The sequence below is a fragment of the Paraburkholderia sp. CI3 genome (assembly GCF_050436505.1).
Classification (GTDB): domain Bacteria; phylum Pseudomonadota; class Gammaproteobacteria; order Burkholderiales; family Burkholderiaceae; genus Paraburkholderia; species Paraburkholderia tuberum.
Map to the genome: position 1 here is coordinate 748,065 of NZ_JBNDMI010000004.1, position 57,671 is coordinate 805,735.

50 protein-coding genes and 1 pseudogene (2 of these 51 cut by a window edge) are annotated in these 57,671 nt (G+C 63.6%); 37 read left to right on the forward strand and 14 right to left on the reverse strand.

The annotated features are described in order from the left end of the window. From OKW29_RS24950 to OKW29_RS24975, 6 genes are all read left to right on the forward strand, one after another. On the forward strand, positions 1 to 597 hold the 3' portion of the coding sequence (locus tag OKW29_RS24950; protein ID WP_429292982.1) for a TatD family hydrolase. It extends 195 nt beyond the left edge of the window; the window shows 597 of its 792 coding nt (coding positions 196–792); its start codon lies off the left edge, out of view; its stop codon occupies positions 595 to 597. Between the two features lie 52 nt (positions 598 to 649). Beyond that, a complete protein-coding gene (locus tag OKW29_RS24955) occupies positions 650 to 1,381 on the forward strand; it encodes an ankyrin repeat domain-containing protein (protein WP_429292983.1) in 732 nt (243 codons plus the stop codon). Between the two features lie 213 nt (positions 1,382 to 1,594). Further along, positions 1,595 to 1,951, forward strand: coding sequence for a Rap1a/Tai family immunity protein (locus tag OKW29_RS24960; protein ID WP_090804794.1), 357 nt, complete (start codon positions 1,595 to 1,597; stop codon positions 1,949 to 1,951). A gap of 119 nt (positions 1,952 to 2,070) precedes the next feature. Then, positions 2,071 to 3,294 (forward strand): mechanosensitive ion channel family protein, encoded by a 1,224-nt coding sequence (locus OKW29_RS24965; protein ID WP_429292984.1) that lies wholly within the window; start codon positions 2,071 to 2,073, stop codon positions 3,292 to 3,294. Between the two features lie 144 nt (positions 3,295 to 3,438). Continuing rightward, positions 3,439 to 4,851 (forward strand): alpha,alpha-trehalose-phosphate synthase (UDP-forming), encoded by a 1,413-nt coding sequence (gene otsA / locus OKW29_RS24970; protein WP_184033549.1) that lies wholly within the window; start codon positions 3,439 to 3,441, stop codon positions 4,849 to 4,851. 258 nt (positions 4,852 to 5,109) lie between these two features. Continuing rightward, complete coding sequence (locus OKW29_RS24975; protein WP_187628252.1) at positions 5,110 to 6,177, forward strand: glycosyltransferase family 4 protein; 1,068 nt, start codon at positions 5,110 to 5,112, stop codon at positions 6,175 to 6,177. Positions 6,178 to 6,381: 204 nt separating this feature from the next. Here OKW29_RS24975 and OKW29_RS24980 read toward each other — a convergent pair whose 3' ends face one another. From OKW29_RS24980 to OKW29_RS24990, 3 genes are all read right to left on the reverse strand, one after another. Beyond that, positions 6,382 to 6,969 carry a BPSL1445 family SYLF domain-containing lipoprotein gene (locus OKW29_RS24980; protein ID WP_429292985.1) on the reverse strand — a complete coding sequence of 196 codons (588 nt, stop codon included), beginning with the start codon at positions 6,967 to 6,969 and terminating at the stop codon, positions 6,382 to 6,384. A gap of 384 nt (positions 6,970 to 7,353) precedes the next feature. Beyond that, positions 7,354 to 7,803, reverse strand: a complete 450-nt coding sequence (locus OKW29_RS24985) for a hypothetical protein (RefSeq protein ID WP_090804804.1) — start codon at positions 7,801 to 7,803, stop codon at positions 7,354 to 7,356. A gap of 236 nt (positions 7,804 to 8,039) precedes the next feature. After that, entirely contained in the window at positions 8,040 to 8,339 is a 300-nt protein-coding gene (locus tag OKW29_RS24990) for a PsiF family protein (RefSeq protein ID WP_429292986.1), read from the reverse strand. Between the two features lie 39 nt (positions 8,340 to 8,378). Between OKW29_RS24990 and OKW29_RS24995 the strand changes: the two genes are divergently transcribed. The 3 genes from OKW29_RS24995 to OKW29_RS25005 all read left to right on the forward strand — a co-directional run bounded on the left by OKW29_RS24995 (position 8,379) and on the right by OKW29_RS25005 (position 10,843). Next, positions 8,379 to 8,636: a hypothetical protein gene (locus OKW29_RS24995; RefSeq protein WP_429292987.1), complete on the forward strand. Its 258-nt coding sequence runs from the start codon at positions 8,379 to 8,381 to the stop codon at positions 8,634 to 8,636. A gap of 151 nt (positions 8,637 to 8,787) precedes the next feature. Further along, positions 8,788 to 9,087 carry a YciI-like protein gene (locus OKW29_RS25000; RefSeq protein ID WP_018418036.1) on the forward strand — a complete coding sequence of 100 codons (300 nt, stop codon included), beginning with the start codon at positions 8,788 to 8,790 and terminating at the stop codon, positions 9,085 to 9,087. A gap of 580 nt (positions 9,088 to 9,667) precedes the next feature. After that, positions 9,668 to 10,843: a transposase gene (locus tag OKW29_RS25005; protein ID WP_429292988.1), complete on the forward strand. Its 1,176-nt coding sequence runs from the start codon at positions 9,668 to 9,670 to the stop codon at positions 10,841 to 10,843. A 69-nt stretch (positions 10,844 to 10,912) separates the two neighbouring features. On the opposite strand, the gene OKW29_RS25010 is transcribed toward OKW29_RS25005, so the two are convergent. After that, positions 10,913 to 12,472, reverse strand: a complete 1,560-nt coding sequence (locus OKW29_RS25010) for a mannose-1-phosphate guanylyltransferase/mannose-6-phosphate isomerase (RefSeq protein WP_429292989.1) — start codon at positions 12,470 to 12,472, stop codon at positions 10,913 to 10,915. Between the two features lie 604 nt (positions 12,473 to 13,076). Between OKW29_RS25010 and OKW29_RS25015 the strand changes: the two genes are divergently transcribed. The 15 genes from OKW29_RS25015 to OKW29_RS25085 all read left to right on the forward strand — a co-directional run bounded on the left by OKW29_RS25015 (position 13,077) and on the right by OKW29_RS25085 (position 31,569). Next, on the forward strand, positions 13,077 to 14,474 hold the full coding sequence (locus OKW29_RS25015) for an undecaprenyl-phosphate glucose phosphotransferase (protein WP_090804812.1): 1,398 nt from the start codon (positions 13,077 to 13,079) through the stop codon (positions 14,472 to 14,474). 80 nt (positions 14,475 to 14,554) lie between these two features. Further along, positions 14,555 to 16,000 carry a UDP-glucose dehydrogenase family protein gene (locus tag OKW29_RS25020; protein WP_429292990.1) on the forward strand — a complete coding sequence of 482 codons (1,446 nt, stop codon included), beginning with the start codon at positions 14,555 to 14,557 and terminating at the stop codon, positions 15,998 to 16,000. 33 nt (positions 16,001 to 16,033) lie between these two features. Next, positions 16,034 to 16,489 carry a low molecular weight phosphotyrosine protein phosphatase gene (locus tag OKW29_RS25025; protein ID WP_429292991.1) on the forward strand — a complete coding sequence of 152 codons (456 nt, stop codon included), beginning with the start codon at positions 16,034 to 16,036 and terminating at the stop codon, positions 16,487 to 16,489. Further along, positions 16,483 to 17,688, forward strand: a complete 1,206-nt coding sequence (locus tag OKW29_RS25030; protein ID WP_429292992.1) for a polysaccharide biosynthesis/export family protein — start codon at positions 16,483 to 16,485, stop codon at positions 17,686 to 17,688. Before OKW29_RS25025 ends, OKW29_RS25030 begins: the two co-directional genes overlap by 7 nt. Before the next feature lie 136 nt (positions 17,689 to 17,824). Continuing rightward, positions 17,825 to 20,023, forward strand: coding sequence for a polysaccharide biosynthesis tyrosine autokinase (locus OKW29_RS25035; protein ID WP_429294927.1), 2,199 nt, complete (start codon positions 17,825 to 17,827; stop codon positions 20,021 to 20,023). A gap of 56 nt (positions 20,024 to 20,079) precedes the next feature. Further along, complete coding sequence (locus OKW29_RS25040) at positions 20,080 to 21,021, forward strand: glycosyltransferase family 2 protein (protein ID WP_429292993.1); 942 nt, start codon at positions 20,080 to 20,082, stop codon at positions 21,019 to 21,021. Continuing rightward, positions 21,018 to 22,178 carry a glycosyltransferase family 4 protein gene (locus OKW29_RS25045; RefSeq protein WP_429292994.1) on the forward strand — a complete coding sequence of 387 codons (1,161 nt, stop codon included), beginning with the start codon at positions 21,018 to 21,020 and terminating at the stop codon, positions 22,176 to 22,178. Before OKW29_RS25040 ends, OKW29_RS25045 begins: the two co-directional genes overlap by 4 nt. A 3-nt stretch (positions 22,179 to 22,181) precedes the next feature. Continuing rightward, positions 22,182 to 23,684: a glucose-6-phosphate isomerase gene (locus OKW29_RS25050; protein ID WP_429292995.1), complete on the forward strand. Its 1,503-nt coding sequence runs from the start codon at positions 22,182 to 22,184 to the stop codon at positions 23,682 to 23,684. Beyond that, complete coding sequence (locus tag OKW29_RS25055; RefSeq protein WP_184033600.1) at positions 23,681 to 24,910, forward strand: glycosyltransferase family 4 protein; 1,230 nt, start codon at positions 23,681 to 23,683, stop codon at positions 24,908 to 24,910. Before OKW29_RS25050 ends, OKW29_RS25055 begins: the two co-directional genes overlap by 4 nt. A gap of 70 nt (positions 24,911 to 24,980) precedes the next feature. After that, complete coding sequence (locus OKW29_RS25060; RefSeq protein WP_429292996.1) at positions 24,981 to 26,147, forward strand: glycosyltransferase family 4 protein; 1,167 nt, start codon at positions 24,981 to 24,983, stop codon at positions 26,145 to 26,147. Positions 26,148 to 26,474: 327 nt separating this feature from the next. Beyond that, positions 26,475 to 28,853 carry an ATP-binding protein gene (locus OKW29_RS25065; protein ID WP_429292997.1) on the forward strand — a complete coding sequence of 793 codons (2,379 nt, stop codon included), beginning with the start codon at positions 26,475 to 26,477 and terminating at the stop codon, positions 28,851 to 28,853. Between the two features lie 37 nt (positions 28,854 to 28,890). Further along, positions 28,891 to 29,622: a methyl-accepting chemotaxis protein gene (locus OKW29_RS25070; protein WP_429292998.1), complete on the forward strand. Its 732-nt coding sequence runs from the start codon at positions 28,891 to 28,893 to the stop codon at positions 29,620 to 29,622. Beyond that, positions 29,619 to 30,158, forward strand: coding sequence for a hypothetical protein (locus OKW29_RS25075; protein ID WP_429292999.1), 540 nt, complete (start codon positions 29,619 to 29,621; stop codon positions 30,156 to 30,158). The genes OKW29_RS25070 and OKW29_RS25075 overlap by 4 nt, the downstream gene beginning before the upstream one ends. A 33-nt stretch (positions 30,159 to 30,191) precedes the next feature. Further along, a complete protein-coding gene (locus tag OKW29_RS25080; protein ID WP_429293000.1) occupies positions 30,192 to 31,172 on the forward strand; it encodes a chemotaxis protein CheX in 981 nt (326 codons plus the stop codon). Between the two features lie 31 nt (positions 31,173 to 31,203). Continuing rightward, the gene (locus tag OKW29_RS25085) at positions 31,204 to 31,569 is read left to right on the forward strand and encodes a response regulator (protein ID WP_018418019.1); all 366 of its coding nucleotides are present in this window, start codon (positions 31,204 to 31,206) and stop codon (positions 31,567 to 31,569) included. Positions 31,570 to 31,611: 42 nt separating this feature from the next. On the opposite strand, the gene gmd is transcribed toward OKW29_RS25085, so the two are convergent. Genes gmd through OKW29_RS25100 form a run of 3 tightly spaced genes read right to left on the reverse strand, consistent with a single transcriptional unit; the run spans position 31,612 to position 34,540 of the window. Next, positions 31,612 to 32,655: a GDP-mannose 4,6-dehydratase gene (gmd, locus tag OKW29_RS25090; RefSeq protein WP_090804840.1), complete on the reverse strand. Its 1,044-nt coding sequence runs from the start codon at positions 32,653 to 32,655 to the stop codon at positions 31,612 to 31,614. Positions 32,656 to 32,711: 56 nt separating this feature from the next. Then, positions 32,712 to 33,461, reverse strand: coding sequence for an SGNH/GDSL hydrolase family protein (locus tag OKW29_RS25095; protein ID WP_429293001.1), 750 nt, complete (start codon positions 33,459 to 33,461; stop codon positions 32,712 to 32,714). Then, positions 33,458 to 34,540: an acyltransferase family protein gene (locus OKW29_RS25100; protein WP_184063451.1), complete on the reverse strand. Its 1,083-nt coding sequence runs from the start codon at positions 34,538 to 34,540 to the stop codon at positions 33,458 to 33,460. The genes OKW29_RS25095 and OKW29_RS25100 overlap by 4 nt, the downstream gene beginning before the upstream one ends. Before the next feature lie 559 nt (positions 34,541 to 35,099). Between OKW29_RS25100 and OKW29_RS25105 the strand changes: the two genes are divergently transcribed. The 7 genes from OKW29_RS25105 (at position 35,100) to OKW29_RS25135 (ending at position 44,039) form a co-directional block, all read left to right on the forward strand. Further along, complete coding sequence (locus OKW29_RS25105) at positions 35,100 to 37,301, forward strand: hypothetical protein (protein ID WP_429293002.1); 2,202 nt, start codon at positions 35,100 to 35,102, stop codon at positions 37,299 to 37,301. Positions 37,302 to 37,363: 62 nt separating this feature from the next. Beyond that, positions 37,364 to 38,830 (forward strand): flippase, encoded by a 1,467-nt coding sequence (locus tag OKW29_RS25110; protein ID WP_429293003.1) that lies wholly within the window; start codon positions 37,364 to 37,366, stop codon positions 38,828 to 38,830. Beyond that, positions 38,827 to 41,280: a glycosyltransferase family 4 protein gene (locus tag OKW29_RS25115; RefSeq protein ID WP_429293004.1), complete on the forward strand. Its 2,454-nt coding sequence runs from the start codon at positions 38,827 to 38,829 to the stop codon at positions 41,278 to 41,280. The genes OKW29_RS25110 and OKW29_RS25115 overlap by 4 nt, the downstream gene beginning before the upstream one ends. 311 nt (positions 41,281 to 41,591) lie before the next feature. Beyond that, positions 41,592 to 42,008, forward strand: a complete 417-nt coding sequence (locus OKW29_RS25120; protein WP_429293005.1) for a hypothetical protein — start codon at positions 41,592 to 41,594, stop codon at positions 42,006 to 42,008. Continuing rightward, positions 42,008 to 42,571, forward strand: a complete 564-nt coding sequence (locus OKW29_RS25125) for a lysozyme (protein ID WP_429293006.1) — start codon at positions 42,008 to 42,010, stop codon at positions 42,569 to 42,571. Before OKW29_RS25120 ends, OKW29_RS25125 begins: the two co-directional genes overlap by 1 nt. Then, on the forward strand, positions 42,555 to 43,007 hold the full coding sequence (locus OKW29_RS25130; RefSeq protein WP_429293007.1) for a hypothetical protein: 453 nt from the start codon (positions 42,555 to 42,557) through the stop codon (positions 43,005 to 43,007). The genes OKW29_RS25125 and OKW29_RS25130 overlap by 17 nt, the downstream gene beginning before the upstream one ends. 300 nt (positions 43,008 to 43,307) lie before the next feature. Further along, positions 43,308 to 44,039, forward strand: coding sequence for a hypothetical protein (locus tag OKW29_RS25135; RefSeq protein ID WP_429293008.1), 732 nt, complete (start codon positions 43,308 to 43,310; stop codon positions 44,037 to 44,039). 80 nt (positions 44,040 to 44,119) lie between these two features. Here the strand turns inward: OKW29_RS25135 and OKW29_RS25140 are convergent, their stop codons facing one another. Further along, complete coding sequence (locus OKW29_RS25140) at positions 44,120 to 45,367, reverse strand: acyltransferase family protein (protein WP_429293009.1); 1,248 nt, start codon at positions 45,365 to 45,367, stop codon at positions 44,120 to 44,122. 259 nt (positions 45,368 to 45,626) lie between these two features. Here OKW29_RS25140 and OKW29_RS25145 point away from each other — a divergent pair, with 259 nt between their 5' ends. Both OKW29_RS25145 and galU read left to right on the forward strand, forming a co-directional pair. Beyond that, complete coding sequence (locus OKW29_RS25145) at positions 45,627 to 45,770, forward strand: hypothetical protein (protein ID WP_184074077.1); 144 nt, start codon at positions 45,627 to 45,629, stop codon at positions 45,768 to 45,770. Between the two features lie 286 nt (positions 45,771 to 46,056). Continuing rightward, positions 46,057 to 46,974: a UTP--glucose-1-phosphate uridylyltransferase GalU gene (gene galU, locus OKW29_RS25150; RefSeq protein ID WP_429293010.1), complete on the forward strand. Its 918-nt coding sequence runs from the start codon at positions 46,057 to 46,059 to the stop codon at positions 46,972 to 46,974. 71 nt (positions 46,975 to 47,045) lie between these two features. On the opposite strand, the gene OKW29_RS25155 is transcribed toward galU, so the two are convergent. Continuing rightward, positions 47,046 to 49,220 (reverse strand): malate synthase G, encoded by a 2,175-nt coding sequence (locus tag OKW29_RS25155; RefSeq protein WP_429293011.1) that lies wholly within the window; start codon positions 49,218 to 49,220, stop codon positions 47,046 to 47,048. A 79-nt stretch (positions 49,221 to 49,299) separates the two neighbouring features. Further along, a complete protein-coding gene (locus tag OKW29_RS25160) occupies positions 49,300 to 49,704 on the reverse strand; it encodes a heme-binding protein (protein ID WP_184033654.1) in 405 nt (134 codons plus the stop codon). Positions 49,705 to 50,755: 1,051 nt separating this feature from the next. On the opposite strand from OKW29_RS25160, the gene OKW29_RS25165 reads away from it, so the two are divergent. Both OKW29_RS25165 and OKW29_RS25170 read left to right on the forward strand, forming a co-directional pair. After that, on the forward strand, positions 50,756 to 50,932 hold the full coding sequence (locus tag OKW29_RS25165; RefSeq protein ID WP_429293012.1) for a hypothetical protein: 177 nt from the start codon (positions 50,756 to 50,758) through the stop codon (positions 50,930 to 50,932). A 279-nt stretch (positions 50,933 to 51,211) separates the two neighbouring features. Next, a pseudogene (locus OKW29_RS25170) lies at positions 51,212 to 51,760 on the forward strand (chloride channel protein); the annotation flags it as partial. A gap of 457 nt (positions 51,761 to 52,217) precedes the next feature. On the opposite strand, the gene petA reads toward OKW29_RS25170, so the two are convergent. The 3 genes from petA to OKW29_RS25185 form a co-directional block, all read right to left on the reverse strand. After that, on the reverse strand, positions 52,218 to 52,841 hold the full coding sequence (gene petA, locus OKW29_RS25175; RefSeq protein ID WP_429293013.1) for a ubiquinol-cytochrome c reductase iron-sulfur subunit: 624 nt from the start codon (positions 52,839 to 52,841) through the stop codon (positions 52,218 to 52,220). A gap of 135 nt (positions 52,842 to 52,976) precedes the next feature. Next, complete coding sequence (locus OKW29_RS25180) at positions 52,977 to 53,408, reverse strand: carboxypeptidase regulatory-like domain-containing protein (protein ID WP_429293014.1); 432 nt, start codon at positions 53,406 to 53,408, stop codon at positions 52,977 to 52,979. Positions 53,409 to 53,489: 81 nt separating this feature from the next. Further along, entirely contained in the window at positions 53,490 to 54,947 is a 1,458-nt protein-coding gene (locus OKW29_RS25185) for a trypsin-like peptidase domain-containing protein (RefSeq protein ID WP_429293015.1), read from the reverse strand. 237 nt (positions 54,948 to 55,184) lie between these two features. Here OKW29_RS25185 and OKW29_RS25190 point away from each other — a divergent pair, with 237 nt between their 5' ends. Further along, positions 55,185 to 56,066 (forward strand): MOSC domain-containing protein, encoded by an 882-nt coding sequence (locus OKW29_RS25190; RefSeq protein ID WP_429293016.1) that lies wholly within the window; start codon positions 55,185 to 55,187, stop codon positions 56,064 to 56,066. 38 nt (positions 56,067 to 56,104) lie between these two features. Here OKW29_RS25190 and cobA read toward each other — a convergent pair whose 3' ends face one another. Continuing rightward, positions 56,105 to 56,905 carry a uroporphyrinogen-III C-methyltransferase gene (gene cobA / locus OKW29_RS25195; protein ID WP_429293017.1) on the reverse strand — a complete coding sequence of 267 codons (801 nt, stop codon included), beginning with the start codon at positions 56,903 to 56,905 and terminating at the stop codon, positions 56,105 to 56,107. A 593-nt stretch (positions 56,906 to 57,498) separates the two neighbouring features. Between cobA and nirB the strand changes: the two genes are divergently transcribed. Then, a protein-coding gene (nirB, locus tag OKW29_RS25200) for a nitrite reductase large subunit NirB (protein WP_429293018.1) crosses the window boundary here: on the forward strand, positions 57,499 to 57,671 show its start. It continues 2,368 nt past the right edge of the window; only the first 173 of its 2,541 coding nucleotides appear in the window; its start codon is at positions 57,499 to 57,501; the stop codon falls past the right edge of the window.

Here is a 57,671-nt window from a genome sequence, read left to right on the forward strand (position 1 = left end):
CACGAGCACATGCGCGAGCCGAGCGTAGCCGAGCTGGTTGAACTGGCCGGGCACCCGAAGGTCGTCGCGATCGGCGAAACCGGGCTCGATTACTACCGCCTCGAAGGCCGCTCGATCGACGACATGGAGTGGCAGCGCGAGCGCTTTCGCACGCACATCCGCGCCGCGCACGCGACCAGCAAGCCGCTGATCATCCACACCCGCTCGTCGTCGGAAGATACGTTGCGCATCATGGCCGAGGAGCGCGCCGGCGTGCCGGGCGGCGTCATGCATTGCTTCACCGAACCGTGGGCCATCGCCGAGCAGGCGCTCGCGCAGAATTTTTACATTTCGCTGTCGGGCATCGTCACGTTCAAGAGCGCGACCGATGTGCAGGACGTTGCGCGCCGCGTGCCGCTCGACCGTCTGCTGATCGAAACCGACTCGCCGTACCTGGCGCCGGTGCCGTATCGCGGCAAACCGAATGAACCTGCGTACGTCAGTTATGTCGGACGCTTCATCGCGCAGCAACGCGAGATGCCGGACGAGGCGCTGGCCGCCGCCACCACGCAAAACTTCTTCAGACTGTTCGGACTCGCCGCGCCGGCCGGAATTTGAGCCAAAAAGCCGCGTAACATCAAAGGGATAGGAAGATTTCCTAAAGTACCATATGAAAAATATTTCGACGCCGTCCGCTGATTTCCAACCGCTGTCCGCCGGGTCGGCCGCCCGGGCTCTCGCGCCGGCGCGCCGTCTCGCGTGCGCCGCCGCGCTCGCGTGCGCGGCGCTCGTCGCGGTGCCCGCGCATGCGGCGCCCATCGACTCGCTGATCAAGTCGGTCAAGTTCGACGACGTCGACGGCGTCAACAAGCTGCTCGCGAAGGGCATGGACCCGAACAGCGTCGACAATCAGGGCATCCCGCTGCTCGTGATCGCCGCGCGCGAGAAATCCGACAAGGTCGCGGCCGCGTTGCTTGCGAATCCAAAGACCGATATCGAGATTCAGGACAAGGCCGGCGAAAACGCGCTGATGATGGCGTCGCTGGTCGGCGATCTGAACTTCGTGAATCTGCTGATCGCGAAGGACGCCGAGGTCAACAAGAAGGGCTGGGCGCCGCTGCACTACGCGGCCGCGAACGGCCACGACGACATCGTCAAGGTGCTGCTCGACCACTCGGCCTACGTCGACGCGGGCTCGCCGAACGGCACCACGCCGCTGATGATGGCCGCGCGCGGCGGCCACGTTTCCACCGTCAAGCTGCTGCTCGACAACGGGGCGGACCTGTCGGTGAAAAACCAGATCGGCATGACCGCGCTCGATTTCGCCAAGACCTACAAGGAGCCGGACGTCGTCGAAGGGCTCACGGCGCGCATGCAGCAGACGCAGCAGCCGAAGCAATGACGTTTTGTCGGCAGGCGGCGCGGTGCGCCCGCGAAGCGTCAGGCGCCTCGCCATGCCGTGCCGCTTTGCAGCCGTTTTGTCCGAGCCGCGCGGCTGCCGGCCTGCTGCCACCGCGTAAAACAGTGCAGAATGACGACTTCGGCGCGCCGCGTAGCGCGCCGTCCGGACGCGGCAGAAAGACCGCGTGAATAAACAACCCTGGAAAGGAACACCATGCTGCGGGCTTTGATTTTCGCCGGCGCGCTTGCCTTGCCGCTTTCGGCAGCCGCGTTTACGGGAGGCGACCTCAACAAGCTGTGCACCAAGACGGACGTGGCTTCGCGTAGCGCCTGCGCGGCCTACATCGAAGGCGCGGCCGACGGCATCTTCAACACGATCGACGCGATCGGCGGCACCACCGGTCCGCGCGTCGGCCAGTACTTCTGCCTGCCGCCGGATGCGCGCTCGGCGCAGTTGACCGACGCAGTGCGCAAGTACATCGCCGAGAACCCGAACGCCGCGGGCTACAACGCGAGCACGGCGATTTCGCTGGGTCTCGGCAAGGCGTTTCCCTGCAAGAGCGGCGGCTGATCGATAAGCGCCGCGCATCGAGGAACCCGTTGTAACGCCCAGGCGCGGTCGTGCGCCCCGGATGTCAGTAGTCGCCCAGGCGCGCCGCCGCTCATCGAGTCCGGAGGAAGATGCCCGTTATGCCTACTATCGACGACTTCTACCGCGTGGCGGCCGCGCCGCTGCATACGTGGCTCGGCACGCTGATCGTGACGGCCATCGTGGCGATCGTGGCGAGCGGCATTCACCGCTTCGGCGCGCGCATCGTGAAGCGTCTCGCGCGGCCGCACGCGCTGACGAGCGTCGTGCTGCGCTACATCGACAAGCCGTCGCTGTTCGCCCTCGTGATCCTCGTGTTCGCGTGGGTCTGGTCCGAGGCACCCGACACCCTCAACTTCATCGAACCGGTGCGCGACATCACCGGCATCGCGCTGATCGCCGCGCTGACGTGGCTGTCGGTGCGCTCGGCCGCGGCGATCGGCGAAGCGATCATCCGCGCCCATCCGCTCGATTCCTCCGATAACCTGCAGGCGCGCCGCATCCATACGCAGGCGCGCGTGCTCGCGCGCTCGGTGATGATCGTGATCGTGATCATCGGTGTCGGCGGTGCGCTGATGACCTTGCCCAACGTGCGGCAGATCGGCGCGAGCCTGCTGGCGTCGGCGGGTGTCGCCGGTCTGGTCGCCGGTATCGCGGCGCGGCCGGTGCTCGGCAACCTGATCGCCGGTTTGCAGATCGCGCTGTCGCAACCGATCCGCCTCGACGACGTCGTCGTGATCCAGAACGAGTGGGGGCGCATCGAGGAAATCACCGGCACGTACGTGTCGGTGCGGCTGTGGGACCAGCGCCGTCTGATCGTGCCGCTGCAATGGTTTATCGAAAATCCGTTCTCGAACTGGACCCGCAGCAGCTCGCAGATCATCGGCACCGTGTTCCTGTTCGTCGATTACCGGATGCCGCTCGCGCCGCTGCGCGAGGAGCTTGCGCGCATCGTCGAGAACGCGCCCGAGTGGGACCGTCGCGTGCAGGTGCTGCAGGTGACGGACTGCACCGAGCGCGCGATGCAGTTGCGCGCGCTCGTCAGCGCGCCCGATTCCGGCCTTGCGTGGGATCTGCGCTGCCGCGTGCGCGAAGGGCTGCTCGATTTCGTTCATCGGCATTACCCGGAATACCTGCCGCGGGCGCGTGCCGAGGTGTCGGCGGAGCTGGAGACGAGCGGCGCTGGCCCGAGCGACTGGCTGCCGCGCAGCCGGCAGGCGCCAGCCGGCAGCACCGCCGCGCATACCGAAGCCGATCCGGTGGCGAGCCGCATCGGCCGCACTGGCGCGGGCGAGGTCGCGCAGAAGGCGAAGGAGCAGGCTTAGCCGGGCGTTGCGGATTGCGAATCGCCCGTGGCGACCGCCCTCGGCAAGCCCGGCGATGCGTGGGCACGCCGATTGCTGCTCACGGGCGCGCCACACCTGCTCAGGCGTCGCGGCGCATCGCAAGAATGACGGAGGACATGCACTATGGGCCGATTGATCGTCGTGTCGAATCGCGTCGCGACGCCGACGGAGACCAAGGGATCGGCGGGCGGACTCGCGGTCGGCGTATTCGGCGCGCTGAAGGATGCAGGCGGCGTCTGGTTCGGCTGGAGCGGCGACGTAGTCAGCGAAACGGTCGCCAACGCGGGGCCGATGCTCGAGCAGGACGGCGCGGTGACCTTCGCAACCGTCGGCCTCACGCGCAAGGACTACGACCAGTACTACCGCGGCTTCTCGAACGCGACGCTGTGGCCGGTATTCCACTACCGCAACGACCTCGCGCGCTACGAGCGCGAGGAGTACGCGGGCTACCGGCGCGTCAACGCATGGCTCGCTCACAAGCTGGTCAAGCTGCTCGAACCCGACGACATCATCTGGATTCACGACTACCATCTGATCCCGTTTGCCGAGGCGCTGCGCAGCGAGGGCGTGACGAACCGCATCGGTTTCTTCCTGCATATTCCGTTTCCCGCGCCGCAGATCCTGCTCAACATTCCGCCGCACGAGGAACTGGTGAAGTCGATGTCGTGCTACGACCTGCTCGGCTTCCAGACCGCCACCGACCAGCAGGCATTCCACGACTACGTGACGCGTCACGCGCGCGGCACGGTGAGCGCGGAAGGCGTCGTCGAGGCGTTCGGGCGCAAGCTGCGCACCGGCGTCTACCGGATCGGCGTGTTCCCCGACGAAATCGCCGAGCAGGCCAAGCGCTACGAAAGCCGCCAGCACGTGCTCGAGCTGAAGCAAAGCCTCGAGGGGCGCAAGCTGGTCATGAGCGTCGACCGGCTCGACTATTCGAAGGGACTGGTCGAGCGCTTTCGCGCGTTCGAGTTGCTGCTCGAACGCTCGCCCGAATGGCGCGGCAACGTCACGCTCGTGCAGATCGCGCCGCCTACGCGCTCGGACGTCGCGACCTATCAGAAGATCCGCCAGGATCTCGAATACGAGGCAGGGCGCATCAACGGCCGCTACTCGGGGCTCGACTACACGCCGATCCGCTATCTGAACCAGCAGTACGACCGCTGGAAGCTGATGTCGCTGTTTCGGGAGTCGCAGATCGGCTTCGTCACGCCGCTGCACGACGGCATGAACCTCGTCGCGAAGGAGTACGTGGCCGCGCAGAATCCCGACGATCCCGGCGTGCTCGTGCTGTCGATTTTCGCGGGCGCGGCCGCCGAGCTCTCTGGCGCGCTGCTCGTCAATCCGCACGATGCGATCGGCATGTGCGAGGCCTTGCAACGTGCGCTGCAAATGCCGCTCGACGCGCGCCAGCGGCGTCACGAGATCAACATGGCCGCGCTGCGTAAGAACGATCTCGGAGTGTGGCGCGACAGCTTCCTCAGGGATTTGCGCAGCATGCCCGTGCGCGGGTCGGGCGAGGGCGGCGGCCACCAATGACGGCGCGGCGACGGCCCAAAGCCCGCGCAAACCCGGCGCGTGGCCGCGTGTCACCGGATGTAAGCCACTTGTAACAGCACGGAGCAATTGCAAGACCTGCGGCTTTTCGACCGATGCCAGGGAATAATTCCCCGGTAACGACGATGCATGCGACGCTTAGGGACCGCGCGCATTGTTCCGACGTCATGCCGCTGTCATACTCGGCGTCGCCGACGGCATCGCGATTGCGCGCCAGCCGCCGGCTCACGGAGACACAATATGAAGATTGCGCAGATCGCCCCGCTGACCGAATCGGTGCCGCCGAAGCTCTACGGCGGCACGGAGCGCGTCGTGTCGTACATCACCGAAGCGCTGGTCGAGCAGGGCCACGACGTGACGCTGTTCGCGAGCGGCGACTCGGTCACGAGCGCGAAGCTCGAAGCGGTGTGGCCGCGCGCGCTGCGGCTCGATCCGGGCATTCGCGACCGCATCGCGCCGCATATGCTGTTGATGGAACTCGTGCGCCGCCAGGCCGAAGAGTTCGACGTGCTGCATTTCCACCTCGACTACTACTCGTTCTCGGTATTCAAGCGGCAGGACACGCCGTTCGTCACGACGATGCACGGCCGGCTCGATCTGCCCGAGCAGCAGCCGGTGTTCGACACGTTCAACACCGCGCCCGTGATCTCCATTTCGAACGCTCAGCGTCATCCGCTGCCGCAGGCGCACTGGCTCACCACGGTCTATCACGGCTTGCCGGCGCAGCTCTATACGCCGCAACCGGTCGAGCAGAAGTACCTCGCGTTTCTCGGCCGGATTTCGCCGGAAAAGCGCGTCGATACGGCGATCCGCATCGCCGGCCGCTGCGGCATGCCGATCCGTATCGCCGCCAAGGTCGATGCGGCCGACCGCGAGTACTTCGAGCGCGATATCCGGCCGTTGCTCGACCTGCCGTACGTCGAGTACATCGGCGAGATTGCCGATCATCAGAAGGCCGAGTTTCTGTCGGGCGCACATGCGCTGCTGTTTCCGATCGACTGGCCGGAGCCGTTCGGTCTCGTGATGATCGAGGCGATGGCTTGCGGCACGCCGGTGATCGCGTTCAACCGCGGCTCGGTGCCCGAAGTGCTTGAAGAGGGCGTGACCGGGTTCATCGTCGAGGACGAGATCGGCGCGGTGGCGGCCGTGAACCGGCTGCACAAGGTGTCGCGCGCGGGCGTGCGGCGGCGTTTCGAGGAGCGCTTCACGTCGCACCGGATGGCGCGTCAGTATGTGGAGGCGTATCAGTCGGTGATTCGCGCACAGAAGCGCTCGAGGTTCAAGGTGGTCGATTCGTCGGGCGGTTGACGCGGGATCGTTGGGACCTGTCGAAGCGAAGGACGGCGGTGCGCGATGCGCGGCGCCGTTTTTTTGCGCGCGAGTTTTTCCGTTCCCGAGCGTCGGCATCGGCATACAAAACAAAAAGACCGCGCGACGACCCGCACAGGATCCTCCGCGCGGCCTTCGCCGCGATGCGCGCAAGTGATCAGTGGAGCGCGCCGATGAGCGCGCTCAGATCTTCAGCCGCGTGACCTTCGTGCCTTGCAGCGAGATGTCGCCCATCAGGCCCGCGTTCGTCAACACGAAAACCTGCACCGGCGCGGTGGCCGTGGTCGTGTCGACGGCGCCGTTCGCGCCGATCTTCACGAGCGCGACCGATGCATCGACGCCGGCCGACCAGCCGTCCGCGTTGCGGAATTTATCGAGCGAATCCTGCGTCATGAACAGGAAGATGATCGCCTTCGACTGCGCACCCGCCTGCAGGCCGAACGAGCCCGACGCGGTGCTGTAGTAGCCGACCGTCGCACCGCCCACCCGCAATGCGCCTTCGCCATACTCGCCGCCGACGATCAAGCCCGCCTGCAGCACCGACGGGAACACCAGCACGCCGCGCGCCTTCGACACCAGCTCGCGCGAGCCCGGCACGGTCGTGAACAGCTTGGACAGCGTGCCGTCGACGCTGGCGTCGATCGACTGTCGTTTCGAGGCGTCGACATGAGCATTGTCCGGCGTGTTGCCCGTCGTCGTGCACCCGGCGAGTGCAAGGCCTCCGAAAGCAAGCGCAGCGGTCGTCTTCAACATGAAGTGTCGTCTTTGCATCGTTTTTCTCCGTCATGGATCCGGGGCGCAACCGTGGTGGTGTCGCCTGGTTGCCTTTGAGTTATAACACAGGCTGGTGCAAAAGGCGCGTTGCGTCACAACGCGAAAAGCCTTATGGGACAAGGGTTTGAGCCTGACCGCAAGAAGTCTTCCCAGTAAATTTGACCGGCCTTGCGCGCGACTTCCAAGCACGCGTCGAGCGACGATCCGAGGGGCGACGCCGAACAGCGCCCGAGTCGCGGCGATCGTGGGGACGCTTCGGCGTGGCCGCACGATGCGCCGGTTTTTACCGATTCGCGTCGCGCGGCGGCCCATCGACATGGCAATGAGAATGTTGTTTCTGCGCGGCAAATTGCGGCGAAGTGCAAGCGGCGCGGCCGCCGCTCACCCGTGATTCGCCGGACTCTTGACCGCGGGCGGGCGCCGCAGCGCGCGGCGCACCATGCCGATGATCGCGCCGATCGCGAACAGCATAGCCGCCGGCACCATCCAATAGCCGACAAACGCGTGCCACAAATAGGCGAATAGCGTCGAGCGGCGCACGCTGTATTCGTTGATCGCGTCCTGCTGGCGCGGCGCGTTGGCGGCCAGCACGTCGGCCGGGCAGCCGGCCGCCTTGGCCTCGTCGGGCTTGCCATGGCAATGCGCGGGCGCCCCGGCGGCGCGCTGCGCCTGGGTGAAATTCCAGGTGGTGAGCGCGCGGTCGAGATCGACCGCGTTGTACGACATTTCCTCGCGGATCTCGTTGACCGCGACGATCGCCACAGGCACGGCCCAGAATATGATGACCAGCAACCACCGCCTTAACCAGCGGTTTTTGTGCTTCGATACCATCCTTGCCTCCGATCGATGCTCAGTAGCACCAACGACAAGATGGCGGCCCGCGTAGTTGTCTGGTTCTATATGAGTGAGGGTGGGCCGTCTCCGCAGCCATCATAGAAGAAAACGACGCGTTGCGGCGGGTGGACGACGAAGCGGGGGACTCGATCGGAGCGCCGCGTGGGCGCAACGATGCGCCGGCGCCGCGTCGATCGGAGGGCGCCGGCGTGGGGGACGGCTACGCCTTTCGCTCAGTTGGCCGGCGCCGAGGAGGACAGGCAGGTCTTCATGAAGGCCTTGCGGTCGTCGCCTTTCTTGTCGGCCGCCTGCTTGTTGCACACCTTCATCTTGTCCTGCTGGCTCATCGGCGCGGCGGCGGCCGGCTTTGCGGAAAGACAGGTTTGCATGAACGCCTTGCGCTCGTCGCCTTTCTTGTCGCCGGCCTGCTTGTTGCAGTCGGCCATCTTGGTTTGCTGGCTGTTCTGCGCAAACGCCGGCGATACGAGTACCGCGCCCAACACCAGCGTAGCGATAGCGGATTGGATTTTCATGGGACACTCCATCGGTGGTGAAAACGTTTCTGATCGTTCATGCGCGCGGGCGACGACGGCATCCATGGGCCCATCGGCGCATCCATTATGGCAAATGCCGTCTGCCAGAACGGCTCAAAATGCATTCCGGTTGACAGCGGTCCGCGCTCGTTTTCCCTGAGCAGCGTGGCGCAACCGGCGCTGCGGCGTTTGAAACAATCGAATGAACGAGAGCGCGAATTTTGTCATGCAATGGAGATTGCCCGGGGCGATTATTTCAAGCTTATTGAAACGAAATTACGGTTTCCGCTATTTTGATCTATGGTTAACAGGCAATGAGAATGTTCATATTGCTGCGAATGCAACTGAATAGAAAATAGGCATGAAATTCGGTAGTCGCCGTTATCCTCAACTGCGCTCCGGTGCATGCCGCTCCCTGCCAACCCTCAACCTCGCGAGGAGACTCACCATGCATTACCTGTTGATGTACGAGTTGGTACCCGACTATCTGGAGCGGCGCGGCGAGCATCGCGACGCGCATCTGAAACTCGCATGGGCCGCCGCCGAGCGCGGCGAACTGCTGCTGGCCGGCGCGCTCGCGGAGCCGACGGACGGTGCGGTGCTGCTCTTCACCGGCGCGTCGCCTGCGGTGGCGGAGGCCTTTGCTACCGCCGATCCGTACGTACTCTCCGGACTGGTCACGCGTTGGCGCGTGCGCGAATGGACCACGGTCGTCGGCGAGCATGCTTCGAAACCAGTGCGCCCGTAACGTCGTTCGAAGCGACTTCGTCGCTTCTGTCACGCCTCGAACTCCGCGCCTGCGCGGCCGCCGCGTGTGCGCCTCCCGTTGCCTCCATGTCACCGCGCGGGCGCGTCGCAGTGCTTTCGCCGACACTCGAAACCGATGTTCACATCAACCATCAAAGTGCATAGAAATGCATGCTGGATCGGCAATTACATTTCTAAAGCCCATTCTGCTCGGTCATGCGGTATTGTGCTGTGCAATAGACAGATCCGATGCCAGATAAGCAGAGGCTTCTGTTACGGCAATACGAGAATCGACGCAGCGAAACCGACAAGATTGTTTCTATCCGTAACACTTGTCTCAACTGTACTCATGCAAAGATTGGAATGGTATGCTTCGTGCACAAATTTTCCCACGCACGAGTGAGACCGCGTTTTGTGCTTCGTAATAGGGAAGAGCCGCACCACGTGTGGGCGGGCTGCTCCAGCGAGCCGAACGGACCAAACAAATTTGTGCAACCGAGGGCCGCACACGGGTCGTGAACGCTGAGAACCCGTGGCAGGCCCAACGCCGCGGCCAGGCCAGGCCGCGTGGAGAAAATCCAATGTTTTTCGATGAGCTAAACAACGACGAATGGGCGCTGCTCGCGCCGCTCGTCTCCGACGAGCCGGCCGTCCGTCTGAACCGGCGCGGCCGGCCGCGCGCCGAACCGCGCATCGTGACGAATGCCGTGCTGTGGATCATGACCACCGGCGAGCCGTGGTCGAAGCTGCCGGGTCGCTATCCGTCCGGTCCCACCTGCCGCCGCCGCTTCGAAGAGTGGCAACTGAACGGCACACTGCTGGAGATGGTCCGTCTGCTGTCGCAGAGCGGGCGTGCCTTCGCATACATTCCCCAACCGGCGCCGCCCGTTACGGCCAGACCTGCGGCACCGGTTGCGCAAACCCCGAGCCCGCGCGAAGACAATAATCTGCGCGGCGTGTCGTGGAAGAGTCCCGAGTCGTGGCAGGCGCCCGGCGTCGCGAGCGCGTTGAGCCAATGGCGTACGGCCGATCCGATCGGCGACATCACGCGGCAATTGTCGGGGCTTGCGCCGGCGAGCGCGGTGGCGACATCGGCGTTCGCGACGTCCGCGATGGCGGCGAAGATGCGCGTCGAACCGGCCGCATCCGGCACGGTCGAGCCCGTCGCGGTCGACGACCCGCGCTCGTCGCTGACGATGGCTCTCGCCCCGCGCGGCATGCAGGTCGCCGATTCGCGCGGTTATCTGATCTACGTGGTGGTCGAGGAAGTGCCGAACGCGATGTATCGCGGGTGGGCGGAGATCATCAGGGACGGCAAGCGCGTCGAGCGCTCTGGCCTCGTCGGCCCGCGCTTCGCGGATGCGCAGCACGCGCAGCAGTTCGCGCTCGAGTGGGCGCGTCAGTGGATCGATCGCGAATGCGCGACCGACGCGGCGGCCACGACGATGGTCCACGCAACGGCCGCGCCCGCGTCGGCGAACCTTGCGCAGCGGTCCGCGGACCGTTCGTTGTCAGGCCTGCGTCATGCGCCGGAACCGGCATCGGTCAATGGCATCGCGAATCACCCGGGCAATCACGGCGCGCCGTTGCACGGGCCGCTGAAGCCATCACTGAATGCATTGCGCGGGCCGCTGCGCCGCTATCCGTCGGACACCGCGACCGCGGGCGGGGCAAGCACGCCCACGGTGACGACCGACAGCGGCACCGCGGAGCGTTTTTCCGCAACCTACAAAGAACTCATCTCATACGTGGGATGAGCCCGGCGGTCCCCGCGGCCGCTTTGCGCCGCCGCAGGTTCCCGCTTCGTCATTGCGACCGCTCGCGCCTCATTGCCTTCCGTACGTATCGTCGAAGCGCACGATATCGTCTTCGCCGAGGTACGAACCCGACTGCACCTCGATCATTTCGAGCGGCATCTTGCCCGGGTTTTCGAGGCGATGCGTAACGCCGAGCGGAATATAGGCCGACTCGTTTTCGGACACGATAAAGCGCTCGTCGCCGCGCGTGACGAGCGCGGTGCCGCGCACGACGATCCAGTGCTCCGCGCGGTGATGATGCATCTGCAGCGACAACCGCGCGCCCGGCTTCACGACGATCCGCTTGACCTGGAAGCGCTCGCCGCTGTCGACGGAATCGTAGTTGCCCCACGGCCGATGCACCTTGCGATGATTGGCCGCTTCGAGCCCGCCATCCTCGCGAATCCGGTTGACGATCTTCTTGACGTCCTGCACGCGTGACTTGTCGGCGACCAGAATCGCATCGGCGGTCTCGACGACGACGAGATCCTGCGTGCCGACGCAGGCAATCAGTCGTCCTTCGGAATGCGCGAAGGTGGAGTTCGCGCCTTCGAACATCACGCGGCCGCGGCTCACGTTGCGATCGGGGTCCTTCTCGCTGATGTCCCAGATCGCGTCCCACGAACCGACGTCGGACCAGCCGGCCGTAAGCGGCACGACCACGCCCGACGCGATGCTCTGATCGGCGCCGAGCTTTTCCATCACCGCGTAGTCGATCGAATTCGACGGCGAGCCGCTGAACGCATCGCGTTGCAGCCGGAAGAAGTCGCCGTCCGCCGTGCTGCCCGCGAAGGCTGATTCGCATGCTGCGTAAATGGCCGGCTGAAAATGGCGGATCGCTTTGAGCCACGTCGATGCGCGCACGATGAAAATACCGCTGTTCCACCAGTATTCGCGTGATTCGACATAGCGCTGCGCGAGTTCCAGATGCGGCTTTTCGACGAAACGGTCGAGGCGATGTGCGACGGGGCGAGCCGCTGCTGCGGTCTGCGCATCGTCAGAACCGAGCGGCGCGCCGATGCGGATATAGCCGTAGCCGGTTTCGGCACGCGTCGGCACGATTCCCATGGTGACGATATGGCCAGCGGCCGCATGCTGTACGCCGGCGGCGAGAGCCGCGTGAAATCCTGCGCTGTCGGTGACCGCGTGATCGGCGGGCATCACGACCATGATGCCGTCTTCATCCTGCGCGGCGACGGACAACGCGGCCACCGTCAACGCGGGCGCGGTGTCACGGCCCGCGGGTTCGAGTATCAGCCGGCTCGGCTTGGCGCTCGTGCGCAATTGTTCGGCCGTCGTGAAGCGCTGTTCTTCATTGGCGACGACCACGAGCTGGCCGGCAAGCGGATAACCGGCTTCGAGCCCATCGAGACGGCGGGTCGTCGATTGCAGCAGCGACTCTTCGCCGAGCAGGCCGATCAGCTGCTTCGGATGCTGCTCGCGCGACATCGGCCACAGCCGGGTGCCCGAGCCGCCCGCGAGAATCACGGGATGAACCTTGAGCTTGACGCTGGTTGCGGTTGAGGGCATGGGCGATTGGGCGGGGGTGGGACGGGTGCCGGCAGGCGTGACCGGGGCCGGAGCTGTCATGGTGAACTCTCCTCGAGGCTGGATGAATGCGTCGAGTTTTATCACGAAGTCGCGAATCAATAAAAGCGCGTTAAATACAATTCCGATAAAAGGCGCGTCACATTCATTCGAAATTCACCAAAAAATGTCTCGTCTATTTATTTATAAATAAAAATTACCTGAAAAAATCAGCAAGCATTTTTTTCGCTTAATGATACGCAAGAATGACAGCACGAGTGAGGCCCGAGCTTCGCGCCAGAACTGTTGGCAAAGCGAAAGATTCTATGTGAAAGCGCTCGAATGGGCTTCCCGGAACCTTCTGTCGGGCCCATTACGGCAACAATTGCCGCACAAAATGCATAAAAAATGTCGAAATTTTGACCGATACAATTTGAGATTTTTTGCGGTCTTGTCGTGGGAATTTTAATACCGCTTTATTGAGGTATAAACAAGGGTATTCACTCATTCGCATTCGGATTTTGCGGTCTGGCCATTCAGGCTCATTCAGTCCAGTCGCGCCGCCAGGCAGATCGGAAATAAAAAAGCCCAACGATGAAACCCGCATGCAACAGCCATTTCAACCAACCGACGGATCGCACTTGACTGACGAACAGAGGGGCGGCGCATGCTGAGCGTTCTAGCGAGAATCATCGACATCGCCATGGTCGCGCTCGCCGCGGTGCTGGCGGCGGGCGTGCACAGCGGCAGAGTGGTATGGCTCGACGATATGCAAAGCGTGTCGCTTGCGTTCGGCTGCCTGCTCGTGGTGGTGTTCTTCCCGCCGCTCGGCATCTATCAGTCGTGGCGTGGCAAGCCGCTCTACGATCTGCTGTCGCGCGTCACGGGCGGCTGGCTGATGGTCGAAGTGACCGGCGTGCTGATCAGCTTCAGCGTGCACCGCGCCGACAGCCTGTCGCGGCTGTGGCTCGTTTACTGGGCGCTCGCGTCGATCGTGCTGCTGGTCGTCACGAAGGTGATCGTCTATTCGATCCTGCGCGGGCTGCGCCGCGAGGGCTTCAATCAGCGCGCGGTCGCGATCGTCGGCGGCGCGCCGTACGGCCGCTTCCTGATCGAACAGATGCGCGGCCGTCCCGAAGCTGGCTTCAAGCCCGTCGTCGTGTTCGACGAGGACGGCACGATCAATCCCTACGAAGACCCGGACGCGGCGCACGCGGTCGCGGGCGTGCCGGTCGAGCGCGACTATCAGCGCATGATCGAACTGGTTCGGCAGCGCGCGATCCGCGAGTTGTGGCTCGCGCTGCCGATCTCGAAGGAGAAGGCGATCCATCGCTTCGTGATGGATCTGCGCAACGACTTCGTGAACATCCGCTTCATCCCTGACGTCGGCAGCCTGACGCTGTTCAATCAGCCGATGGTCGAGCTGCTCGGCGTGCCCGCGATCAATCTGGCCGCCTCGCCGATCACCGATCTGCGCGTGCTGCCCAAGCGCGTGTTCGACAGCCTGTTCGCGTTCGGCGCGTTGCTCGCACTGTCGCCGCTGATGCTCGCGATCGCGCTGATGGTGAAGCTCAGCTCGCCGGGGCCGGTGTTTTTCCGCCAGCGGCGCAAGGGCATCGACGGCCGCGAGTTCGAGATCTTCAAGTTCCGCTCGATGAAGGTCCACAAGGAAGCGGCCGGCAAGATCACCCAGGCGACGCGGCGCGATCCGCGCATCACCGCGGTCGGCGCGTTCCTGCGCCGCACCAGCCTCGACGAGCTGCCGCAGTTCATCAATGTGCTGCGCGGCGAGATGTCGGTGGTAGGTCCCCGTCCGCATGCGCTCGAGCACGACGACATCTACAAGGATCTGGTGAAGGGCTACATGCACCGCTACCGGATCAAGCCGGGCATTACCGGCTGGGCGCAGATCAACGGTTATCGCGGCGAAACCGATCGCATCGAAAAGATGATGGGCCGCGTAAAGCTCGATCTGTACTACATGCAGCACTGGACCTTCTGGCTCGACATCAAGATCGTCGTGCTGACGCTGTGGAAGGGCTTCGCGGGCAGCAACGCCTATTGAACGCAGAGCGCCGGGCCGCGCCGATGCCACGCATCGCGCGAGCGCATTCCTGAATCAACTTTTTTACCGAGGTGCAATCCATGAACCTGACGATCATCGGTAGCGGCTATGTCGGCCTCGTGACCGGCGCGTGTCTGGCCGACATCGGCCACGACGTGTTCTGTCTCGACGTCGACGCGCGCAAGATCGACGTGCTCAACAACGGCGGCGTGCCGATCCACGAGCCGGGGCTGCAGGAGATCATCGCGCGCAATCGCCGCGCGAAGCGCCTGACGTTCTCCACCGACGTCGAGGCCGCGGTCGCGCACGGCGACATCCAGTTCATCGCGGTCGGCACGCCGGCCGACGAGGACGGTTCCGCCGATCTGCAATACGTGCTCGCGGCCGCGCGCAACATCGGCCGCCATATGACCGGCTTCAAGGTGATCGTCGACAAATCGACGGTGCCGGTCGGCACCGCATCGCGCGTGCGCGAAGTGGTGGCCGCCGAGCTGGCCGCGCGCGGCGTCGAGCAGATGTTCTCGGTCGTGTCGAATCCGGAGTTCCTGAAGGAGGGCGCGGCCGTGGAAGACTTCACGCGGCCCGATCGCATCGTGCTCGGCTGCGACGAGGACGTGCCCGGCGAAAAGGCGCGCGAACTGATGAAGCGCCTGTATGCGCCGTTCAACCGCAATCGCGAGCGCACGCTGTATATGGACGTGCGTTCGGCCGAATTCACCAAGTACGCGGCCAACGCGATGCTCGCGACACGTATCTCGTACATGAACGAGCTCGCGAATCTGGCCGATCGCGTCGGCGCGGATATCGAGGCGGTGCGCCGCGGCATCGGTTCCGATCCGCGCATCGGCTATGACTTCCTCTACGCGGGTTGCGGCTATGGCGGCTCCTGTTTTCCGAAGGACGTGCAGGCGCTGATCCGCACCGCGGCCGACCACAGTGCGAACCTGCGCATTCTCGAAGCGGTGGAAGCGGTCAACGATGCACAGAAGCAGATCCTCGCGCAGAAGATCGTCGCGCGTCTCGGCGAGGATCTGTCTGACCGCACGTTCGGCGTCTGGGGTCTCGCATTCAAGCCGAATACCGACGACATGCGCGCGGCGCCGAGCCGCGAGCTGATCGCCGGGCTGCTGGGCCGCGGCGCGCGCGTGAAGGCCTACGACCCGGTCTCGATCGACGAAGCGAAGCGCGTGCTCGCGCTCGATCTGAAGGACGTGCCGCAGCAGCATGCGCGACTTTCGTTCGTGAGTGAAGAGATGGAAGCGGCGAGCGGCGTCGATGCGCTCGTGATCCTGACCGAATGGAAGGTCTTCAAGAGTCCAGATTTCGATGCGCTGAAACGCATGCTGAAGACGCCGCTGATCTTCGATGGCCGCAATCTGTACGAGCCGGACGTGCTGCTCGAACTCGGCATCGAGTATCACGCGATCGGCCGGCGGCATGCGTTGCGCAACGCGCCGGCGCGTGTCGGCGCGAAAGGTTCGATGCAGGCGGCGGACCTCGCCGCGACGGCAGCCTCCGGCCGCTGAGGCCACCGCGATCGCCGCGCGAGAGAGTCCGCCATGTTCGACAACGTTCTGATCGTGTGCCACGCCAACGTGTGCCGCTCGCCCGCCGCCGAGATGCTGTTCAAGGCGAGCCAGGCGCGCGCGCCGCGCTCGGGGGCCGCACCTATCGCGTTTCATTCGGCGGGCATTCGTGCGGTGAACGGCCACGGCATGGACCCGGTGATGCGGCGCCTGCTCGAAGAGCGCGGCGTCGCGGCCGGCGTTCACCACGCGCGGCGCCTCGAGCCTTCGCTCGTGCGCGCGGCCGATCTCGTGCTGGTGACCGAGCGCGCGCAGGTGAGCAAGGTCGAAGCGCTCGATCCGTCCGCGCGCGGCAAGGTCTATCCGCTCGGCAAGTGGGAAGCCGATTCGGACGTCGCCGATCCGCACGGCGGCGCGGAAGACGAATACAGGGAGAGTCTCGTGCTCATCGAACATCTGGTCATGGGATGGCTGAAAAAAATATGCTGAAGAAACCCCGCATCGAAAACTCATTCGCGAGCTTGCGCACGAAGCTCGCCGCCTCACTTCTGCTGACGTCCTTTCTGTCGGCCTGCGCGACCGCACCGGGCAATTACCTCGACACGTCGCGGCTCAAGGACAACGATCAGGCGCCGAGCGAAACCTATCCGGTCCATCTGATCGACGCGAACCTGATCATGGCGCAGGCGCAAGCCGCCGCCGCGAAAACCCAGCCGTTGCCGCCAGCGGCGCTGTCCGATCCGTCGCTGTACGTGTACCACCTCGCGCCGCAGGACATTCTCGGCATCACCGTGTGGGATCACCCCGAGCTGACCACGCCGCAGGGCAGTACCTTGTCCTCGGGCGGCAATACCACGCAGACGATCGCGGGTGCGTTGCAGCAGCCGTATACGGCCGCGCTGCCGGGCCAGGCCGATCCGTACGGCCAGACCATCGCCGCCGACGGCACGATCTTTTTCCCGTTCGTCGGCCGCATCCAGGCCGCGGGCAAGACCACGACCGAGCTGCGCGATCAGCTTGCCGCCCGCCTCGTGCCATATATCCGCAATCCGCAGGTCGACGTGCGCGTGCTGTCGTATCGCAGCCAGAAGGTGCAGGTCACGGGCGAAGTGAAGCAGCCGGGACCGCTCGCGGTCAGCGACGTGCCGCTGAAGCTGGTCGACGCGATCACGCGCTCGGGCGGCACGAACCCGGACGCCGACATCCAGCGCGTGCGACTCACGCGCAACCACAAGCTCTATGTGCTCAATGCCGATCGCATGCTCGATCAGGGCGATACCACGCAGGACGTGATGCTGCAGAACGGCGACGTGGTCAACGTGCCGGACCGCACCGACAGCCGCATCTTCGTGCTGGGCGAAGTGAAGACGCCGATCCAGGTGCCGATCGCGCGCGGCCGCATGACGATCGCCGACGCGCTCACGCAAGGGGGCGGCATCCTCAACACCGACGCCAATCCGCGCCAGATCTACGTGATGCGCGGCATGCGCGAGCATCCGACCACGCCCGAGGTGTTCCGCCTCGACATGACGCAGCCGGACTCGATCATGCTGTCCTCGCAGTTCCAGTTGCAGCCGCTCGACGTCGTGTACGTGGGCACCGCCGCGTCGACCACGTTCAACCGTGTGTTGCAGCAGGTGCTGCCGAGCGTGCAGACGCTGTTCTATCTGAAGCAGCTGACGCGCTGAACGTTTGGCCTGTAACGTCCCGCGCCGCTGTTGTCCGGGCGGTGCGGGACGTGCAACGAAAGCAGAAGTACCGCTGACGCGAAAGCCGAAGCCAACGACACGGGATGGAACAGTGAGCAATCAACTCTCTCCACACATGGCTGGTCCGATCAAGACCGAAGAAGAAGACGTCGTCCTCGGACAACTGGTGCAGGTGATCCTCGACGACATCTGGTGGCTGCTCGCGATCACCGCGATCATCGTCGCGATGGCGGTCGCGTACTGCTACCTCGCCAAGCCGACTTATTCGGCCGATGCGCACGTGCGCGTCGAGCAGTCCGACAGCATGTCGCAGGCGCTCACGCAAACGCAGACCGGCGCCGCGATCACGAGCGGCTCGACGTCGCTGCCGACCGACGCCGAGATCGAAATCATCAAGAGCCGTGGCGTGGTCGCGCCGGTCGTGCAGCAGCTGAAGCTGAACTTCAGCGTTACGCCGAAGACGATCCCGCTGCTCGGCAGCATCGCCGCGCGCCTCGCGACGCCGGGCCAGCCCGCGCGCGCGTGGCTGGGGCTCACGTCCTACGCATGGGGCGGAGAAAAAGTCGACGTCGATTCGATCGACGTGACGCCGTCGCTCGAAGGCGAGAAGCTGCTGCTGCGCGTGATCGACGCGCAGCACTATGAACTGTTCGCGCCGAACGGCTCGCTGCTGTTGCGCGGCCAGGTCGGGCAGCAGGCGCAGGGCGGGGGCGTGACGATGGTCGTCAACACGCTGATCGCGCGCCCCGGGCAGGAGTTCACCATCGTGCGCTCGAACGATCTCGATGCGATCACCGCGTTCCAGTCGGCGATCACGGTGCAGGAGCAGGGCAAGCAGACCGGCGTGATCCAGATCTCGCTGGAGGACAAGAGTCCCGAGCATGCGGCGCTCGTCGCCAATGCGCTCGCGCAGTCGTATCTGCGCGAGCACGTGTCGAACAAGCAGGCCGACGCAAGCAAGATGCTCGACTTCCTGAAGAGCGAGGAGCCGCGGCTGAAGGCCGATCTCGAACGCGCGGAGGCCGCGCTGACCGCTTATCAACGTCAGTCCGGCTCGATCAACGCGAGCGAAGAGGCGAAGGTCTATCTCGAAGGCAGCGTGCAATACGAGCAGCAGATCGCCGCGTTGCGTCTGCAGATGACGCAACTCGCCGAGCGCTACGGCGACGACCATCCGACGCTCGTCGCCGCGCGTCAGCAGATGGCCGAGCTGCAGGCGCAGCGCACCAAATACGCGGACCGCTTCCGCGATCTGCCGGCCACCGAAGTGAAGGCCGTGCAGTTGCAGCGCGACGCGAAGGTCGCCGAAGACATTTACGTGCTGCTGCTCAATCGTGTGCAGGAGCTGTCGGTGCAGAAGGCGGGCACCGGCGGCAACGTCCATATCGTCGACGCCGCGCTGCGCCCCGGCGCGCCGGTCAAGCCGAAGAAGATGCTGATCATCTCGGCGGCCGTGATTCTCGGGCTGATCGCGGGCACCGGTTTCGTGTTCCTGCGCCGCAATCTGTTCAAGGGCATCGACGACCCCGATCACGTCGAGCGCGCGTTCCATCTGCCGGTGTTCGGCCTCGTGCCGCAAAGCGCCGAGCAGGTGCAGCTCGAAAACAGCTATGCGCGGGGCGGCGAACGGCAGCGTCCGGTGCTTGCGAACGCGCGGCCGAAGGACGTGACGATCGAAAGTCTGCGCAGCCTGCGCACCGCGATGCAGTTCACGCTGATGGACGCGCGCAACTGCATCGTGATGCTGACGGGGCCGATGGCCGGCGTCGGCAAGAGCTTCCTCAGCGTGAACCTGGCGATGCTGCTCGCCCATTCGGGCAAGCGCGTGTTGCTGATCGACGGCGACATGCGGCGCGGCGCGCTCGAACGTCAGGTCGGCGGCACGCAGGAGAACGGCCTGTCGGAGTTGCTGAGCGGCCAGATCTCGCTGGAAGAGGCGATTCGCGGTTCGAGCATCGAAGGCCTGAGCTTCATTTCGTGCGGCCGCCGTCCGCCGAATCCGTCCGAGCTGCTGATGTCGCCGCGTCTGCCGCAGTATCTCGACGGCCTCGCGAAGCGCTACGACGTGATCCTGATCGACACGCCGCCGGTGCTCGCGGTGACCGATGCGTCGATCATCGGCGCGTATGCGGGCTCGACGTTCTTCGTGATGCGCTCGGGCATGCACAGCGAGCTCGAGCTGGCCGATGCGCTGAAACGCCTGCGCTCGGCGGGCGTCCACGTGCAGGGCGGCATCTTCAACGGCATGCCGGCGCGCTCGCGGGTCGGCTACGACCGCGGCTACGCGGCGACTCAGGCATACCTGAGCACGTGACGCGGGCTCCGCACTGCAGCACCGACTTCTGCACGACAGGAACAGAGGACATCACGATGAAACTGACGGTACTGGTACCGACTTATCGCCGCCCGGCCGATCTGGCGCGCTGCCTCGCGGCGCTCGAGCGGCAATCGCGCGCGCCCGACGAAGTAATCGTGGTCGCGCGCGTCGACGACGACGCGACCCATGCGTGGCTGCGCGATCCGTCCACGGGCGGCCGCCTGCCGCTCGTGATCGCGCCGGTGGACATACCCGGCCAGGTCGCGGCCCTGAATCGCGGGCTCGACGCCGCGAGCGGCGACGTGATCGCGATCACGGACGACGACGCCGCGCCGCGCCGCGACTGGGTCGAGCGCATCGCGGCCGCGTTCGAAGCCGATGCGCGCCTCGGCGCGCTGGGCGGGCGCGACTGGGTGCACGAAAGAGGCCGCGTGCTCGACGGCGAGCGGCCGCTGGTCGGCAAGGTGACCGCGCACGGCAAGATCATCGGCAATCATCATCTGGGTGTCGGTGCGGCGCGCGAGGTCGACATCCTGAAGGGCGCCAACATGAGCTACCGGCGCGAAGCGGTGCGCACGATCCGCTTCGACGCGCGTCTGCGCGGCGCGGGCGCGCAGGTGCACAACGACATGGCGTTCAGCCTCGCGGTGAAAAACGCGGGCTGGAAGCTCGTGTACGACCCGCAGATCGCGGTCGATCATTTCCCGGCCGAGCGTTTCGACGACGACAAACGCGACGCGCAGACGATGGCCGCGCTGCGCAACGCCGCGTTCAACTTCCATCTGATCCTGCGCGACCAGTTGCCGCCGCTGCGCCGCGAAGCCGCGTGGTGGTGGTGGACGCTGGTGGGCACACGGCTTTATCCGGGCCTCACGCATGCGGCGCTCGCGCTGCTGTCGAAGCAGGCGCAGTTGAAGCTGTCGCGCTGGCGCGAGGTTCGCGCAGGCGCCCATGAGGCGCGGCGCGCGCTGTCGAAGAGCGGGGTGTCCGCATGAATACGAAGGTGCACGTTCATCTCTTTTACGGCGCCGATCCGCGTTTTTATCGCAAGGGCGACGATATCGGCTGCCTGTACGGTTATCACCATGCGCAGTCCGAAGCATTCGCGCTGACTTATTCGCAAGACGCGCGCGAAAGCCGGCCCGTGCGGCTCGTACGGCGCGCGCTGAAGGCCGCGCTCGGCTTCGATTTCATCCATACGTGGCGCAATCGCGCGGAGATGCTGCGCTCGGACGTGATCTGGACGCATACCGAGCAGGAATGGCTGGCCGCCGCGCTGATGCTGCTGCTGTGCGGGCGCAAGGCGGGGCCGGGCGCGTCGCCGCTGCTGCTCGCGCAAAGCGTGTGGCTGCTCGACAAGTGGCCGTCGTACGGCATCGTGCGCAGCTGGTTGTATCGCAAGCTGATGACGCGGGCCGATCGGCTGACCACCCTCGCGAGCGAAAACGCCGGGCTGTGCCAGGATTATTTCCACCGCGACGCGACGCCGCTGCTGTACGGCCTGAACACGCGCGACTTCCCGGTCACCCCGCCGACGCAGTGGACGCCGCGCGCGCAGCTGCGCATCGCGGCGATCGGCAACGATCGCGACCGCGACTGGGAGACGCTGATCAAGGCGGTCGGCAACGATCCGCGCTACACGGTGAAGCTCGCGACGCGGCGGCGCATTCCCGCGTCGCTGCGCGCGTCGAATGTCGAGATCGCGCTGTTTTCCGGCATCAAAAAGCAGCACGAGCTGTACGACTGGGCCGACGTGATCGTCGTGCCGCTGCGACCTAACTCGCACGCGTCGGGTATCACGGTGATGCTCGAAGCGGCGGCGGTCGGCAAGCCGATGGTCGCGACCGACGTCGGCGCGCTGCGCGATTATTTTCCCGCCGACGAAGCCGCCTACGTGCCGCCGTTCAATCCGCAGGCACTGCGCGATGCGCTCGACCGGCTCGCCGCCGAGCCTGACGAGGCGCTGCGCCAGGCGCAGGCAGCCGCGGCCGGCCTGCTCGCGCGCGATCTGACCACCCAGCACTACGCGATGCAGCACGTGCGGATCACGCGCGAGATGCTGAGCGCGCGCGGGCAGGCGAGCGCGCATGCCGGCGCGGCCACGCACGCGCAGCCCGCCGCACCCGGGCGCGAATCGCGCGGAGGCCTATAAGCGATGTCGACGATTCCGCGCGCGAACCCGTTGCCGCCGACAGGCGCGGCCAACGCCGGCCCAGCAAAACACGCCGCGAGCGGGCTGCTGTCAGGCGGCCCGCGAGAATGGCTGCCGCCGCTCCTGCTGTGGCTGATCGCCGCGGTGCTGATCGTCGCGCATCAGGGCACGGTGCTCACACTGGCGTTCCCGGTGCTCGCGATCCTCACGGGTCTGTGGCTCTACTTCAAGAGCCCGGCGCGCTACATCGGCTTCATGTGGTGGCTGTGGTTTCTGAGCCCCGAAGTGCGGCGTCTCGCCGACTGGTCGAAGGGCGCGTTCACGCCGACGAGCCTGATCCAGGTCGCGCCGCTCGCCGTCACGATGATCAGCGGGTTGTCGCTGCTGCGCTACTACCGGCTGCTCGCGCAGCGCCGCGGTTTGCCGGTGCTGCTGATCCTGCTCGGCCTGATCTACGCGTTCCTGATCGGCGTGATGTCGAGCGGCCCGCTCGCGGCCACCTACGACCTCGCGAATTGGCTCTACCCGATCCTGATCGGCTTTCACATCATGGCGCACACGCGCCAGTATCCGCAGTATCGCGACACGATCATCAACACGTTCATCTGGGGGATGCTGGTGATGGGCGGCTACGGCCTGATCCAGTTTTTCATCATGCCGCCGTGGGACGCGCTGTGGATGCTCGGCTCGCAGATGAACTCGCAGGGCGACCCGGTGCCGTTGGGCGTACGCGTGTTCAGCACGATGAACTCGTCGGGCCCGTTCGCGTTCGCGATGATGGGCGCGATGGTGTTCGTGATGGCCGCGCAGCATCGCGTGCGCTGGATCGCCGCCGCGCTCGGCTTCTTCTCGTTCGCGCTGAGCCTCGTGCGCTCGACGTGGGGAGGCTGGGTCATCGCGCTCCTGATCCAGCTCGTGAAGTCGAACAACAAGGTGCGCGTGCGCATCGTCGCGAGCGCGGTACTGCTCGCCGGCTTGTGCGTGCCGCTGCTCGCGGTCGGCCCGGTGGCCGAACGGATGCAGGCGCGGCTAAACACGATCGTCAATCTGCACGACGACCAGAGCTACGCGGCGCGTAACGAGTTCTACGCGACCTTCGCGAAGACCGCGTTTACCGACGTCTCGGGCGAGGGCATGGGCGCGACCGGCACCTCGACGAAACTTTCCAACGACGGCGGCCAGCTCGGCCAGTACGGCAACTTCGACAGCGGCGTGATGAACATTCCGTTCGTGCTCGGCTGGCCCGGCACCTTGCTGTACATGTCCGGCATCGTGTGGCTGCTGACGCGCGCGGTGCTCGGCTCGTTCAGGCTGCGCGACGACAAGTTCGTCTCCGCGTGCCTGAGCCTGTGTCTTGCGACCTTCGCGATGCTCGTGTTCACGAACTCGCTGGTCGGCACCGGCGGCCTGCTGCTTTTCATGGGCGCTTTTTCGATTCTTTCCGCGGTTCACCACGAAAAAATGAACCGCGCACGCACGCTATTTCTCCACGGAGGCACGGATTGAGAGTCGCCATTGTCACGCACGTAGTGCGCCATAACGACGGCCAGGGGCGCGTCAACCACGAGATCGCGCGCGCGGCGCTCGACGAGAACATCCGCGTGACGCTGGTCGCGTCGCACGTGGCGCCCGAGCTGCTCGCGCATCCTAACGTGCGCTGGGCGCCGGTGAAGATCGGCCGCTGGTGGCCCACCAATCTGCTGCGCCAGCAGGTGTTCGCGGCGAAGAGCGCACTGTGGCTGCGCGCGCATCGCCGCGACTACGACGTGCTGCACGTGAACGGTTTCATCACCTGGATGCGCGCCGACGTCAATACCTCGCATTTCGTGCATAGCGGCTGGTTCGCGAGCAAGTACTACCCGTTCGGTCTCACGAAGGGCGTGTGGTCCGCGTACCAGTCGGTCTATACGCGCTGCAACGCATTGCTCGAGCGCTGGGCGTACCGGCGCTCGAAGGTGATCACCGCGGTGTCGCAGAAGGTCGCCGACGAAATCCGCGCGATCGGTCTCACGCCGCGCAACCGCGTGGACGTCATCTACAACGGCGTCGACACGCAGGGCTTCGCGGCGGCGAGCGGCGATCGCGCAAAGTTCCAGCTACCAGACGATGTGTTCCTGCTGCTGTTCGTCGGCGACCTGCGCACGCCGCGCAAGAATCTCGGCACCGTGCTCGCCGCGTTGAAGCATCTGCCCGAGCATGTGCAGATCGCGGTGGCCGGCTTTCTGCCGGGCAGCCCGTATCCGGACGAGGCGAAGGCGCTCGGCATCGCGCATCGCGTGCATTTTCTCGGGCTCGTGAAGGAAATGCCGGTGCTGATGCATTCGGTCGACGCGTTCGTGTTCCCGTCGCGCTACGAAGCGATGAGTCTGTCGCTGCTCGAAGCGATGGCGGCGGGGCTGCCCGTCGTGACCGCGCGCACGGCCGGCGGCGCCGAGATCATCACGCCCGAGTGCGGCATCGTGCTGGACGATCCCGACGACCCGCAAGCGCTCGCTCGCGCGGTCGCGCAACTCGCCGGCGACGACAGCGCGCGCCACGCGATGGGCAAAGCCGCGAGCGAACTCGCGACCGGCTTCGGCTGGGCGCGCATGGCCGCGCAATACATCGCGCTGTACCGGCAGCTGGCCGGGCAGCAGGAAAACCGCCGGCGCAGCCAGACGGAAGCGACGGTCGTCGCGCAGAACGATGCGCTGACGCTGAACCATCTCGCCGGACAGAAGAGCGTGGAATGACCGCGCGAAGCGCGCCATCCACGTCTACACATAGCAACTCACCGCAAGCAACACACAGGGGCACACCATCATGACGACTGGCTCAATCAAATCACTGCAGATCGGGATGCACTGGTTTCCCGAACGCGCGGGCGGCCTCGACCGCATGTACTACTCGCTGGTCGGCGCGCTGCCGGGCGCAGGCGTCGCGGTGCGCGGCGTCGTCGCCGGCTCGCCGAAAGTCGCGGCCGATACCGGTGGCGCGATCAACGGCTTCGGCTCCGCCGCGCAATCGCTGCCGCTGCGGCTAATGGCGGCCCGCCGCGCGCTACGCCAGGAAATCCGCACGTCGCGGCCCGATGTGATTTCGTCGCACTTCGCGCTCTATACGTTTCCGGGGCTCGACGTGACGCGCGGCATTCCGCAGGTGTCGCATTTTCAGGGACCGTGGGCCGACGAGAGCCACGTCGAAGGCGCCGATTCGTTCGGCCAGCGCGCGAAGCGTTATCTGGAGCAGTCGGTATACGCGCGTTCGTCGCGGTTGATCGTACTGTCCGACGCGTTCGGCAAGATTCTCACGACGCGCTACGGCATCTCGCCGGAGCGCGTGCGCGTGGTGCCGGGCTGCGTCGATGTCGAGCAGTTCAATCTGCCGATCACGCAGGCCGAGGCGCGTCTGCGTCTGCAATTGCCGCAGGACCGACCGATCGTGCTGGCGGTGCGACGGCTGGTGCGGCGCATGGGTCTCGAAGATCTGATCGATGCGGTGAAGCTGCTCAAACGCAGCGCGCCCGACGTGCTGTTGCTGATCGCGGGCAAGGGTCGGCTCGAAGGTGAGCTAGAGGCGCGCATCGCCGACGCGGGGCTCGAACACAACGTGAAGCTGCTCGGCTTCGTGCCCGATCAGCATCTGGCGGCGCTGTATCGTGCGGCCAATCTCAGCGTCGTGCCGACCGTCGCGCTGGAAGGCTTCGGGCTCATCACGGTCGAATCGCTCGCGTCGGGCACGCCGGTGCTGGTGACGCCGGTCGGCGGATTGCCCGAGGCGGTGGCGGGATTGTCGCCCGATCTGGTGTTGCCGGCGACCGGCGCAGCTGCGATCGCCGCGGGTCTCGCCGGCGCGCTGAACGGTACGCTGAAGTTGCCCGATGCGGATGCATGCCGCCGCTATGCGCGCGAACGCTTCGATAACGCGGTGATCGCGAAGCGGGTCGCGGCGGTGTATGCCGAAGCGATTGCGGGGAGCGTGCTGCATTGAAGCGCAGCGGCGGCGGTTCAATCGAATGAAAAAAGGGCGAGGCTCGGATCGCTGCGTTCGGGCCTCGCGTTCATGTCGCCGCAAGACCGGCAAAAAAACAGGTCAAAAATAACGGCACTTTTCTGTTGAACTTGAGCCCGGATCAGCCCTTAGCCGCGATTTTCCGACCTTATTTTTCAAATCCCTGAAACGTGGCGCCCGGCGTCGACTTCGTCACGTTGACGTCACACATCCGCGACGATAATCCCCGCGCCCGAAGTACAAAAACACACGGGCGTCCCGCCAGAAAGCGGGGACCTTGTATTTTCAGATCTCGGGGATTTTCAGATGACCATCCGCCACCGCATCACGCTTCTCGTCATTCTGATGCTTGTCGCGCTATCCGCCATTGGCGGATACGCCGTGCTTCAGACCCGCAACAGCGCCGCCAACGTCAGGCAGGTCACCCAGGGCGTCGTGCCGAGCGCGCTCGCGTCGGCAGACCTCGTATCGCAGGTCAAGGACGTGCAGCTCGCGATGATGACGCTCGTCTATGCGCCTGACGCGAACATGGTCTCGCAGGCTCAAGACCTGCTGAAGAGCAAGGAAGCGTCGTTGCAGGCGGCGCTCGACGTGCAGGCGAAGGCCGCGCAAGGTCAGGCCCAAACCGGGCTCGTGAGCCAGGCGCGCGACAGCCTCGCGAATTATTTCAACGCGGTCAACGACACCGCGAAGATGAAGGCCGACGGCAAGAACGAACTGGCGCAGGCCTATCTGTTCGCGAACGTCGCGCAATACCGCGATGAACTCGAAGGCATCGTCGAGACGCTGCGAATCGAAAAGAATCGCCAGAAGGACGCCGCGATCGACGAACTGAACAGCGCGCTCGCCACCACGACGACGGCGATCGGCGCGGCGACCGGCGCGGCCATCGTCGTGCTGTTGCTGATCAGTGCGCTGCTGTATCGCCAGATCACCCGGCCGCTGAGCCGCATGCAGGTGGAGATGAGCGAGATCGCGGCGAGCCAGGACTTCACGCGCCGTGTGCCGGTCGGACGCATGGACGAGATCGGTCATTCGATCGTCGCGTTCAACGGCATGATCGAGAAGATCCAGCAAAGCTCGCTGCAACTGAAGCAGAAGACCGCCGATATCCAGGCGATGCTGCAAAACATGCAGCAGGGGATTCTGACGGTGGTCGAAGGCGTGGTCGTGCATCCGGAGTACTCCGCCTATCTCGAGGCCATCTTCGAGACGCGCGAGATTGCGGGCCGTCCGTTGCTCGATCTCGTGTTCGGCGGCACCGAGATCAACAGCGATGCGCTCTCGCAGATCGAAGCGGCGCTGCAGGCATGCATCGGTGAAGACAGCATGAACTTCGAGTTCAATCAGCACCTGCTCGTCAACGAGATCGCCAAGCCGATGGCCGATGGCCGCGTGAAGACGCTCGACCTGAGCTGGTCGGCGATCACCGACGAACACGACGTCGTGCTGCGTTTGATGCTGTGCGTGCGCGACGTGACCGAACTGCGCGCGCTCGCCGCCGAGGCCGGCGAACAGAAGCGCCGGCTGGAAATGATCGGCGAGATTCTCGCGGTGAGTCAGGAGAAGTTCCATCACTTCGTCGAAAGCGCGACGGGCTTCATCAGTGAGAACGAACGAATCATCCGTCAGCATCACGAGCCGAGTCACGAAGCCGTCGCCGAGCTGTTCCGCAATATGCACACCGTCAAGGGCAATGCGCGCACGTACAGCCTTCAGCATCTGACCGGCATCGTCCACGAAACCGAGCAGCGCTACGACGCATTGCGCCGCGCAGACAGCAGCGAAGCGTGGGACCAGCAGCTTCTGATCGAGGATCTGCAGCGCGTGAAGGCCGCGCTCGACACCTACGCGACGATCAACGAAGTGAGCCTCGGCCGCAAGGGGCCGGGCCAGAGCGGCGCGGTGGATCGCTACCTGATGGTCGATCGCGAGTTGATCCAGAAGCAGCTGGATCTGCTCGAACGCGCCGATCCGGCCGACCGGGACGCGCTCGTGTCGATGCGCGAATCGTTGCAGCGCGAACTGCGTCTGTTGGGCACCGAATCGATCTACGAAGCGCTCGCGGGCGTGCTCGACTCGCTGCCGTCTCTGGCGGCCGAACTCGGCAAGGAGGCGCCCGTCGTCAGCATCGACAACAACGGCTACCGCGTGCGCAGCGAGGTCAGCCATACGCTGCGCAATGTGTTCACGCACCTGCTGCGCAACTCGGTCGACCACGGCATCGAGCCTGCCGCCGAGCGTGTCGCGAACGGCAAGGACGCCGCCGGCGTCATCGAACTGGAAGTGGGCGTCGACCATCACGCGCTGCAGATCACCATCAGCGACGACGGCCGCGGTCTCGCGCTCGCGAAAATCCGCGGGGCCGCGATCGAACGCGGCTGGATCGACGCCGATGCCGCGCTCAGCGACGAAGCGATTGCCGAGATGATTTTCCGTTCCGGCTTCTCGACCGCGCAGACCGTCAGCGAGATTTCGGGCCGCGGCGTCGGCATGGATGCCGTGCGCGATTTCGTGCGGCGCGAGCATGGCCGCATCGAATTGCGTTTCACCGACGATCGTCGCGGCGCGGACTATCGCCGCTTTCAGACCGTCGTGTCGTTCCCCGAGGACTGGGCGGTGGACAGTCTCGAAGCGTCCGCCGATGCAGCGCGCGAGCGTGACGCGGATGCGTTAGCAGGCTGACGGCCTGATGGATTGAACGAAGCGATGGGAGCAGGTTGTGCTTGAAAGTTATCTTTTGGCCGCAGGCGTTGGCGGTATCCTCTGTGCACTCGCGACGGGAATTTTTTATCGTCGGAAGCTTCGCGCGGGTGCGCAGGCGCAGCGTGTCGACGCGCTCGCGCGGCAGGCCCTCGAGCAGCAACTCGACGCGGCGGTCCGGCTCGGCGAGCAGGCCAACAGCGAGCGCGCCGCACTGGAGTCGATGCTCGCCGATCTGCGCGCGCAAGCCGGGCAGTGCGCGCACGATCGCGAAGCGTTGCAGGCGTCGCTCGACGCCGCGAGTTCGCGAAGCGACGAATGGCTGCAGCATGCGACGCGGATCGCGCACGAGGCGGGCCGTCTGAAGACGCTGACCATCACGTTCGAGCGTTGGCACGAGCAGATGATTTCGCTGATGTCGCAGAACCGCGACATGCACAAGAAGAATCAGGAGCTGTCGTCGATCGTGCAGCACGTGCTGATCGTTTCGCTGAATGCGTCGATCGAAGCGGCGCGCGCCGGGACCGCGGGTCGCGGCTTTTCGATCGTCGCGGGCGAAGTGCGCTCGCTGGCGTCGCGCTCGCAGGAGTTGTCGAAGAGCTATCGCGAGAGCCTGCATCGCAACGACCTGACGACAACGGCGACGTTCCAGGACATCCAGGCCGGCGGCAAGATGATCACGGCGTCGCTCGGCGGCGTCGAAGTGCTGGCGACCCAGTTCCAATCCCGGCTCGAGCAGGCCGCAGCGTGATTACCGATCAGGCGAAGCAAAGCATCGCGGACATCTTCTGTCACGCGGCGCGCGCGAGATTGCCCGCGACGCCGGGCGATTCGTGCGAGATCACGGCGGTGCCGAGGTGGGATCGCGATCATCCGGCCGGACCTTGCGCGATGGCGTTGACGATCTCGTCGATCGGCTTTCGTCTGCTGTTCGTGCTGCATTTCGGCAAGGACGACGCGACGCACGCCTACTACGCCAGCGGCGACACGGCGCGTTCGCTGTCGGAAACGCTGATGGAACTCGGCAACCTGTGCTGCGGCTACATGAACCAGCAACTGGTCAATCATTTCCCCGATCTTGGCATGTCGACGCCGTATGAATTGAACAGCGCCTGTGTCGAGTATCTGGACGAGTTGCGGCCCGATCACGTGTGGGCGTACGAGCTGACGATCGGCGGTGCGGCCCGGCTGGGTGTCACGTTATGTCTATGCGCGCAGGCGCCCCTCGATTTCAAGGCTGAACTCGCCACGGCCGACGAGGCCGAAGGCGAGCTCGAACTTTTCTAGCCCCTCAACACTGCACTCGCAGACTGAAACACGATGAATACCAGCAAGCCCGTCAGCAAGGTGCTCGTGCTCGACGACTGTCCGGCACACGCGCAAGCGCTGAAGCTCTTTTTCGACGAACACAACCTGATCGCACTGAAGGTGCGCGACAGCAACCGCCTCGGCTCGGTACTGGCCACCAATATCGATCTCGGCGGCGTTCTGCTGGCGGATAACTACGGGGGCTCGGTCGAGCAGGCGGCGACGACCGCCGCGCGCATCAATGCCTTGCGCCCCGAACTGCCGGTGATCCTGCGTTCGAGCGGCCACGCGCCGCTCGAACGGCTTCCGAAGCCGTTGACGAACGCGGCATGCGCGCATTTCAATGCCGCCGATCTGACGGCGCTGCGTGAAGCCGTCGATCGATACATCTTCAGCCTCGACTTCCCGAACGCGCTCGTGCGCGGTATCGCGGAGATCACGCAAGCGCGGCTCGCCACGTTGTTCGACGGCGTCACGGTGCAACGCGACACGCCCAGTATCGTGCGCGATCGAATCATCTTCGGCGAGGTCTTCAGCCTGATTCCGCTCGAAGGCAACTGGTGTCGCGGCTATATGTTGATGCAGGCCGAAGAGGAGCCGCTGCTCGGCATGATCGATCGCGATCGCGCGGCACGCGACCCTGGCATGGGCGCGGGGCAACCGGGCTTTCGCGATCTGAACGACGTGCTCGGCGAATTGACCAATCTGATCTGGGGGGCATTCAAAAACCGCTTCCTCGCTCAGCAGAACGCTCGCGAAGCAAGTCAGGTGCAGGTGCCACTGCTGGTCAATCACAAGCATCGCTACATCTCGTTCGGCTCGGACAATCCGCAGTTGCGGTTTCAATATCGATTGAGCGACGCCGCGAGCGGACAGTCGGTGTCGATCGACCAGCGCTTCATTTTCAACCTGAGCTGGTCACCCGAAGATTTTTCTGAAAACGCGGTGGATGTCGACGATCTCGTCGAGTCCGGCGAACTCGATCTGTTTTGATACGACGCGTCGGTGACGCAAGGGAATGGTTATGGCAAAGATTCTGGTGGTGGACGATTCGAGCACGGTACGCGATGAAGTCGCGGGTTTTCTGGCGAAAAACGGTCTCGACGTCGCGACGGCCATCGACGGCAAGGACGGCCTTGCGAAGCTGAAAACGGATTCGAATATCCGCCTGATCGTCAGCGACGTGAACATGCCGAATATGGACGGCCTGACGATGGTCGAAAAAATCCGCGGCGAACTCGCGAACAAGACCGTCAACGTGATCATGCTGACGACCGAAAGCAGCCCCGCGATGAAGGAGCGCGGCAAGGCCGCCGGCGTGAAGGGCTGGATCGTCAAGCCGTTCAAGGGCGATGCGGTGCTGGAGACGTTCCGGAAACTGGCGGGTTGACGGGGCAGTGTGCGGCGAGCGCCGCCGCACACGGATGCCGTGTTAGAACGTCTCGTGGTGCTCGTTGCGCGCGATGTCCGCCTGCACCATCATCTGGCAAAGCTGTTCGAGCGAGGTTTGCGGTTGCCAGCCGAGCGTGTCGCGCGCCTTGTCCGCGCAGCCGATCAGCAGGTCCACTTCGGCCGGCCGATAGAACTTCGGATTGACGCGCACGAGCGTCTTGCCGGTCGCCACGTCGATGCCGGTCTCGCGCTCGTCCTTGCCCGACCATTCCAGCTGATAGCCGGCCGCCGTGAACGCCATGCGCACGAAATCGCGAACCGTTTCGGTGCGGCCGGTCGCGAGCACGAAGGTGTCGGGCGCGTCGGCCTGCAGCATGCGCCACATGCCCTCGACGTATTCGAGTGCGAAGCCCCAGTCGCGCTGCGCGCTCAGGTTGCCGAGTTCGAGCACGTCCTGCTTGCCGAGCTTGATCTTCGCGACCGTGTCCGAGATCTTGCGTGTGACGAATTCGCGGCCACGTAGCGGCGATTCGTGATTGAACAGAATGCCGCTGCTCGCGAACAGGTCGTACGACTCGCGATAGTTGATCGTCGACCAGTGCGCGAACAGCTTCGCGACGCCATACGGGCTGCGCGGATAGAACGGCGTGCTTTCGCGTTGCGGCACCGCCTGCACGAGGCCGAACATCTCGGAGGTCGACGCCTGGTAGAAGCGTGTCTTCGGGCTCAGGATACGCAGGCCTTCGAGCAGATTCAGCGCGCCGACGCCGGTCACTTCGGCGGTGGTCACCGGCTGGTCGAACGACACGCCGACGAAGCTCTGCGCGGCGAGGTTGTACAGCTCGTCGGCCTGCGTGCCGTCGAGCAGGCGCAGCGTCGAGCCGAGGTCGGTGAGGTCGTGTTCGACGAGACGCAGATTCGGATGATCGAGCACGCCAAGCTCACGCATGCGCCAGAAGTTGACCGAACTCGTGCGCCGGTAGGTGCCGGTCACGTGATAGCCCTTGTCGAGCAGCAGCCGGGTCAGATAGGCGCCGTCCTGTCCGGATACGCCGGTGATGATCGCTTTGCGTGGTTGGCTCATAGCTTGCCTTCTAGTTTGTGAATGAAAAGAGAACGGAACGCGCCTAAGGGCCTGGCTCAATGCGCGTTGTCCAGCAGCCGCCGCACCAACGGTTCGACGACCCGATAATCCTGTTCGGCCTTCAGGCGGTACAACTCCGGCTTTGGATGCGCGCCGTCCGACATCAGCGACTTCCAGTCGGGCAGGCTGCTCACATACGCGTATTGATCGACGAGCGGCACCTGCTGTTCGGCTGCCACGCGTCGCGTCATCGCTATCATCGCGGCGAGCCGGGCGTTGAGCCGGTTATCGGGCATCGGGTTCGAGGTCTGCAAAACAGGCTCCTTGCCGAGCGCTCGCGCGGTTTGCACGAGCGACGTCTCGGCCGCGTAAAACTGCTCGGGCGTCTGGTTGTGCATCACTTCGTTGATGCCGTAGTTGATCAACACGATCCGCGCGGGCGAGGCGGCGAGACGTTCGCGCCACGGCAGTCCCGCCGTCGGCCCCGCGCGACGATTGCCGGTGCCGTCGCGCAACTGCCAGGCCATCGTGCCGCCGACGCCGTAGTTCGTGACGCGCACGCGCTCGCCGTCATGCGCCTGCAACGCTTGCTGCAGATACGTGACGGCGTTGCGGGCTTGCGGGCCGCAGTGGCCATCGCTGCAGGTGATGCCGAGCGTGGTCGAGTCGCCGTAAGCGTCGATCAGCAGTTGCGTCGGCGATGACACTGCCGGCTCGGCCACGGCCGCACGCGTTGCCGGCGCGATCAGCATCAGCGCCGACACGACACCCAGCACCTGGGCAGCAACAACGGCCAGGCGGTTCATGCGCGGCCTTGCGGTGCTTGCCGTGCAACGTTGGCGCCGGCGCGGGTCGTCGCTCTCGACCCGCGCGCGCCGAAAATCAGGCGCTTCTCGAATGCGAACCACGTGATGCTCGCGTACACGAGCGTGATAGCGAGCGCGATCGCGGCGCTCAGATAGCGATTCAGATGCAGCGGCCACACCATGTACAGCACGCTCAGGTGGATCAGATAGATCGTGTAGCTGATGGTGCCGATATAAACGAGCACGCGATTGCACAACAGCCGCTTCACGATGCCCTTGCTCTGCAGCGCGATCACGACGATCGACGTACACAGCACCAGCGACACGCTATACAGCCCGGCATTCGACAACGGCGTATTCGCCGCGCGAAAACGCGGGTAGTGCAGATGCAGCCATGCCAGCACCGCGAGCGCGGCCAGAGCGCCGAGCACCGCGAGTCCCTTGAACGGTTCGAGCGCATTGCGATCGCGCCGCACGGCAACCGCGAGCAGCGCGCCGGCCGCGAGCAGATCCATGCGGAACGGCGTCAGGTAGTAGATCGGCCAGAACGAATCGAACCACGGCGTCGCGAGCGCGCGCAGCAGCGGCACCAGAACGATCAGCGCGGCCGCCACCAGCCCAAGCAGACGCTCGGGCACGAGCAGGATCACGAACGGCCAGAAGATATAAAACTGCTCCTCGACCGCGAGCGACCACAGCACGTTGAGGCTGTCATGACCGCTTTGATTGAGCGCATCGCCGATATTGGTCGCGAAGAACGCGTACCAGTACCAGTGCTGCGCCCACGCGAGGCCGAACAGCAGCGACGACACGGCCATCAGCAGCAGGTACGGCGGCAGGATGCGGCGCGCGCGCCGCGCATAGAAATAGCTGAAATACGACTGCTGGCGCGACTTGCGATCGAGCAGGATGCCGCTGATCAGAAAGCCGCTCAAAACGAAGAACAGATCGACGCCCATCCATAGCGGCGCTTTCAACGCGTGCTGCGCGAACACCGCGAGCACGGCGATCGCGCGCAGACCGTCGAGCTGCACGATGCGGGAATGGGAGGGCGCGAGGGGCAATGCGCTGGCTGTCATGAACCGTCCATGGTGTAAAGCGGATGAGCCGGGCGAAGCGCCGCGCGGTTCGCCACGGATTGCCAGCGAACAGGCGCGCGCTTCGCGTCGCAACTGAAGTGCAATCGATTCTAGGGAAAAGAAACTCGAGAAAAAATCGGTTGGAATGGGCTAATTGAATCAGATTGAAACAGGGTATTTCTTTGGCCATTCTCGAAAGATTTATATGCTTATGTGGTGAGCATCGGGCAATCCGTAATAAATGCGGATTGCGTGATATCACATCGGTAGGAACGGGGGATCGTCGCGATAGAGGCGACTGACGGCGAGGCTTGCACTTTTATCGATTTTTTAAAATCGTTTCTTTTACGACGTATAAGCGGACGAATATTTTTGAATTATTTTCGATTTTCGTCACCGCATTTTTTCCGCGTAACTTAGCCGTGCGGACGGCTGCCTTCAGGTGCCGCGCTTCAATCGGTTGCGCTTCGTTTCGCTTTGCCACATCACTGAATTTCGCCCCGAGCGGGCGCCGGTCCGCGTGCATCGCGTTGACCGGGCATCGACTGGAGGTTCCGCCTTGCGCCGTATCACGTTCAAAAGCTGGTTCGCCCTGACAGCCTGCGCTGCCGGCGTCGTCGCCGCATCGGCCGGTCTGCCGGCGCGCGCCGAAACCGCTTTGAACGCGAAGACCTCATGGATCGGCAACAGCTTCGGCTTTGGCGATGGCACATGGACGCAGATCGATATCACCGCGATCGCGGTCACGCCCGACGGCAAGGTCTATACGAATGCGCCGTGGGACGAAAGCGGCGCCGAAGCGAGCGTCTATCAGGACGGCAAGATGCTCGGCTTCGCGGGCGGCACGCATGGCTGGGGCAACGCCGGCGGCAATGCGATCGCGGTCAACCGCAAATATGCATTCGTTGCGATCGCGGTCGGCAATGAAAAGGGACGCCTGGTCGAGCCGGGCGTGTGGCCGGACAAGGGTAAGCAATGGTTTGGTATCTCGCGGCGCCGGATCGACGAGCCGAAGCGCGTGGCACCGTTTCAGCCCGCGGCTAAAAACGCGGACCCGCACGCGCAGCTCGCGGCCGGCTTTCTGATGATGAACGAAGTGCCGACCGGCACGAACGCCGAGATCGGCGGGCTCGCCGCGAACGACACGACGCTGTTCGCGGCCAATACCGCGCGCAATCGCATCGAAGTCTACGATGCCGAATCGATGCAGCAGAAAGCGACGTGGAACGTGCACGAGCCTGGACGTATCGCGCTCGCGCCCGACGGCACGCTATGGGTGCTCAGCGGCACGCGCGGCGATCGCGCGCCGGGTATCGAGCATTACACGGCGACCGGTCAGCGCATCGACGAGACCATCACGCTGCCGGCCGATACGGTCGCGGTCGGCCTCGCCGTCGATGCGCAAGGCCGCCTCCTGATCGCCGATAACGGTCCGCGCCAGCAGGTGTTGTTCTTCACGAAGCGCGACGGCCGCTACACGGAGTCGGGCACGCTCGGCGAGCGCGGCGGCATTTTCAGCGGCGTCGCGGGCAAGCCCGGACCGTTGCGATTCAACGGGTTGACCGGCGTGGGTGTCGATGCGCGCGGCAACGTGTACGTTTCGACCAATGGCATCGGTCCGCGTTACGAGCCGATCGGCGCGGGCCTCGGCGCGACGCTAGAAAGTTATGCGCCGAACGGCAAGCGCAACTGGCAGGTCGAGGGGCTGCTGTTCGTCGACGGCGCGTGGATCGATCCGGCCCGGCCCGACAGCGTCTATACCGGCAACAAGCGCTTCGAACTCGATTTGTCGAAGCCGTCTGGACAGGACTGGAAATACGCGGGGTTCCTGTCGAATCGGTTCAAGTACCCGGACGATCCGGTGTTCCATACCGACCAGTATCCGGGTCTGCCGATCGCGCGGCGGTTGAAGGGGCACACGTTCCTCTATCTGACCGACATGTATGCGGATCATCTGAAGATCTATCGCTTCGATCCGCAGCATGACGGCGAGACCGCGATTCCCTCGGGATTTATCGCAGGTCGCGAGCGCGCGGTCGCGAAGGTGCCGAATGCACCGCCGGGCGGTGACTGGATCTGGCGCGACACGAATGGCGACGGGCGCTTCGATCGCGACGAATACACGCTGAACACGAGCGGCACGAAGCTCGCGGGCGGCTGGGGCTGGTGGGTCGATATGGCCGGCGACATCTGGCGTACCCGGGATACGAAGGGCATCTATCGCTTCCGTTTCGGCGGACTCGATGCGAAGGGCAACCCGGTCTACTCGTACTCGAACCTGACGCAGTACCCGGTGCCGGCACCGTTCAGCGAACTCCATCGCGCGATCTATGAACCCGATACCGACACGATGTACGTGAGCGGCTATACGGCCGATATGCCGACCGCGCAGGGCTTCTGGAAGGAAGTGGGGCGCGTGCTGGTGCGCTACGACAAGTGGTCGAGCGGCAAGCCGGTGCAGCGCTACGCGACCACGCTGCCGTGGCAGACGCAGAGCAAGCCCATCGCGACGATCATCGGCGTCACGGTCGAGGGGCAATACGTGTTCGGCGTCGAGCCGGTCGGCGCGGTGCACGTGTGGGACAAGGACAGCGGCAAGGAACTCGGCGTGATCCGGCCGGGCCCCGAAGTGGGTCGCGCGTCGGGTTGGGTCGACGTGCCGAACGGTATCAGCGCGACGAAGCGCGGCGATGGCGAGTACCTCGTCTTCGTCGAGGAAGACGCGCGCGGCAAGGTGCTGATGTATCGCTGGAAGCCTTGAGGTGCGTTGGCCTCGCTGACGCAGCCCCGCACGCAATCTAACCGCAAAACCGAAGGGATTCGATGGACAAGGGCATTCTCAGGAACGTGGCGATCAACTTTTTCGGGCTCGTGCTGCCGACGTTCGTGTCGCTCGTGACCGTGCCGTCGTATATCCGGCTGCTCGGCGTGGAGCGCTACGGTGTGATCAGTCTCGTGTGGACGCTGATCGGCTACTTCGGGATTCTCGATCTCGGCATGAGCATGGCCGCGCAGAACCATATTTCGAAGGCGCGCGCGTCGGGCGATCAGCAGGAAAGCGCGCGCGTGTTCTGGAGCGCAACCTGGCTCAATCTGACGACCGGCGTGGTGGGCGGTCTGATCATCTACTTCGGCGCGTTCCTGTACACCGCGTATTTCACGAAGGTATCGCCCGAGCTGCAGCACGAAGTCTATATGGCGCTGCCGTGGCTCGCGGTCGCGATTCCGATCGCGAACGTGTCGTGGGTGTTCGCGGGCGCGATCAATGGCGCGGAACGCTTCGGCGTCTACAACACGAACCAGACCATCGGCACGTTCCTGTTTCAGCTGCTGCCGCTCGGTGCCGCGTTGTGGCTCGGCGCGACTTTGCAGAACGTACTCGCCGCGGCAGTCGTCGCGCGGATTCTCGCGGCGTTGCTGCTCGGCCGCTACGCGCTGAAAGTGCTTGAAATACGCAGCATTCAGCCGCCGCGGCTCGGCGTCGCAAAGGGGCTGTTCAACTTCGGTGGCTGGATGCTGATCGCGAGCGTGACGACGATGGTCGCCGATTCGCTCGATCGCGTAATGCTCGGTTCACGGCTCGGCGCGCGCTTCGTCACGTACTACACGGTGCCGCAGAACCTCGTCACGCGTCTGAACATCGTGCCGACCGCGCTGGTGCGCACGCTGTTTCCGCGGCTTTCCGCAGTCGGCCGCGCCGACGCCGACACGATCACGCAGCAATCGCTCGAATTTCTGAACGGCGTGTTCACGCCGGTCGCGCTCGTCGCGATGCTGGTGCTCGAACCGTTCCTGCATCTGTGGGTCGGCAACGAGATCGCGACGGTCGCGGCGCCCGTGGGCCGCATCATGATCGTCGCCGTGTGGCTCGTCGGCCAGGCGAACGTGACGCGCATCCTGATTCAGTCGCAGGTCAATCCAGCCACCGCCGCGCGCATCGGCCTCGTCGAGTTGCCGCTTTTCGCCGGCGCGTTGTGGCTCGGTATCACGCATTTCGGGCTGACGGGCGCGGCGGTCGCGGTCGCTGCCCGCGCGCTGTTCGACTACGCGGTGCTGCTGCGTTTCGCCGCGATCCGCGCGCGCCAGATCGTGCTCGACATGCTCGCCCATCTCGCCTTCCTGCTCGCCAGCCTGTGGCTCGCCAGCTTCCTGCCGAGCCTCGCGCTCGCGATCGCCACCGGTGTGCTGATGGTCGGCGCGAACGTCGCGTGGTCGATCACGATGACGCCCGCATTGCGCAATCTTGCGCGTTCACTGCTATTGCGACTGAATCCGAGGAAAAGCGCATGAATCATGACGTCCTTGAAAAAAAACTGTTGAGGCCCGCGACGCGCAGCGCGCTCGACGAGCTGACGAGCGTGCCCGGCATCCAGCCGGCACCGCGCCGTACCGCACCGCGCGCGAGCAAAAGCGTGCGCATCGCGATCGTGCACGACTGGCTCGTCACCTACGCGGGCGCGGAGAAAGTGCTCGAGCAGATCATCGCGTGCTTTCCCGATGCGGATCTGTTCAGCCTCGTGGACTTTCTCGACGATCGCAGCTTCCTGCGCGGCAAGCCGGTGACGACGTCGTTCATCCAGAAGTTGCCGTTCGCGCGCAGCAAGTACCGCTCGTATCTGCCGCTGATGCCGCTCGCGATCGAGCAGCTCGACGTGTCGGCGTACGACGTCGTGATCTCGAGCAGTCACGCGGTCGCCAAGGGCATTCTGACCGGTCCCGATCAGGTGCATATCAGCTACGTGCATTCGCCGATCCGCTACGCGTGGGATTTGCAGCATCAGTATCTGCAGCAGTCGAAGCTGACCAACGGCCCGAAGTCGGCGCTGGCGCGGCTGATTCTGCATTACATGCGCAACTGGGATATCCGCACGTCCAACTCGGTCGACGGCTTCGTCGCGAACTCGGCGTTCATCGCGCGACGCATCAAGAAGGTGTATCAGCGCGACGCGCAGGTGATCTTCCCGCCGGTCGATGTCGAGGCGTTCACGCTGTGCACGGAGAAGGAAGACTTTTATCTGACCGCCTCGCGCATGGTGCCGTACAAGAAAATCGATCTGATCGTCGAGGCGTTCGCGCGGATGCCCGAGCGCAAGCTCGTCGTGATCGGCGACGGACCCGACATGGCGAAGATCCGCGCGAAGGCGGGGCCGAACGTCGAGATCATGGGCTATCAACCGTTCGAGGTGCTGAAGGACCGCATGAGCCGCGCGAAGGCATTCGTGTTCGCGGCCGAAGAGGACTTCGGCATTTCGGTAGTCGAGGCGCAGGCTTGCGGCACGCCGGTGATCGCGTACGGCAAGGGAGGGGCGCTCGAAACCGTGCGCGATCTGTCGGAGCCGAAGCCGACCGGCATGTTCTTCGATGAACAGGATACTGACTCGATCATCGCTGCCGTGAATCGTTTCGACGAGCTTCGGCACCGGTTCCTGCCGGAGAATTGCCGCGGCAACGCCGCGCAGTTTTCGGCCGCGCATTTCCGCGAGCGCTTTTTCTCGCAGGTGCGCGCGGCGGTGCCCGCGTTGCGCACGGCGACGCTGCCGGCCTATGCGCCGTATCGGCCGGCCGTGCAGGGCGCCGCGAACGTGCCGCGCATTCTTGCCGTCGATCAGAGCGGCGTGCTCGGCGGCGCCGAACTGTCGCTGCTCGAAATCGTCAAGGCGCTGCGCTCGCGCATCGAGGTCGTGCTGTTCGACGACGGGCCGTTCAACACCGCACTCGCGAAAACCGGCGTCGAGGTCACTGTACTCGATGCCGGCGCGCTCAAAAATGTGCGCAAGCAGGGCGGTTCGATGCCGAAAGGTCAGGCGTTGAAGGGACTCATCTCGCTCGTGCGTGCCACCGCGAAACGCGCGCGCAAGGTGGATGTGATCTACGCGAACACGCAGCGTGCGATGGTGATCGGCGCCGTGGCCGGCAAGCTCGCGAGACGGCCGGTGGTCTGGCATTTGCGCGACATCGTCAGCGCCGAGCATTTCGGCGGCAAGCAGCTTGCGATCATCAAGTGGTGCGCGCGGCTCGGCCTCACGCACGTGATCGCCAATTCGGCTGCGTCGGCGCAGGCGTTTGCGAAGCTCACGCGGTTCGACAGCAAGCGCATCGACGTCGTGTTCAACGGGATCGCCGCGGAACCGTTCGACGCATTGCGCACGGTGCCGCAAGCGGTGCTGCGCGAGCGCCTGAATCTGCCGCGCGACGCGTTTCTCGTCGGCTCGTTCAGCCGGCTTGCGCGTTGGAAGGGACAACATGTGCTGCTCGAAGCGATGGTGCTCAATCCGCAGATGCATGCAGTGCTGGTCGGCGCGGCGCTGTTCGGCGAGGACCAGTACGAGAGCGAACTGCGCGCCTTCGTCGCCACGCAAAAGCTTGGCGAGCGCGTGCATTTTCTCGGCTTCCAGCACGATATTCCGGCCTGCATGTGCGCGGTCGACGCGGTCGTGCATACGTCGATCACCCCGGAGCCGTTCGGCCGCGTGATCGTCGAGGGGATGCTCGCGCAGCGGCCGGTCGTGGCGTCGCGCGCAGGCGGCGTGCTCGAAATCATCGACGACTACGAGAACGGCGTGCTGTGTACGCCGGGCGACGCGCATGCGCTCGCCGATACGCTCGCCGAATTGCGCTCGAACGGCGACTTGCGCGACAAACTGGTCAGGAACGGCTATCGGACCGCGCAGGAGCGCTTCGGCACGCGCAGCTATGTGGATGGGGTTGCGCAGATTCTGACCGGCGTGGCAGCGCGGTGACGAGGTGATTTTTACGCGAGGATAGACGAGGGCTTGGCCAGTCCTTGCTTGGCGTAGCGGAGCGAAAGTCTCGAACGACTTTCGCTCCGTTTTTTTTATTGCACCGACCGGCATCGATTCCTGACGGTAAAGGTGGCTCAACGCCGCCCTTTTTGTTGAAGCGCGATTGCGGAAATATGCATTGAAAATGAGATAGGCGAAGTCATCGTGAATATTTGTCAAAAAGTCTCAATCTCAAATTAAAGGTGTTGACCGTGGCTGCTTTGGATGATTAATTCGTGGGTGCGTTCTGGAAAATCAGCAGAGGTCAAATGGAACAACAGAATCAGAACGGTGCCATGGACGAGGAAGAGTGCCAAGTTTGCCGTATCACCTATTCAATCTACTCAAACTTCCCGCCAATGCCGTCTGCAATGGCGCTGAACGCCGAAACCGGCGAATGGTTTCCGTTCGATAGGTTGAAGTCGTATTCAAACGGTTACGACATGGCCGAAGCCCTCGGTTACGCATGGGCGTGCGATTGTCGCGGACGCTCACGGAATCGTTTCGATCAGCGGTTCACGCTAACCGATTCTGGAGGTAATGCCCTCCCTAATACGTATTACACCGCCGAACTTCCATCGGGCGCACTTGTTCACGGCATTACCGATTTGCAGGGACGCACCAAGCGCTATCAGACACATGGTGCGCGATCCATTCACGTCTTTATTGGTCATAGGGAGGCGTAATGCCTGATGCACTGGGAGCAGCACTAACAGATACAAACCCGAATTCACTTGTAATTCTCCAGTCGGACAGGATCGGCAAGCCGTGGAATGTTTCCCAAGCTGGAGTTCAGTTCACTGCGCAGTGGGAGGCCTTTCGGTCGCATTTGTACGATAAGGATGGAGGTGGCGGCGGCGGAAATGCCACGATCGGATACGGACATCTGGTCCATATCGGACCAATATCCGGTGCACCTTCCGAAGCGCTTTACGGAAATGGAATTACCGAACCGCAGGCGCTGAAACTGCTTCATCATGATCTACGCGAAGCCGAGCGAATTGTAAATAGCAGAATTTTTGTTCCGTTGTTTCAGTACGAGTACGATGCGGTTGTTGATTTCATCTTCAATCATAGAAGTGGAAATAACGAGTTTTTCGCGCTCGTCAATACCGGTCATTACGATCAAGTGCCGTCGAAATTTCTGCAATACACAGCGGCGCATGGCAAACACCCACTGGGGTTGGTCAGGCGCCGTCGTGCTGAGGGCCGACTGTTTGCTACGGGGAATTATGATGCGACTCACTAAGATAACGGTTGCAGTGATCCTATCATGCGGCACGTCGGCCGCCTTTGCAGACGCGACTTGCGAGGCATCCGCGAAAACGCGCGATGACTATCTGGCGTGTACAAATGCAGACACGAAGGGCATGCTAAGTGACGCTGAAAAACTCTATCGAAATCTCCACGCCAACGCTAAGGGCGAAGCGCTCGCGGAACTCGCGAAAAATCACAAGCTGTGGGAAGAAAAATTGCAATCCGATTGCAAGTTATTTGGGATGGCATTCAACGACTGGAAAGGCGGTTATATGCCTGATACAGACTTCCAGGTGGCGGCCTGCAGGCAGGATGCAGCAAAACAGAGGCTCGAATTTTATGAATGGTTGTCTTGTCCGGACGATATGGAATCGTCGGAGCATCCGGAATGCTTAACGGTTAAAACGATTCTTGGACGCAAGAAATAAATCGAAATTGAGTTGAGTCCGATCTGTAACGAGAGGGAACTGCGCGTGGATGTGCGACAAGCTGTTGAACTGCGTACGCACGCTCGTTGAGGACGTGCCGCTTGCAGAAGGGAAAACCCGTTCATTTCCGGTGAAGGATCATCCGAATTTGATCGTCGTGGCTTGGCGTGCAGGGGATGGGCGATGAGTGATCCGATCAATAAGGATCTGCGATTGCTTTTCCAGTGCTGCACACGGAAGCACGATTTTCTGGACGCTTAACCCCGACTATCTGAAAGCGACAGGCGCCAAAGCATACCGATGAGAATCACTACGATACTGGTGGCGGCTATGGCCGCCCTATCTGGCAGCGCACATGCGGCTCAGTCTTACGACAGCTACGAAGCCTTGTACGTTGCCCAAGCGGGGGCAGTGTTTGGCGACCCGATCAAACAAAACGGTGACCCGACCGATCAAAACGCCGGCGTGGTCTATTCCTACCCAGGCGAGCCAGGCACCTTTATGAAGCTGCAAGCCAAACTGGAACGGAAAACGCTAAACATTGAGCTCTGGAAGGATCGCCTGGCAGTCGACGGCAAATCCTATCGCTTTGCGCACGCTACGACATTCCCCGGAGAGCATGTGTCGGAAATCTTTCCGCAATCAGCCAACGTATTCATTGCAGCGCGAACCGATCCGCATCCGCCCTTACTCTGCGTGGAAGGGCACGGCAACGGTTCGGGCGAAGCCGGAAGTCGATACCGGCAGATCTCGCTGCTGGTCAACCCTCTAGCGCGCAAGCCGACGTTTCTTCATCTGCCGGGTTTACTTTCGTCATGTCGGGCCGTCGTGGCGACGAAGGAAGGGAAGCTTGCCTTTCCGAATAACAGTTACGTATTCGACGATGCACAGGCATCCCGCGTTGGCCTGTTAGTGTCGTACTACACGTTTAAGAATCAGCGATTTGTCCCGGTCCCGGCTCTAAAGCAACTCCGGCTCAAATTTATGCATCCAGAGATACCGTTTCAATTTTCCATTCAGGACGAGCACTAGGTATTGACGTTGCTATTCAACGAGATCAAATGATGGTGAAGCACCCGAACGCGCGGGATTGATCCAATGTCAACGTTCTATCAGCGCCCTTTAGGCTTAAAACTCGCCGACCACTTCATCGCAGGCAACTCAACGAGCCGATAAAACACATAGGCAAACGGCACCGCGACCAGCATATAGCCGAACGACGGCCAGATTGACATCTGCAGCGACGAACGAAACAGCCACGCCGACAGCAGTACGAAGATCGGCAGATGGATCAGATACAGCGAGAAGCTGAAGTCGCCGACGCGGGACAGCAGGCGCGACAGCGCGTGCGACCCTGCGCGAAGCAGCGCGAGCACGCCGCTCGCTTCGCGTTGCGGGTCCTTGCGCGCATCGAGCGCCTTGTACAGATAGCACGCGAAGCCGAGCGACCATATCTGGAACGCGCCGTACTGGCCGAAGTGAAACGCGACGCAGCCTGCCGCGAGCAATACCGCCGCGAGCACGTACAGCAATGCGGGCGCACGCGCCTCTTGCACGCTGCGCGCTTTGGCGTCGGCGATCCACGCGCCGAGCATCCAGGAGAACCAGTACGACGTGAAGAACTGCAGATCGTGGCGCTCCAACCCGTACGCGGACGCAACGTTGATCGCGCCGACGAGCGCGAGCACGGCGTTCATGCCGATGCGTCTGCGTAGCGCGAACAGCAGCGGATAGATCGCATAGAACTGCACTTCGAGCGACAGCGTCCACAGCGCGCCGTTCGAGCCATACGTTTTACCCGCCATACCCTGCAGCGAAAACAGGTTGACCAGAAACGGATGCCAGCCGATGTCGCGAATCTTGTGACTGACGGGCGGCAATTGCAGGCTCAACGAATCGAGCGCGAAGGTCAGTACGAGCGCCGCGAGCAGCACCGGGTAGATGCGCGCGAAGCGCCGCAGCCAGAAGTTGCCTGCATCGAGCCGGTAAGCGGGATTGCTCGCGAGCCGCAGCGCGCCGCCGCGATGGATGCAGTAGCCGCTGATGACGAAGAACATCGGCACACCGGCCGAGCCCCATGCGATCGGAAACGTCAGATACGCGGCGAGACTACTGGGACTCAACGAATGTCCGACGCTCTGATGAAACGCCTGCATGCCGACCCACACGATCTGGCGGCAATGAAAGTAGGCGACCAGCAGCGCGGCGAAGCCTCGCATCGCGTCGATCGCGTGCTCCTTGCTGGCGCTATCGACACGCGCGTCGCTGCGCGCATGCGCCGCAGCCGGGTTTTTCTCCGGGCGCGGCAGCGGGGAGAGGGGCAGGGATGAGCCGGCGGCATCCAGTGCTGGGTCGCTCATACGCGGTCCTTATCTGAAGCGGAAAAGAGAAAAAATTGACGCGGAACAGGCCTTCGAGCGGGCGTCTTGCGCACCCGCGACGCATCCATCCTAGAGCACCGCAATCCTGAAAAATGATTAAAAAATTCCATTTCGCATTGAATCCGACATCGATTTTGTGACGAATTGTAATTGCGCGTCGACCTATGCGGTGTCGAATTATTTATCGCTTTTGTCGTGCTAATTTAAAGCAAGGATTTTCTGACCCCGAGGTGAAGTCATGAACCTGCATTTACTGGCCGGCGTGGCCGTCCTGCTGATCCTGGTGGCCGCCTCCGCCTACCGCGATGCCTTGCGCAACGAGCCGATCCGTAGCTACCGGATGAACCCAGGCAAGCTGCCACCGGTCGACGAACAGGAATGACGTGCTGCCGAAGCCGGTCATCGGGTCGCCGGGCGACCCGTGCCAGGGGGCGTCCGAAAGGTAAGACTTTCGGATCTGCTCGATCACCAACTGGCAATAGAAACGTAATAATTTCCTCAATTTTTCACAATATCGCATTGCGATTAATGCGTGAATTATCCGAATTAAATCGGAGAAAAACCGCTTCCGTGAACCTCGCAGATTGTTCTGCTAGTCTTGCGCCGGCATTGATTGGCCGCCAGGTCCGCGAACACACCAATTTCTAACCGATGTGGGAATGCCTACCATGCTGAAAGTCACCAAAGCCGTGTTTCCCGTAGCGGGCCTCGGGACACGATTCCTGCCGGCTACCAAAGCAAGTCCGAAGGAAATGCTGCCGATCGTCGACAAGCCGCTGATCCAGTACGCGGTCGAAGAAGCGATCGACGCCGGCATCACGGAGATGATCTTCGTGACGGGCCGCAGCAAGCGCGCGATCGAAGATCACTTCGATAAATCCTATGAGATCGAGGCCGAACTCGAAGCGCGCAACAAGCAGAAGCTGCTCGATCTCGTGCGTAGCATCAAGCCGGCCAACGTCGACTGCTTTTACGTGCGCCAGGCCGAAGCGCTCGGTCTCGGCCATGCGGTGCTGTGCGCCGAAAAACTGGTGGGCGACAGCCCGTTCGCGGTGATTCTCGCCGACGACCTGCTGCATAGCGCGAAGCCCGTGATGAGTCAGCTCGTCGATACCTTCAACCACTATCACAGCTCGGTGATCGGCGTCGAAACGATCGCGCGCGAGGACAGCCGCTCGTACGGCGTCGTCGATGGCCGCGAGTGGGAAGACAACGTGATCAAGCTGTCGGGCATCGTCGAGAAGCCAGCGCCGGACCAGGCGCCGTCGAATCTCGGCGTGGTGGGCCGCTACGTGCTGATGCCGACGATCTTCAAGCATATCCGCGCGCTGAAGCCGGGCGCGGGCGGCGAGCTGCAACTGACCGACGCGGTGCAGTCGTTGTTGACCGAGGAGCAGGTGCTAGCGTATCGCTACTTCGGCACGCGCTTCGATTGCGGCAGCAAGCTCGGCTATCTGAAGGCGACCGTTGAATTCGCACTGCGCCATCCCGAGGTGAAGGCTGAATTCGAGGCGTATCTGCAAGCCTTTATGCAGAATGAAGCGTCAGGTGGCGAGGCGGCGCAATTGACGGCAGAAGCCGCGTGAAGTGACACGACCTGGAAGGAAAAACGGGCGCCGCATTGCACGGCGCCCGTCGTCGTTTCGGCCGGACGGCCTCAACCCTGCTTCTTCACCTCGAGCCGGAACTTGTGCAGCAACGGCTCGGTATATCCGCTCGGCTGCTGGCGCCCCTCGAAGACGAGCGCCTGCGCGGCCTTGAACGCGATCGTGTCGAAGCCCGGCGCCATCGGCTGGTAGAGCGGATCACCGGCGTTTTGCGCGTCCACCACCTTGGCCATGCGCTTGAACGTCTCCTCGACGAGCTCGCGCTTGATCACACCGTGATACAGCCAGTTGGCGATGTGCTGGCTCGAAATACGCAGCGTCGCGCGGTCTTCCATCAGGCCGACGTTGTGAATGTCCGGCACTTTCGAGCAGCCGACGCCCTGGTCGATCCAGCGCACCACATAGCCGAGAATGCCCTGCGCGTTGTTGTCGACCTCGGCGCGGATTTCGTCGTCGCTCCATTGCGCCTTTTCGACGACCGGAATCGTCAGCAGGCCGTCGAGCAGTTCGTCGCGCACCGTCGCATAGTCGGTGCGTTCGAGTTCCTGCTGGACCGCCTGCACGTCGACCTGGTGATAGTGCAGCGCGTGCAGCGTCGCCGCGGTCGGCGAGGGCACCCACGCGGTGTTCGCGCCGGCCTTCGGATGGCCGATCTTCTGCTCCAGCATGGCGTGCATCAGGTCGGGCATCGCCCACATGCCCTTGCCGATCTGCGAGCGGCCGCGCAAGCCGGCGCTCAAACCGACCAGCACGTTGCTGCGCTCGTACGACGTGATCCACTTGCTCGACTTCATGTCGCCCTTGCGCATCATCGGGCCCGCTTCCATCGCCGAGTGCATCTCGTCGCCGGTGCGATCGAGGAAGCCCGTGTTGATGAACGCGACGCGCGCCGACGCTTCGGCGATACAGGCGAGCAGATTCACGCTGGTGCGGCGCTCCTCGTCCATGATGCCCATCTTGATCGTGTCGCGCGGCAGCTTCAGCAGGTCTTCGACGCGCGCGAACAGTTCGCTCGCGAACGCGACTTCGGCCGGTCCGTGCATCTTCGGCTTCACGATATAGATCGAGCCGGCGCGCGAGTTCAGCTTGTTCTGGCGGTCGCGCAGCGCGCACAGCGTCGTGATCACCGCGTCGAGAATGCCTTCCGGAATCTCGTGGCCGTCTTTCGTCAATATGGCCGGGTTCGTCATCAGATGGCCGACGTTGCGGATGAACAGCAGCGAGCGGCCATGCAGCTTGACCTGCGACTTGCCGTCGGCGCCGATGTATTCGCGATCGGCATTGAGCCGGCGCGTGAAGGTCTTGCCGTTCTTCGTGACCTGTTCGGTCAGGTCGCCGTTCATGAGGCCGAGCCAGTTGCGATAGAGCTGCACCTTGTCGTCGGCATCGACGGCCGCGACCGAGTCCTCGCAATCGATGATCGTGGTGACCGCCGCTTCGACGACGATGTCCTTCACATGGGCGGCATCGGTCTTGCCGATCGAATCGTTCGCATCGATCTGGATCTCGACGTGCAGGCCGTTGTGCTTGAGCAGCACCGCCGACGGCGTGTTCGCGTCGCCCTGATAGCCGACCAACTGCGCGGGTGTCTTCAGCGCCGTGGTGCCGCTCTTCAGCGCGACGACCAGCCGGCCGTTCTCGACGCTATAGCGCGTTGCGTCCGCGTGCGAGCCGTTCGCGAGCGGCGCAGCCTGATCGAGGAACTTGCGCGCGTACGCGATCACAGCTGCGCCGCGCACCGGGTTGAAGCCCTTCTGCTTTTCCGCGCCGTCCGTTTCGGGGATCGCGTCGGTGCCGTACAGCGCGTCGTACAGGCTACCCCAGCGCGCGTTTGCGGCGTTCAGCGCGTAGCGCTGGTTCGACAGCGGCACGACGAGCTGCGGGCCGGCCTGTCCGGAGATCTCGCTGTCCACGTGGTCGGTCGTGGCCTGGACGCTGGTGGGCACGGGCACGATGTAGCCGATGCCTTCGAGAAAGGCACGATACGCGCGCAGATCCCGCACCGGGCCGGGATTGGCCCGATGCCAGTTGTCGAGTTCGCTTTGCAGGCGGTCGCGCTCGGCGAGCAACGCCCGATTTTTGGGCGCCAGCTCGTGCACGAGGGCGTCGAATCCCGACCAGAAGGCGGCGCTGTCGATTCCGGTGCCGGGCAGGGCTTCGGATTCAACGAACTGGTCGAGGTTGGCGGCGACCTGCAGTCCGCCGCGCGGGTTCATCTGAGTCATCGACTGCTCCATCTGTTATGGGACCGACGAGGGGGCATCGGTCCGCGTTGTGTCTCGGGATTGCTTTGGCGCTCGCGCTTTACACGCCGAGCGCCTGAATGCCGGCTTTCGCGATCTGCGCATCCTGCTCCGACTTGACGCCCGACACGCCGACCGCGCCGACCACGTGGCCGTCGACGATCACCGGCACCCCGCCTTCGAGCGTGCCCTGCAGCGGTGCGCTGAGGAACGCGGTGCGGCCGTTGTTGATCATGTCTTCATAGACCTTGGTTTCGCGCCGGCCGAGCGCCGCGGTGCGCGCTTTTTCGGTCGCGATATACGAGGTGGAGGGCGCCGCGCCGTCGAGACGCAGCACCGCGAGCGGATGGCCGCCGTCGTCCGCGACGACGATCGCGACAGGCCATTTGTTTTTCTCGGCTTCCGCACGGGCGGCATCGACAATGCGGGTCGTCTCGGCGACGGTCAACATGGGTTTGGTCAACATAATGAATTTCCTGTCTCGGTGATGGGAAGGTGGCGTCTACAGCTTCTTTCGGTAACCGGCGATGCGGCGCTTCAGGAGATCCTCGGGGCTCCGTTGCAAGCTTCTCGCGGCTCTCCGGCGCGCGGCTGATCCGACGATTTTACTTCCGCGCGACGCAGCGCGAAACGGCGGCCTCGCCAGGCGGCTCTGCCCGTGCGCTCGACAGTGCCGCCGCAACGCCACGCGCCGGGCGGTCCACAAGCGCGGCCTGGTTCAGAAATAACGAGGTAGACCAGCAGATGAGCTGGTTTTCGAAGCCTTCATTGCGGCCAGACAATGGTCGCGCCGCGAGCCGTAGCGGGGGCGACGGCTTCGGTTCATCGTTGGATGACAGCGGCAAGCGGACCAGGCCCGGTTCACGCTTTCACGAGTGATCCCGACCCGCGCATGGGCGACGCGAACACCGCTTAGCCGCCCACGAACCAGTCGAAACCAGTGGAAGGCAGCCGAAACTGGCTGATACGCCCGAAGAAACGTTCGATCTGAGTTCGACCTGTTCAGGCCGGTTTACCGCACTCGCCGACAATGAGGCCAACCGGGGCAGCAGCATTGACTATGATCGCGCTGTCAGTCCGGACCACACGATGACGGCTCGGCGGTGCGACCCAGTCAGCGAGCGGGGGGCGTTGATGAATGGCGATCGCGGAGAAATCCTTGCACCCAGTTTTCGGGGCGACGTCCGAGGTCGGGTGCGCGATGGCAAGGTGGGCGAAGCCCAAACATATTCCAGCGCATAGTGCAGGCAGCGTACGCATGGTGTGTCCTCCTTGTGCGAGAGAACCAGTAGAGTGCCAGTCAACTGTCTGTCAGCTTCGATCAGTGGGGCATTGCAGCGATCAACCTTGCACCGCGTCGGCAGTGGCGGATCGATCGTTGGCTCGTTGAAGGCACGACAGGCCTGGTACGCTTTCAATCTATGCAGTGGCGATTAAAGCAGGCTTAAAGGCTTTCCCCGTGCCGGCACGATGATGATCGCCCGTTCTCTCCACCGTGCGGGGACGCCTTGTGGCAGGTGCCTGACCGTTCGCCCGACGCAACCCCCGACCCGCGCGAGTGGGTGATCGTCTATCGCACCGAGCGCGGGTTCTGCTGCATGTACCAGGGCGAGCCGGTCGAATTCGACGAGATGCTGGACGTGCAGATATGGTCGGAGGAAGAGGGCGTGCGGCTCTGGTACTTCGGGCTTTGAACTGGTCCGCGCGTCGTGCGCTGCGCGATTGCAGGCCTTCGTCTGAATGAATTGGTGTCGAACTGCCCCGATTGACGTTTTATCGAAGAATGCAGGATTCACTTGAATTTATGTCACAACATGCCTATCCTAGCGGCGAGTGGTGCGGAACACGGTACGGCGATATTGCTGGTTGTTGCATAGGGTCCGAGAGAACGTCCACTCGTCTTCAGGCGACAGAAGGCGATCCCCTCCGCCCAGCTTTACGGCTGGGCTTTTTTTTAAATTGACCCATACGTGATGGTGAATCCGTTCGCCACTTTCTTTCGATTCCTTGACAGAAGAACGCTGCAACACGCTCGGCGGCTGTCGTTCCGCTATGGGATTTTCTGGCTGGGCGCGGTGGCCACGGGTCTCGTCGCAGTTCTTTATGCGCACCTTAATGACGCAGGTTATGACATATTTCGTCGCATTACCGCCGTCCGCTGGTGGCTGCCTTTCCTGCTCACGCCGGCTATCGGCGCGGCCAGCGTATGGATCACGAGGCGGTTCATTCCCGGCGCGAAAGGCAGCGGCATTCCTCAGGTCATCGCCACGCTGCATGATCGCGGCGGACTTGCGCCGCGGCTTTTGAGCATCAGGATCCTGATTGGCAAGATCGTGGTGTCTTTTCTGTCGATCGTCGGCGGCTTCACCATCGGCCGCGAAGGCCCGACCATCCACGTCGGCGCAGCGCTGATGTTTAATCTGCGGCACTTCTATCCAGCGCGCTTTCGGGCAATCCGCGGGTTCGATCTCGAACGCAGGCTCGCCCTCGCCGGTGCCGCCGCAGGCCTGTCGGCGGCGTTCATTTGCGGTAGCGTGAATGCAACGGTGGGCGATCGGATTGCTGAGGACTTGATGCCGCCGGATTCATCGGGTCCCTGGGCCGGGATGAGGTTGTCGAGCGGCTCGTGCGCGGCGGCCGTTGCGTGTCCCATGGCGCGATGGTATGCGGACCGCGCCGAGCCACCCTCGGGCTCTTCTTCGGCGAACCTGTGGAGCGAGGCGAACGGCGAAAGCCTGACGGCCGCCGAGGAGCACTTTAAGTCGCGCACTTCTTTCGGCGCAGGCAGTTTCGCGCTCAGCGCCTTGGGTTTCGCGGCTTCGCGCATCAATTGGTGATCTCGATCTCGGTAGGTGATAGGCGACCGGCGCGACATCGCGCGCTCGACCGGCCGCCACGGATCGATGTAGCGGTAGCGAGGCGGGCTGGTATTGCGTGACCGTAGCAGGAACTTCCCGCGTCCTCGACCGTATGCCGCGGCTATGCCTCCTCGCCTTTTTCATCCTGTCCGATAACGATGCCCGTCGACGACGCAAACATGTAACGCGGCACATCCAGATTCTGGGGCGCGGGTTTGTCTTTGAAGACTCGACCGGCCAGGTCGTAAGTCGAGCCGTGACAAGGGCACAGAAAGCCCCCGGGCCAATCGTCGGGCAGACTGGGTTGCGGCCCGGGCTGGAAGCGGGGCAGCGGGGTGCAGCCGAGATGGGTGCACACGCCGATCACAACGAGTATGTTGCGATGATCCGGGCGCGACCGGTATTCGTTGTTGCAGTAGGCCGGCAGCGGTATCGAGAACGGATGCGCGGTATGCGGGTCGGCGACCATCGGGTTGGCCTTGAGCACGGCCGCCAGCATCTCGTTGGTTCTGTTGACGATGAAAATCGGCTTGCCGCGCCACGCCACGGTCATCATGCTGCCAGGCTCGAGTCTGCCGATGTCGGCGCTGACTGGCGCCCCGGCTGCCCTCGCACTCGCAGGCGGCGCAAACGAGTCGACAAAAGGAACGACGACCGCCACGCCTCCTATGGCGCCGACGGCCGATGTGGCGATGAGCCATCTGCGGCGGGTTTCGTCGAGAGGCTCGCTGGAACCGTTTTTCATGGCAAGCTCCAAGTCGGTTCGGTTGCCCATCGCGACTTTTCACGAGTACCGGTTACCGAATGCACCGCCGCGGTCGTCACGCGCCGGAAAGCCGGCGAATCGGATCGCGTGCGGCCAGAAAGGCGAAACGCCGGTCTACATCGACCACAGGAACACTTCATGCACATGCGACGACGGAGCGATATTCACGTCCCTGCGCTCCGTCTTGCCGTTATATGTGGCGCTCACGCTATACCGGCCGTGAGGCAGCGACGCCAACAGGAAAGGACCCTTTGCGGTGGTCTGCAATATCGTATTGCCGTGCATGTCGGATAGCGTCACCGGGATATTCGCAAGGTATTCGTTGCCGCTAGCCGCCTTGCCCGCAAACTCGAGCGTGAGTGGATACCTTGGCATGACCTCCTTGATAGCGGTGGATTGGCCAAGGCCGATCCCGCCGCTCAGGAACGTAACCTCACCCTCGTGCTGTACCGCGGGTACAGGCTGAGTTGCCGCGAACGCGTATTGGACGCTTGCACCCAGTGCGAGTGCGGTCAAGCCAACTTTGACGATTGCATGCTGGTTCATTTCGAGCTCCTCGTAACGTGTGGCGATGAGGTACGCGCCGCCACTGCGCTGCCAGGGTCTATTTACATAGATAAACAGACCCTAGCCCATGTCGATGGTGACGAACATGCGCTGTCCGTCGCGTTGGACCAATAGCGCGACCGCGTTACCGCTGTTCGCCGCTTTCCGCCGGAACTGGGCGGGACTTGATACGTGAGTGCTGTCGACCATCAGGATGATGTCTCCCGGTTCGATGCCGGCGAGCGCGCCGGCCCCCGTGCTTTTTTCGACCAGGACACCACCTTCGACACCTGCGTCGTGTCGCTCCTGTGCGGTCAAACCACGCACGGTCAACCCATCGGGAGCTGCGACCTGCGCAATGGCCGGGGTCTCGGCAGGAGTGGCATTCAGACTGCCAAGCGCGACTGTCGTATCGTGCATGGCGTCATCGCGCCAGTACACGAGATGGACGGATGTGCCCGGTTTGAGATCGGCTACTGTGACGGGCAACTGGGTCGAATCTGGAATATCAACGCCATTGATCTTCATGATGACGTCGCCGGGTCTGAGACCGGACCTGGCAGCCGGTCCTCGCGGGTCGACCGAGCTGACGAGCGCCCCTTGCGGCCTGTTCAGACCGAAAGATTGCGCAAGCGGCCAGCTGACATCCTGAATCGTGATGCCGAGGCGTCCGTGTTCCGCCTCGTGGTGCAGTTGCAACTGTCGGGCAACTTTCATCGCTTCATCGATCGGCAGCACGAACGCGGCTCCTTCAACGTCGCCGATCTCTTTCGTGATAGGCATTTCGATCCCAATGACGTTGCCGTTCAGACTGAACACCGGGCTGCCTGCATCGCCCGCATTTTCGGTCACGTCAGTCTGGATAAGCGGTACATACGACTCGCCTGGCAAAGGCCGCGACATGTTGCTGATGATGCCTGCCGTCACCGTGTCGTTCAGTCCATAAGGGGAGCCGATCGAGACGACCCACTGACCGGCCTTGTTCGCGGACGGTGAGCCAATTTTGACTGTCGGCAGTTTGGTGGCGGGAATCTTGAGCAGCGCGATACCGCTCGCTGGGTCGTCGCCGACCACCGTGGCCTTGAACCTGCGACCGTCCTTTAGCGTCACGCTGATTCGGGTTGCTTTGGTTATCAGGCTGGAGTCGGTGAGAATGTATCCATCGGCGGCGATGATGAATCCAGAGCCGCTGCGTTGCGAAGCCAGGCCTGTCGCGCCAGGAGGGGCGTAGGCGAACTGCTGGAACTGCCGGGTAAAAGGATTGTCTTCGCTGCCGGCCGGCGGCCAGAGGGGAGTGAAGGTGGCGACGGGTTGAGCCGCTGTCACGCTGATATTGACGACTGCTTTGCCTTCTTCGCTGACGAGGCGCGAGAAGTCCGTCACTATCGCGGGCGCCGTGTCGTGGCCTGGAAGCCTGGCAGCCGGCACATTCGCTCCAGAGCTTACGTTGTTCGGAGGGGATTGCGCCATGCAGCCCGCGGACACCGCCACGGTCAGACATTCCACGATCAGGAAGTATTTGAGGTTGTCGCGTCGCATCACATGCCCCCCGACACGAGCAGTTGAGTCGGTTGAGTCGGAGTAACGCGTCTGTCCGATGCGTTCTCCATGCTGCTGTGATTCGACTCTAGGTCGCCACTTTTAAAACAAGCTTAAAAAAGCCCGATGAGAGGGTCCGGCTCGCACGTCCACGTCAACGCTAATTTCGGTACTATACGGATCTACTTTCAGTCCCCCGATTTTCGCCGGAACTGCGCTCCCGACGCGCGTGCAACCATGCCTACCATCAACGAACTATTCGTCTATCCGATCAAATCCTGCGCGGGCATCGCGCTCACCGAGGCGCGGCTGTTGGCGACGGGCCTCGAATACGACCGCAACTGGATGATCGTCGATCCCGAAGGCGCGATGTTCACGCAGCGCGCATATCCGCGCATGGCGCTGATCAAGGTCGAACTCGGCGCAGAGGATCTGATCGTCAGCGCGCCGGGCATGCGTGAGCTGCGCACGCCGCTCGATGCCGCGCGGCTCGCCGCGGCACCCAGGGTCGCTACCGCGGTGTGGCGCGACGCGGCCTACGGGCTCGACACCGGCGAAGAAACGGCGGCCTGGTTCACGGAGTTCCTCGGTCTGCCCGCGCGCTTGCTGCGCTTCGATCCCGAGCGGGAACGCGTCGTCGATCCGGACTATACGGACAGCACGGGGGGCGCCACGACCTTGTTTGCCGATGGCTTTCCGCTGCTGGTGGTCGGCCAGGCCTCGCTCGACGATCTGAACGCGCGCCTGAACGGCAAAGGCGCACCGTCGATCAGAATCGATCGCTTCAGGCCCAATATCGTGCTCAGCGGCCTCGATGCCTATGAAGAGGACTATGTCGAGACACTCGCCGTCGGCGCGAATGCGGACTCGAGCGCGCGCGTCGAGTTACGGCTCGTCAAGCTGTGCTCGCGCTGTCCGATGCCGACCATCGATCAGGCGCGCGGCGCGCCCGATCCCGACTGGCCGAACGAGCCGACCGACACGATGCTCGGTTACCGCGTCAGCGAACGCTTCGACGGCGCGGTCACGTTCGGCAACAACGCGCTGGTCGCGAGCGGGGCGGGGGCCTGGCTGCGCGTCGGGCAGCAGGTCGACGCGGAGCTAGGGTTCGGCGATTGATGGGATGAAAGGCGGGCGAGGCCCGCTTCGAGCGCCGATCAGGCTGCCCGCGCCATGGCCGACGCGGGTAGTGTTTGCCCATCTCGATTGCCGCGAACTTCGCGTTCCCAGCAAGGCGCTTCGGCGCTCTCGCCAACCGCATTGCCCACCAGAATCACCGCCGGACTGCCGAAGCCGGCGCCGAGCGCATCGGCGGCGAGCCGATCGAGCCGCGTCAACAGGCGCCGCTCGTCGCTGCCTCCGGCCCACTGCACGACCGCGGCCGGCGTTTCGGCCGGCAGGTGCGCGAGCAACGCGGCGGCGATGCCGTCGATGCGCCGCATGCCCATATAGATCGCGAGCGTCGTGCGCGTCGCGGCAAGGGTGCTCCAGTCCGGCTCGCCGTGATCTTCGGTGTGCGCGGTGACGAAGCTCACGCCGTGGCAATGCCGCCGATGCGTGAGCGACATGCCGAGGCCCGCGGCGGCCGCGAAGCCCGACGAGATGCCGTTGACGATCTCGACCGCGAGGCCCGCATCGCGCAGCACCGCGAGTTCCTCGCCCGCGCGACCGAACAGCAGCGCTTCGCCGCCTTTGACGCGCACCACGTGCAGACCCTTCAGCGCATAACGCCGCATCAGCCGCTCGATGAACGCCTGCGGCGTCGAGCGGCAGCCGCCGCGTTTGCCGACGCGAATCACGCGCGCGTGCGGCGCGAGGGTCACGATGTCGGGATTTGCGAGGTCGTCGAGCAGCACGACGTCGGCGGCCGCGAGCGCCTTGACGGCCTTCAGCGTCAGCAAGTCGAGGTCGCCCGGGCCCGCACTCAGCAGCGTGACCTTGCCGGTGTTGGTGTTCATGTTGGTGTCCTTATGCCGTTGGTTTCCGTTGGCCCGAAACGAAAACGGCGCCCGCCCGTGAAGATCACGAGGGGACGCCGTTGTCCATTGCATTGCCTGTCGATGGTTGAGTCTGCGCGTCGCGACGACGTTGCCGCGATGACGTTGCGCAAGAGCAATGCAAGGACCACGCCATCGATCCGATCAAGGCGCGCAAGCCGTTGCCACCCATTGCGATTCACGCGGAAAACATGACGGCGATCGCACGCCCGAGGCCTTCGTTTCGCACGTCGACAGTGCTGCGTCGCACCATCCCTGTGCTTGGCCGCCTCAAAACGCGTCGCGTGCGGGATCCGGTCCGAAGCCGCGCGACTTGCCGCAAATCCCCGCCACACCGCGCTTTCGGGCGCATTTATCGAAATTGGCACAGCCCTTGCGATAAGCGTTGCCATCGGACCAACGTGGGTTCGTCGCGCTTGCAGCACAACTGCACGCGCCCCGCAGCACCCAACAGGACAACGGCGTCCCCCGAATTCGGCCCCTCGGCTGGATTCGCGGGACGCCGTTTTTATTTCCGCAATCGCTTTCGCCAGACACCAGAGGACAGCGCGCTCATGAAAATCATCGTTATCGGTCACGGGATGGTCGGCCACAAACTGGTCGAATGCCTGGCGCAACGGGCCGCGCACGATCTCGACATCACGGTGCTGGGCGAAGAATCGCGACCGGCCTACGATCGCGTGCATCTGTCCGAGTTCTTCTCGGGCAAGACCGCCGATGACCTGTC

Coding starts and splice junctions, on each gene's coding strand:
- OKW29_RS25025 (WP_429292991.1), top strand. CDS start 16,034: ATGTTCGACAACGTTCTGATCGTGTGCCACGCCAACGTGTGCCGCTCG.
- OKW29_RS25130 (WP_429293007.1), top strand. CDS start 42,555: ATGATGCGACTCACTAAGATAACGGTTGCAGTGATCCTATCATGCGGC.
- OKW29_RS25140 (WP_429293009.1), bottom strand. CDS start 45,367: ATGAGCGACCCAGCACTGGATGCCGCCGGCTCATCCCTGCCCCTCTCC.
- OKW29_RS25160 (WP_184033654.1), bottom strand. CDS start 49,704: ATGTTGACCAAACCCATGTTGACCGTCGCCGAGACGACCCGCATTGTC.
- OKW29_RS25120 (WP_429293005.1), top strand. CDS start 41,592: ATGGAACAACAGAATCAGAACGGTGCCATGGACGAGGAAGAGTGCCAA.
- OKW29_RS25060 (WP_429292996.1), top strand. CDS start 24,981: ATGACGACTGGCTCAATCAAATCACTGCAGATCGGGATGCACTGGTTT.
- OKW29_RS25135 (WP_429293008.1), top strand. CDS start 43,308: ATGAGAATCACTACGATACTGGTGGCGGCTATGGCCGCCCTATCTGGC.
- OKW29_RS25005 (WP_429292988.1), top strand. CDS start 9,668: ATGTTTTTCGATGAGCTAAACAACGACGAATGGGCGCTGCTCGCGCCG.
- OKW29_RS24985 (WP_090804804.1), bottom strand. CDS start 7,803: ATGGTATCGAAGCACAAAAACCGCTGGTTAAGGCGGTGGTTGCTGGTC.
- petA (WP_429293013.1), bottom strand. CDS start 52,841: ATGAAAAACGGTTCCAGCGAGCCTCTCGACGAAACCCGCCGCAGATGG.
- OKW29_RS24960 (WP_090804794.1), top strand. CDS start 1,595: ATGCTGCGGGCTTTGATTTTCGCCGGCGCGCTTGCCTTGCCGCTTTCG.
- OKW29_RS24955 (WP_429292983.1), top strand. CDS start 650: ATGAAAAATATTTCGACGCCGTCCGCTGATTTCCAACCGCTGTCCGCC.
- OKW29_RS24995 (WP_429292987.1), top strand. CDS start 8,379: ATGCGCGCGGGCGACGACGGCATCCATGGGCCCATCGGCGCATCCATT.
- OKW29_RS25145 (WP_184074077.1), top strand. CDS start 45,627: ATGAACCTGCATTTACTGGCCGGCGTGGCCGTCCTGCTGATCCTGGTG.
- OKW29_RS25015 (WP_090804812.1), top strand. CDS start 13,077: ATGCTGAGCGTTCTAGCGAGAATCATCGACATCGCCATGGTCGCGCTC.
- OKW29_RS25050 (WP_429292995.1), top strand. CDS start 22,182: ATGTCGACGATTCCGCGCGCGAACCCGTTGCCGCCGACAGGCGCGGCC.
- OKW29_RS25080 (WP_429293000.1), top strand. CDS start 30,192: ATGAATACCAGCAAGCCCGTCAGCAAGGTGCTCGTGCTCGACGACTGT.
- OKW29_RS25045 (WP_429292994.1), top strand. CDS start 21,018: ATGAATACGAAGGTGCACGTTCATCTCTTTTACGGCGCCGATCCGCGT.
- OKW29_RS25115 (WP_429293004.1), top strand. CDS start 38,827: ATGAATCATGACGTCCTTGAAAAAAAACTGTTGAGGCCCGCGACGCGC.
- OKW29_RS25065 (WP_429292997.1), top strand. CDS start 26,475: ATGACCATCCGCCACCGCATCACGCTTCTCGTCATTCTGATGCTTGTC.
- OKW29_RS25100 (WP_184063451.1), bottom strand. CDS start 34,540: ATGACAGCCAGCGCATTGCCCCTCGCGCCCTCCCATTCCCGCATCGTG.
- galU (WP_429293010.1), top strand. CDS start 46,057: ATGCTGAAAGTCACCAAAGCCGTGTTTCCCGTAGCGGGCCTCGGGACA.
- OKW29_RS24975 (WP_187628252.1), top strand. CDS start 5,110: ATGAAGATTGCGCAGATCGCCCCGCTGACCGAATCGGTGCCGCCGAAG.
- cobA (WP_429293017.1), bottom strand. CDS start 56,905: ATGAACACCAACACCGGCAAGGTCACGCTGCTGAGTGCGGGCCCGGGC.
- gmd (WP_090804840.1), bottom strand. CDS start 32,655: ATGAGCCAACCACGCAAAGCGATCATCACCGGCGTATCCGGACAGGAC.
- OKW29_RS25110 (WP_429293003.1), top strand. CDS start 37,364: ATGGACAAGGGCATTCTCAGGAACGTGGCGATCAACTTTTTCGGGCTC.
- OKW29_RS25030 (WP_429292992.1), top strand. CDS start 16,483: ATGCTGAAGAAACCCCGCATCGAAAACTCATTCGCGAGCTTGCGCACG.
- OKW29_RS25040 (WP_429292993.1), top strand. CDS start 20,080: ATGAAACTGACGGTACTGGTACCGACTTATCGCCGCCCGGCCGATCTG.
- OKW29_RS25185 (WP_429293015.1), bottom strand. CDS start 54,947: ATGCGACGCGACAACCTCAAATACTTCCTGATCGTGGAATGTCTGACC.
- OKW29_RS25020 (WP_429292990.1), top strand. CDS start 14,555: ATGAACCTGACGATCATCGGTAGCGGCTATGTCGGCCTCGTGACCGGC.
- OKW29_RS25010 (WP_429292989.1), bottom strand. CDS start 12,472: ATGACAGCTCCGGCCCCGGTCACGCCTGCCGGCACCCGTCCCACCCCC.
- OKW29_RS25000 (WP_018418036.1), top strand. CDS start 8,788: ATGCATTACCTGTTGATGTACGAGTTGGTACCCGACTATCTGGAGCGG.
- otsA (WP_184033549.1), top strand. CDS start 3,439: ATGGGCCGATTGATCGTCGTGTCGAATCGCGTCGCGACGCCGACGGAG.
- OKW29_RS25180 (WP_429293014.1), bottom strand. CDS start 53,408: ATGAACCAGCATGCAATCGTCAAAGTTGGCTTGACCGCACTCGCACTG.
- OKW29_RS25125 (WP_429293006.1), top strand. CDS start 42,008: ATGCCTGATGCACTGGGAGCAGCACTAACAGATACAAACCCGAATTCA.
- OKW29_RS25035 (WP_429294927.1), top strand. CDS start 17,825: ATGGCTGGTCCGATCAAGACCGAAGAAGAAGACGTCGTCCTCGGACAA.
- OKW29_RS25155 (WP_429293011.1), bottom strand. CDS start 49,220: ATGACTCAGATGAACCCGCGCGGCGGACTGCAGGTCGCCGCCAACCTC.
- OKW29_RS24980 (WP_429292985.1), bottom strand. CDS start 6,969: ATGCAAAGACGACACTTCATGTTGAAGACGACCGCTGCGCTTGCTTTC.
- OKW29_RS24965 (WP_429292984.1), top strand. CDS start 2,071: ATGCCTACTATCGACGACTTCTACCGCGTGGCGGCCGCGCCGCTGCAT.
- OKW29_RS25095 (WP_429293001.1), bottom strand. CDS start 33,461: ATGAACCGCCTGGCCGTTGTTGCTGCCCAGGTGCTGGGTGTCGTGTCG.
- OKW29_RS25085 (WP_018418019.1), top strand. CDS start 31,204: ATGGCAAAGATTCTGGTGGTGGACGATTCGAGCACGGTACGCGATGAA.
- OKW29_RS24990 (WP_429292986.1), bottom strand. CDS start 8,339: ATGAAAATCCAATCCGCTATCGCTACGCTGGTGTTGGGCGCGGTACTC.
- OKW29_RS25190 (WP_429293016.1), top strand. CDS start 55,185: ATGCCTACCATCAACGAACTATTCGTCTATCCGATCAAATCCTGCGCG.